Genomic DNA, 55,999 nt, shown 5'->3' with positions numbered 1-55,999 from the left:
GAAGTGCTGGTCAAGATGGAAGGCAGCGAGATCGCTGTCCAGCCGCGCGACCAGACCAAGACCGCCCGCTCCAAGTGGGGCATGTCGCGCACGCAGATCGTCAACATCCTGCAGGGCGTCAAGGACGGTTTCGAGAAGAAGCTCGAGATCACCGGCGTCGGCTATCGCGCGGCACTTCAGGGCAAGAACCTGCAGCTGGCGCTTGGCTTCAGCCATGACGTCGTCTATGAGACGCCGCAGGGCATCACCATCACCGTGCCGAAGCCGACTGAAATCACCGTGGCCGGCATCGACAAGCAGCAGGTCGGCCAGGTTGCGGCCGAGATCCGCGAGTATCGTGGTCCCGAGCCTTACAAGGGCAAGGGCGTCCGCTACGCCGGCGAGAAGATCGTCCGCAAGGAAGGCAAGAAGAAGTAGTAGGCCTGGCCTCGAGAAGTTGAAGACTTTTCGGAAAGGGCCAAGCCAAGAGTGTAACGCCGCGGGGAGCGGTCGCGGGAGGCGCTTTCGCCTACCGCATATGGCGGCCCCCGTTTTTTGAAGGCAAGGAAGACCATCATGGGTACCAAGGAATCCACGCAGCGCCGCGCGCAGCGCGTCCGTCGTCAGATCAAGAAGGTCGCCGGCGAGCGTCCGCGTCTGTCGGTCCACCGCACGTCGAAGAACATCTATGTGCAGGTCATCGACGACGCCAAGGGCCACACCATCGCCGCCGCTTCGACGCTCGAGAAGGACTTCAAGGGTTCGCTCAAGACCGGCGCCGACACCGCTGCCGCCACCGCGATCGGCAAGCTGATCGCCGAGCGCGCCACCAAGGCCGGCGTCAAGGAAGTCGTCTTCGACCGCGGCGCCTACATCTATCACGGCCGCGTCAAGGCGCTCGCCGAGGCTGCCCGCGAAGGTGGCTTGAGCTTCTAAGCATAGTCCCGAAAAGTTGCAGACTTTTCGGATAAAGATTATGCGAAGGAAATGATTTCGCCCCCGGTGACCGTTTCCCGATTTATTCGGGGCGAGGCACCGGATCTTATCAGCAACCGTGCTTCCGGAAAAAAACAAGGAACAGGATATGGCACAGGAACGTAGGGATGGCGGCCGCGGCCGCGATCGTGAAGAACGCGATGACGGCATGGTGGACAAGCTCGTCCACATCAACCGCGTCGCCAAGGTCGTCAAGGGCGGCCGTCGCTTCGGTTTTGCAGCACTCGTCGTCGTCGGCGACCAGAAGGGCCGCGTCGGCTTTGGTCACGGCAAGGCGCGCGAAGTGCCGGAAGCTATCCGCAAGGCAACTGAATCGGCTAAGCGCGACATGATTTTCGTGCCGCTGCGCTCGGGCCGTACGCTGCATCACGACGTCGAAGGACGCTGGGGTGCTGGACGCGTGCTGCTGCGCGCCGCCAAGCAAGGTACCGGCATCATCGCCGGTGGCCCGATGCGCGCTGTCTTCGAGACGCTCGGCATGCATGACGTGGTCGCCAAGTCGATGGGTTCGTCGAACCCCTACAACATGGTTCGCGCCACCTTCGACGCGCTGAAGAGCCAGATGCATCCCAAGGATGTGGCTGCTGCTCGCGGCATCAAGTATTCGACCCTTCAGGCCCGCCGCGGCACCGCCGTTGCGGCTGAAGAATAGTCGATCTGACCAGGGATTTTGACCATGGCCAAGAAAGCAACCAAGACCATCACCGTTGAGCAGATCGGTTCGCCGATCCGCCGTCCGAAGGAACAGCGCGCGACGCTGGTCGGCCTCGGCCTCAACAAGATGCACAAGCAGCGCACGCTGGAAGATACGCCCTCCGTGCGCGGCATGATCGCTGCCGTCCAGCATCTCGTCCGCGTCGTGGACGAGGGCTGAGCCAGAGCGCAGGAGAAGTCAGATGAAACTCAACGATCTGCGTGACAAGGACGGCGCGACGCACTCCAAGAAGCGTCTCGGCCGTGGTATCGGCTCCGGCTCCGGCAAGACCGGCGGTCGCGGCGTCAAGGGCCAGAAGGCGCGCTCCGGCGTCGCCATCAACGGCTTCGAGGGTGGCCAGATGCCGCTCTACCGGCGCCTGCCGAAGCGTGGCTTCAACAACATCTTCGCCAAGAGCTTCACCGTCGTGTCGCTGGCCCGCATCCAGGTGGCCGTCGACGCCAAGAAGCTCGACGCCAAGGCAACCGTGACGGCTGAATCGCTGGTTGCCGCCGGCGTCATCCGCCGCGTCAAGGACGGCGTGCGCATCCTCTCGGATGGCGAGATCAAGGCGAAGCTCGCCTTTGACGTCGCCGGCGCCTCCAAGGCCGCGATCGAGAAGATCGAAAAGGCCGGCGGTTCGGTCAAGCTGCCGCAGGAAAAGGCAGCTGCCGAGTAACGGCAATTTGAAGCGCGATCGGCAGGAGTGGGATCCGTTTTTGCTCACGATTTCGCTTTGATCTGCTCAACGAGGCGGCCGCGTCAACGCGGCCGCTTGCATGTTTAGAGCCCGGAGCTTATCTCGTGAGCTTCGGTGAAACGCGCCGCCTGACCTCAGGGCCATCAAGCGTTACCAAGCGGAGAATCAGGCATGGCTTCGGCTGCTGAACAATTAGCCTCGAATCTGAATTTCTCGGCCTTCGCCAAGGCGGAGGATTTGAAGAAGCGCATCTGGTTCACGATCGGCGCGCTGCTGGTTTATCGCCTCGGCACCTACATCCCGCTTCCCGGTATCAATCCCGACGCCTTCGCCCAGGCCTTCTCTTCGCAGAGCAAGGGCGTGCTCGGCATGTTCAACATGTTCGCCGGCGGCGCCGTGCAGCGCATGGCGATCTTTGCGCTCGGCATCATGCCTTACATCTCCGCCTCCATCATCATGCAGCTGATGACCTCGGTCATCCCGTCATTGGAAGCGCTGAAGAAGGAAGGCGAACAGGGCCGCAAGGTCATCAACCAGTACACGCGCTACGGCACCGTGCTGCTTGCGCTGGTCCAGGCCTATGGCATTTCTGTCGGGCTGGAAGGCGGCAACGGCATCGTCAGTGACCCCGGCATGTTCTTCCGCATCTCGACCGTCGTCACGCTGGTCGGCGGCACCATGTTCCTGATGTGGCTGGGCGAGCAGATCACCGCCCGCGGCATCGGCAACGGTATTTCGCTGATCATCTTCTCCGGCATCGTCGCCGGCCTGCCGCACGCCATCTCCGGCACGCTGGAGCTTGGCCGCACCGGCGCGCTGTCGACCGGCCTGATCCTGGCGATCATCGTGCTGGCTATCGTCGTCATTGCGCTCATCGTGTTCTTCGAGCGCGCCCAGCGCCGCTTGCTGATCCAGTATCCGAAGCGCCAGGTCGGCAACCGGATGTTCCAGGGCGATACCTCGCATCTGCCGCTGAAGCTCAACACGTCGGGCGTCATTCCGCCGATCTTTGCCTCGTCGCTGCTTTTGCTGCCGGCCACCGTCGCCGGCTTCTCGCAGACGACGAACCTGCCGGCGTGGGCAAGCACCGTGCTCGCCTCGCTCGGCCACGGCCAGCCGCTCTACATGCTGTTTTATGCGGCGATGATCGTGTTCTTCGCCTTCTTCTACACCGCGATTGTCTTCAACCCGAAGGACACCGCCGACCAGCTCAAGAAGCATTCGGGCTTCATCCCGGGCTATCGTCCGGGCGAGCGCACCGCCGATTATATCGATTACGTTCTCACCCGCATCACCGTCGTCGGCGCCATCTATCTGGTGCTGGTGTGCCTGCTGCCGGAGTTCCTGATCTCGGCGACTGGCGTACCGTTCTACCTTGGTGGCACATCGCTTCTGATCGTGGTCAGTGTCACGCTCGATACGGTTGCGCAGATTCAGGGTCACCTGATCGCGCACCAGTATGAAGGCCTGATCAAGAAGTCGAAGCTGCGCGGGGGGAAGAAAGCCAGATGAGGTTGATATTGCTTGGGCCGCCAGGAGCGGGCAAGGGGACGCAAGCACAAAGACTGGTAGAAAAACACGGCATACCCCAGCTCTCGACGGGCGACATGCTGCGTGCTGCCGTCCAGGCAGGCACCGAGGTTGGCAAGCGCGCCAAGGCGGTGATGGATGCCGGTGAACTGGTGTCCGACGCGATCGTCAACGCGATCGTCGCTGAGCGTATCGATCAGCCCGACTGCGCCAAGGGGTTCATCCTCGACGGCTATCCGCGGACCCTGGTGCAGGCGGATGCGGTCGAGCAGATGCTGTCGGATCGCTCCCAGGGGCTCGACGCCGTCATTGAACTCGTGGTCGACGACAAGGCCCTGGTTGGCCGGATCGTCAAACGCGCCGACGAGGCGCAGGCCGCCGGCCTTCCCGTTCGCAAGGACGACAATCCGACCGTGTTCGAAGAGCGCCTGAGGGAATACTACAAGAAGACGTCGCCGCTGATTGGCTACTACTATGCCAAGGGCAAGCTCCGCAGTGTCGACGGCATGGCCGATATCGACGCCGTGACGGAACAGATCGAAGCGGTGCTCAAGGACGCGGTGCGGGGAAATTAACGATTGCACTTGACGGAGGCGGTTCGCTGCGGTATGGCGGCCCGTCTTCCTATCAGGCATGAGCTTTGCTTGTCCGCAAGGGCAAGGCAGCCGCATTGAACTGGAAACTCCCGCATGGGCCGGCCTCCACCGGACGCGGGGCAACTTAAGACAGCGCCGAGCCTACCTTGTTTTTGAGGATTGGCCGGCCCACATGGAGAAGGGAAGAACATGGCTCGTATAGCCGGCGTCAACATTCCGACCAACAAGCGCGTTGTCATTGCGCTTCAGTACATTCACGGCATTGGCAAGCGGTTCGCCCAGGAGATCGTCGACAAGGTCGGCATCCCGGCCGAGCGCCGCGTCAACCAGCTGACCGACGCGGAAGTGCTGCAGATCCGCGAGACCATCGACCGCGATTACCAGGTTGAAGGCGACCTGCGCCGCGAAGTCTCGATGAACATCAAGCGGCTCATGGACCTCGGTTGCTACCGCGGCCTGCGTCACCGCCGCTCGCTGCCGGTCCGCGGCCAGCGCACGCATACCAATGCGCGCACCCGCAAGGGCCCGGCCAAGTCGATCGCCGGCAAGAAGAAGTAATTTTTTTAGGGGAATAAGGGAGTAGGGGAGTAAGGCAGTAGGGAATGCCCGCCAGTCGGGTCGCATTTTTCCCTACTCCCTTACTGCCCTATTCCCCTACTCCCTTACGAAGGTGGAGCCGCTGGTATTACGGCGGTGTAGAGATCAACTGAAAGGACTATCATGGCCAAGGAAGCCGCTCGTGTTCGCCGTCGCGAACGCAAGAATATCTCGTCGGGCGTTGCCCACGTCAATTCGACCTTCAACAACACGATGATCACCATCACCGATGCGCAGGGCAATTCGATTGCCTGGTCGTCGGCCGGTGCCCAGGGCTTCAAGGGTTCGCGCAAGTCGACCCCGTTCGCTGCCCAGATGGCTGCCGAGGATGTTGCCAAGAAGGCCCAGGAACACGGCATGCGCATGCTCGAAGTCGAGGTCTGCGGACCCGGCTCCGGTCGTGAATCGGCACTGCGCGCCCTGCAGGCGGCCGGCTTCACCATCACCTCGATCCGTGATGTGACGCCGATCCCGCACAATGGCTGCCGCCCGCGCAAGAAGCGTCGCGTCTAAGCATTTATCGAACGTCGCGCGAGCGCCCTTGGGCGCTCCTCCGCGGCATTCCAGGTCGCCCGCCACGATTGGATGGTGGCGGGTCAACGGAAGGAAAGCATCATGATCCAGAAAAATTGGCAGGAACTGATCAAGCCGAACAAGATCGAGTTCTCGTCGAAGAAGAAGACGCTGACCACGCTGGTCGCCGAGCCTCTCGAGCGTGGCTTTGGCCTGACGCTGGGCAACGCGCTGCGCCGCGTGCTTCTGTCTTCGCTGCGCGGTGCGGCTGTTACCGCCGTGCAGATCGACGGCGTTCTACATGAATTCTCGTCCATCGCCGGTGTGCGCGAGGACGTGACCGACATCGTCTTGAATATCAAGGAAATCGCCATCCGCATGGAAGGCGATGGTCCCAAGCGCATGGTCGTTCGCAAGCAGGGACCGGGTGCGGTTCTTGCCGGCGACATCCAGACGGTTGGCGATGTCGAGATCCTCAACCCCGACCACGTCATCTGCACGCTGGACGAAGGCGCTGAAATCCGCATGGAATTCACCGTCGACACCGGCAAGGGTTACGTGCCGGCCGACCGCAACCGCGCCGAAGACGCGCCGATCGGCCTCATCCCGGTCGACAGCCTTTATTCGCCGGTCAAGAAGGTCTCCTACAAGGTCGAGAACACCCGCGAGGGCCAGGTTCTCGACTATGACAAGCTGACCATGACGATCGAGACCGACGGTTCGATCACCGGTGAGGACGCAGTGGCTTTCGCCGCCCGCATCCTGCAGGACCAGCTCGGCCTGTTCGTCAACTTCGACGAGCCGCAGAAGGAAGTCGCTGCCGAGGCCGTCACCGAGCTCGCCTTCAACCCGGCGCTGCTCAAGAAGGTCGACGAACTCGAGCTTTCGGTGCGTTCGGCCAACTGCCTGAAGAACGACAACATCGTCTATATCGGCGACCTGATCCAGAAGACCGAAGCCGAGATGCTGCGCACCCCGAACTTCGGCCGCAAGTCGCTGAACGAGATCAAGGAAGTCCTGGCGGCGATGGGCCTGCACCTCGGCATGGAAGTGCCGGACTGGCCGCCGGAAAACATCGAAGACCTCGCTAAGCGTTACGAAGACCAATATTGAGCATGAATTCCAAGGATCGGCGGCGTGGGCCGCTCGATCCGACGGTCATGCGGAAAACCATCAGAGGCCGCGGCCTCTTGAACAACTGAAGAAGGAAAAGAGCCATGCGCCACGGTTTCAAAGGCCGCCGCTTCGCCCGAAGCATTAGCCATCGCAAGTCGATGTTCGCCAACCTCGCCGTGTCGCTGCTCGAGCACGAGCAGATCGTCACAACCTTGCCGAAGGCGAAGGACCTGCGTCCGATCGTCGAGAAGCTGGTGACGCTCGGCAAGCGTGGCGACCTGCACGCCCGCCGCCAGGTCATTGCCCAGATCGGCAATGAAGGCGTCGTCAAGCGTCTGTTCGACACCATCGCGCCGCGCTACGCCAACCGCAATGGCGGCTATCTGCGCATCATGAAGGCGGGCTTCCGTCACGGTGACAACGCCGCCATGGCTGTCATCGAGTTCGTCGATCGCGACGTCTCGGCCAAGGGCGCCGGCGACCGCGCTCGCATCGAGGCCGAAAGCGCAGACGCGGACGCCGCAGCCGCATAAGGCTCGGTTTTCCCAAATGAGTTCAAAGGGGCCTGCGGGCCCCTTTTTGTTTTCTGAAAGCAGCAAACCGCGCCGGAATCCGATTTCCGGGCATGCCCCTGGGGTTTTGGCCCAAAATAGTCGGATTTCAGCGGCTTAGCCTTTCATTTTGCACAATCGTCGGGACAATGCCCCCGAACTTGCCTTGGAGGATTCGCGAATGCGCGCCAGAAGACTGCCCTTTGTTCTGCTTTTCGCCATCATGGCGTTTGCGGCCGCACCGGTGGTCAGGCAGGCATTGGCCGAGGAGACCAAGACAGATCCCGGCCTGTCAGATGTGCTGACCGACCTGCTGCACGGCGTCGAGGGCGAGAACGCGACGTCCGGTCCCGACAAGCGCGTGCCGTTCGGCCGCGAGGAGGTGCAGCTGTCGTTTGCGCCGCTGGTCAAGCAGACGGCGCCGGCGGTGGTCAACGTCTATGCCTCGCAGACCGCCAAGGTGACATCGCCTTTCGACGGTGATCCGTTCTTCGAGGAATTCTTCGGCCGCTCGCAGCCGCGCGCGCAGTCTTCGCTGGGCTCCGGCGTGCTGGTCGATCCGACCGGCGTCGTGGTCACCAATTACCACGTCATCAAGGATGCCGACCGGGTCAAGGTGGCGACCGCTGATGGGCGTGAGTTCGACAGCAAGGTGCTGCTCAAGGACGAGACTCTCGACCTTGCCGTGCTCAAGATCACCTCGGACAAGCCGTTTCCGGTCATTGCCATCGGCGATTCCGACGCGCTCGAGGTCGGCGACCTGCTGCTGGCCATCGGCAACCCCTTCGGCGTCGGCCAGACCACCACCAGCGGCATCGTCTCGGCACTGGCCCGCAGCCATATCGGCGTCTCCGATTCCAGCTTCTTCATCCAGACCGACGCCGCCATCAATCCCGGCAATTCCGGCGGTGCGCTGATCAACATGGGCGGCCAGCTGGTCGGCATCAACACGGCCATCTACAGCCGCAGCGGTGGTTCGATCGGCATCGGCTTCGCCATTCCCTCGAACATGGTTCGCGCCTTTGCCGACGCGGCCAAGGCCGGGCTCGACTTCTTCGAACGGCCCTATATCGGCGCCGAGTTCGAAGCGGTGACGCCGCAGATCGCAGAATCACTCGGCATGGAGAAGCCGACCGGTGCGCTGGTTTCGTCGGTCGAGGCGACCGGACCGGCCGCCAAGGCAGGGCTCAAGCCCGGCGACGTGGTGCTGCAGCTCAACGGCAAGCCGGTCGAGAGCATCGAAGCGCTGGACTACCGGATGGCGACGCTGTCGATCGGCACCACCGCCAATTTCGCGGTTCTGACCAAGGGCCAGCAGGCGGCGATGGATATCGCGCTGGAGCGTGCTCCGGAAGGCATGAAGGCTGCTGAGGTGACGCTGCATGGCCGCAGCCCCTTTTCGGGCGCCAAGGTCGCGGAGCTTTCGCCCCGGCTCGCGCAGCGGCTTGGCCTGCGCACGGACATCAAGGGCGTCACCGTGGTCGACATCAACCGCGATTCACCGGCCGCCGATTTCGGCTTCCAGCCGGGCGACATCGTGCGCGAGGTGAACGGCACCACCATCGATACCGCAGCGACCCTGGAGCTGGCGGCCAAGACGGATACGCGCTGGTGGCGCTTTACGGTCGAGCGCGGCGGGCAGATACTGCGTCAGGTGTTGCGTTATTAGGGCTGGGTTCCGTGCATTCGGGCTCATGCTCCAACGAAAAAGAAGTGCATGGCCGATCTGTTCAGCGTCGATGAACCGGAAAAGAAGCCGCCTGGGCGGCCGCTGGCCGACAGGCTACGGCCGAGGAACCTTGGCGAGGTCGTCGGCCAGGAGCATCTGACGGGGCCTGACGGCGCGCTGACCCGGTTGATCGGTTCCGGCTCGCTCGGCTCGATGATTTTCTGGGGGCCGCCCGGCACCGGCAAGACCACCGTGGCGCGGTTGCTCGCCGGTGAAACGAGTCTCGCATTCGAGCAGATATCGGCTGTCTTTTCCGGCGTCGCCGACCTGAAAAAGGTGTTCGAATCAGCCAAATTGCGCCGTGCCAATGGCCGCCAGACCTTGTTGTTCGTCGACGAGATCCATCGCTTCAACCGCGCGCAGCAGGACAGTTTCCTCCCGGTCATGGAGGACGGGACAGTCGTGCTGGTTGGCGCTACGACCGAAAACCCGTCCTTCGAACTGAATGCCGCTTTGTTGTCACGCGCGCGCGTTCTGGTCTTCCACTCGCTTGGCGAGGAGAGCATCTCCAAGCTGATGGCGCGGGCGGAGGAGACCGAGGGCAGGGCGCTGCCGCTCGACGACGAGGCGCGAGCCATGCTCATCCGCATGAGCGATGGCGACGGCCGCGCCTCTCTTACCCTGGCAGAGGAAGTCTGGCGAGCAGCCAAGCCCGGCGAGGTCTTCGATCCCGAGGGTCTGCAGCGCATCGTCCAGCGCCGCGCGCCAATCTACGACAAGGGCCAGGACGGCCATTACAATCTGATCTCGGCGCTGCACAAATCGGTACGCGGTTCAGATCCTGACGCGGCTCTCTACTATCTCGCACGCATGTTCGATGCCGGCGAGGATCCGCTCTATCTAGGCCGCCGGCTGGTGCGCATGGCCATGGAAGACATCGGCCTTGCCGACCCGCAGGCGCTTGTCGTCGCCAATGCCGCCAAGGATGCCTACGACTATCTCGGCTCGCCCGAAGGCGAACTCGCCTTTGCCGAGGCCACCGTCTATCTCGCCACCGCGCCCAAATCCAACGCCGTCTACAACGCTTTCAAGGCCGCCACGCGGGCCGCCAAGGAACACGGCTCGCTGCTGCCGCCCAAGCACATCCTCAACGCGCCGACCAAGCTGATGAAAGAGGAGGATTACGGCGCGGGCTACCGCTACGACCATGACGAGCCGGATGCCTTTTCGGGGCAGGATTATTTTCCGGAGAAGATGGGTCGCCAGACCTTCTATGATCCGCCCGAGCGCGGCTTCGAGCGCGATATCAGGAAGCGGCTCGATTATTGGGCAAAGCTGCGCAAAGAGCGGGAATAGCCGGGTTGCGTGAGGCTATTGACCAGATCCAGCAGGCAGCCAGCCGGCCGCGGTAGCAGGGCCGTTGTGTGGTAACCCAAAAAACCTTATCAAGGCGCACGACCGGGCGGTGGCCATTGCCTTGATTTGGGCACCTCATTCGCAACAGGATCGCGCTTGGCGCGTGGAAAAATGACAAAAAATCTTCGCAAATCCCTTCGCAAATTCGCCATTGCCATCCCGCTTCTCGCCCTTGGCTTCTATTTCATCCCCATCCTGACGACGATCTTCATCGTCTGCGGCCTGATCGACGTGCTGCGCAACGACCGCAAGGATCTGTCGCTGTTCTCAGGCTATTTTCTCGGCAACGGCCTGTTCACCTGGCTGCTTTCGCCGTTCAACCTGCTGGTCGACCTCTTGTGCTACAGAAATCCTGGCGTGTGGAAGCTGGAGCAGTTTCCCGCCGACTATCAGCGCGAGGTCAACGAGGTCCTGGACATCTTCAAGGCGCGCAAGGATGAGATCATCGCCGATATCGATGCCAATTTCGGCGCCGGCCGGCGCGGCATGTATGTCTACCAGTGGTACGGCAAGCACAGGATCGACAACGTCGCCGAGTTCAACAAGGATTTCAAATACATCAAGACCATCGCCGTTTCCGTCTTCAGCAAGCGCGAATCGACGTCCTGGCATTTCGGCCCGCTGCGGCTCAGCTTGCGCATCCTCTACAATCTGATCCCGGTGAAGTCGGAGATTTTCGTCGAGTGCGGCAACGTCAAGAATTACTGGTACGACAATCCGCTGTTCATCTTCGACGACACGCTGCTGCATCGCTCGGTCAACGAGTATGATGGCCGCCGCTACTGCGTGTTCATGGACATTATCAGGCCATCGCCGGTTCCCCGCCTCATCGCGGGTATGCTGGCCATCGTCTCGGTGAGCGTCGAGCGCATCAATTCCATGTTCTACAAGAACTGGAAAATGATCGGTTCGACCAAGCCGAAGAATGCCGGGACGACCTGAGCTTTGGAAAATCGGCGCTGCCGGCCCTGCCGGCAGCGTTTGGGTGCTCTGCATGTGAGACTTGGCCAATCCTTGTCGGCCGCTCATGCGCCGGAACGGATCCTGGCTGCATAAACAGTAGTCCGGGCTGGCTTTGATAGTTCTGCCTCTTCTCCTTCTGGCGGCCGCAAGTGACGATGAACAAATCTCTCGGATTTTGGGCAACGACATATGTGTGTACCGCTCTTGTGGGAATTGCTCTTGCTCTCATCTATGTAGGGCTTGAACAGCCTGTCTATTACTGGGACTTCGCTGCCTATTTCGACACGTTTAGCCGGCAGGGCACGCTCTTGGTTCAGAGCCCTCTCGAGTGGCTCAGCCATTTGAGGACCTCGATCGCCACCGACGACTACAGTGCGGCGATCCTGGTGCCGCTGATGCCGTTTCACATCATTTTTGGCGATTCGAGGTTTTCCTACATCGCCGGAATAGTCGTTGTTTACCTGGTTCCGACCGCTCTTCTCATCGGCAGAACAAGCTATCTGGAGGCGGCGACCGGGACGCCTTCATGCCGAAGCTGGCTCACCGTATGGATTGCGGCCTTTCTCTACACGCCCTTCTGGGCGGCGACGCTTCGTGGGTTGCCGGACATTGCCGGCTGTCTCGCGCTTTGCGCGGCAACCTATTTTCTCTGGAAATCGAGGTTCCTGACCCGTGAACCGGTGATCGGCGGCATGCGTGTCGGCGTATGCCTGTGGTTGGCATTCGTGCTGCGCCGCTGGTATGCTTATCCCGTCATCGGGGTCGGAACTTCCGCGGCCTTCTTCTGTTTTCTGCAGGTCGCGAAAGACCGCGACGTCCCGGCACTCCGCAATGCCGCCGTCGGGGGCCTGTGTGTGATCCTCGTGGTTGTCGGAGCCGCGCTGACCTTCCAGCAACCCCTGGTCCTCAAGATACTGGGAACCAGCTATGGCGACCTTTACAGCGGATACAAGACAAGCTTCGTTTCACAGGTTGACCAGGTAGGATCGCGGCTCAGCTATGTGAACTGGCTGTTGATCGTATTTGGCGCTTACATCTCCATCATACGCCAAAACAGATTTTCCCTGTTCTGTGCCGTTGCTTCGGTACTTACCTTCTTCCTCTTCACCCGCATGCAGGACCCGGATCGCCACCATTCGGTGCCAATGTTTCTTTGGCTTTTTCCTGCCTACGCCCAGGCAATCGTTGCGATCGTTTCGATGCCGGCGCTGAGATCGCGATGGTCGACCGCCGCGATAGCCGTTGCCGCCGTGCTGGCGTTTTTCGGTACTTTTTTCCCGATTGGCCGCCAGGTGCTGTCACCGATCAGCTACGTCTTTGCCAGGGAAGCCACGCTCCCGCTGCAACTCGACAATCTTCCAGAATACAGGCGCCTTATCGATGACCTTCTTGGAAAGATGGGACCTGGGGACCGGTTGTCGGTATTTGCGTCCAGCGGGATCATGAGCGACTCATTGCTCTATGAAATGGACAAGGACCTTTACCCCCGCATCGAGTGGGCTTGTCAGGTCGATAGTCGCGATCGGTTCAGACCGGCGGCGTTGAAGTCCAAATACGTTGTCGTGACCGATCCGCCCGTTACCCATCTGCAGCCGGGTGCGCAGCTCTGTGTCTCGATACCGGACCAATACATTGTCGAGGGCAAAGGCATCGGCGCAGCATACAGGCGCATCGCGGCGTACCAGCTGTCCGGCGACGTCAAGGGCTACCTCTACGAACAGGTGCGCCCTATCGGCAAAACGGAGATCGATGACCTCTATAACGAGTTCAGGAAAAAATATCCGGGATGGGCAACGCCTGAGTGGTGACGAGCTCGGCTGGTCCGTGCGGTTGCGCCCACAACGAGGGATTGACCGGGCAGCCCTGCGGGGGCAGTAAACGGTCATGTTCAATCTGTTTCTCGTCGTCGTCGGTGGCGGCATCGGTGCCGGCATTCGTCACCTTACCAACATCGGCGCGCTGCGTTTTGTCGGCCCTAACTATCCCTGGGGCACGATGGCCATCAACGTCATCGGCTCCTTCGCCATGGGGCTGTTCATCGCCTCCATGATGCGCCGTGGCGGATCGAACGAGGTCAGGCTGTTCGTTGCCACCGGCATTCTTGGCGGCTTCACCACCTTCTCAGCCTTTTCGCTCGATTTCGCGACGCTGTGGGAGCGGGGAGCCACGCTGCCTGCGCTGGGTTATGCCCTTGCCAGCGTCATTGGCGCCATTATCGCCCTGTTTCTGGGACTTTGGCTCGCAAGAAGCCTGCCTTAGTGCTATTGCCGCGCCAAGAACAGGCCGAGCTTCGCTCGGGAAACGGATAAGCGACAAAAAACATGGCAGGCGTTGAACAGATCACGGTGGAAGCCGGCGAGGCGGGCATGCGGCTCGACCGCTGGTTCAAGACCCATTTCCCGGGCCTTGGTTTCGGCCATTTGCAGAAGCTTCTGCGCTCCGGCCAGATCCGTGTCGACGGCGGCCGGGTCAAGGCCGACACCCGTGTCGAGCCCGGCCAGATGGTTCGCGTCCCACCGCTCGAGGTTGACAAGAAGGGCGAGAGTGCGCTGACCGGCCACTCGATCCGCAACCAGGGCGATGCCGATGTCCTGTCGAAAATGCTGATCCATGAAGACCCTAAGGTTTTCGTCTTCAACAAGCCGGCGGGCCTTGCGGTGCAGGGCGGCTCGGGCGTCACCCGCAATGTCGACGACATGCTGGAGGCCTGGCGCAACCAGAAGGGCGAGAAGCCCAGACTGGTTCACAGGCTCGACCGCGACACTTCGGGCGTGCTGGTCGTCGCCCGCACCCGACTGGCCGCCATGAAGCTCTCGGAAGCATTTCGCGCCCGCGAGACCAAGAAGACCTATTGGGCGCTGGTCAAGGGCGTGCCGCCCAAGCGCGAGGACAAGATCTCGACCTGGCTGATCAAGGAGCCGACGCCGGACGGTGACCGCGTGCGGGTCGCCGCGCATGGCGAAAAGGGCGCCGATCACGCTGTGTCCTACTACCGCGTCATCGAGCAGGCGGCGCAGACGATGACCTGGCTTGAAATGGAGCCCTATACGGGCCGCACCCACCAGCTTCGCGTCCATGCCGCCTACATCGGCTGCCCGATCCTGGGCGATCCGAAATATTTCGAGGCCGACACCAACTGGGACTTTCCCGGGGGCATTCAAAACCGCCTGCATCTGCACGCCCGCCGCATCATCATTCCGCATCCGGACAAGGGCGTCATCGATGTCACGGCGCCAATGCCACCGCATATGCGCCAGAGCTGGAACCTGATCGGCTTCGACGACGCCAGCGCGGAGGACTGATCGTGAGCGGCGCCACCGACGCGCTCGACCGGCGCGACACGGTCGACCTGGCCGCCGCCGCGATCATGGTCGGGCTGACCTTTTCCTGGGGGCTGAATTACGTCGCCGCCAAGATCTCCTACGCTGGCTATGATCCGGTTTTCCTGTCGATCGCGCGCTCGATCATCGGCGGCATGTGTGTCTTTGCCTGGTGCCGGTGGCGCGGCATCGCGCTTTTCACGCGCGACGGGACCTTGCTCGCCGGCATCGTGGTTGGCGCGCTTTTCGGCATCGAGTTCCTTTGCCTCTATGTCGGCCTGGAGCATACGACCGTTGCCCGCAACACGCTGCTGGTCAACACCATGCCGTTCTGGATGCTGCTCGGCGGCCATTTCCTGCTCGGCGAGCAGATCACGTTGAGAAAATTCCTTGGCCTGCTGCTGGCCTTTGCCGGCCTTGCCGCGGTGTTTTCCGACAAGCTTGGCGGCGGCGGAGACATGCTGTTCGGCGATCTGCTGAGCCTTGGCTCCGGATTCTTCTGGGCTTTGACCAACATCCTCATCAAGCGCTCGAAGCTGGTCGAGGCGAGCGCCGAGAAGCTTCTGCTTTACCAGCTCGCCGGGGCAGCGATCGTGGGCGTATTGGTGCTGCCTCTCGCCGGCCCGCCCGTTCGCGACCCGACCGTGCTGCCGACCTTGGCGCTGCTTTTCCAGGCGGTCTACATCGTCGCCTTCACCTATGTGCTGTGGTTCTGGCTGCTGCGGCGCTATCCGGCGTCAGGCCTGTCCAGTTTCACCTTCCTGTCGCCGGTTTTCGGCGTGCTGTGCGGAGCCATGTTCTTGAATGAGCCGCTGACCATGCGCATTTTCCTGGCACTTGGCCTGATTGCCGCCGGCCTGATCATCGTCAACCGGCCGGCGCGCAAGCTGACGCCGGTGTAAGAGAGACCTTCATGCGTGACATCCTCAACGACCTCGAAGCGGGCAAGTATCTCTCCGACCCGGATCCTGTGCGCCGCGCCCAGATCCAGATGAAGACGCCTCTGCCCAAACGCTTCTACAAGGCCGCCTCTGTGGCACCTGTCGACAATGGCTTTGCCGTGCATCTCGACGGCAAGCCGGTGCGGACGCCGGGCAAGGCGCTGCTGGTGCTGCCGACCGAGGCAGCAGCCGCGCTCGTCGCCGACGAGTTCGCCGCCCAAAGCGAGACCATCGATCCGGTGAAGATGCCCGTGATGCGCCTCGTCAACACGGCCATCGATGGCGTCGCCAGCGACCCGCAGGCGGTGCTGGAGGATATCCTGCGCTTTGCCTCATCCGATCTCACCTGCTATCGCGCCGACGCACCGCAAGGGCTGGTGGAGCGGCAGAACCAGCATTGGGATCCGGTGATCGACTGGGCGAGGACGCTCGGAGCACGTTTCAATCTGGCCGAGGGCATCATCCATGTCGAACAGCCGCGCGAGACCATCGCCGTGCTGGGCAGCCATCTTGCCCAGCGCGCCGAGCCGCTGCGGCTCGCCGCCATTCATGTGATGACGTCGCTGACCGGTTCGGCGCTGCTGGCGCTGGCTGTCGATTTCGACGAGATCGACGCTGAGGCTGCCTGGGCCGCTGCTCATGTCGACGAGGACTGGCAGATCGAGCATTGGGGGCAGGATGCGGAGGCCGTTGCCCGCCGCGCGGCTCGCAAGCGCGACATGATGGCTGCTGCCGTCCTGCTGCAAGCGCTCAAGGGCTAGGGGTCCCAACTCGCCCGGTTTCATCCCGCAGCGCACCTAATACCAAAGTCATAATCCCAAAGACGCGCTGCCTTTGGCGGGCGCTTTCTGTCATTTTTCCCCGATGGCTGTCGTTGAGTCCGTGCTCGGAGGAGAACGCGGACAGTGTCGCGCAGCATTGAGAACGGGTCTCACGGGAGGATAACGCAATGGCAATAGCATCGACCGCCGGCGGAACAAGCCGCGGCATGACGCGGGAAGAGAAGAAAGTCATCTTCGCTTCCTCGCTCGGCACCGTTTTCGAATGGTATGATTTCTATCTCTATGGCTCGCTGGCGGTGTTCATCGGTTCGACCTTTTTCAGCCCAGCCATTCCGGAAGCGACCCGCAACATTTTCGCGCTGTTGGCTTTCGCCGCAGGCTTCCTTGTGCGCCCGTTCGGCGCACTGCTGTTCGGCCGCATCGGTGACCTTGTCGGCCGTAAATATACTTTTCTTGTCACCATGACGATCATGGGCCTGTCGACCTTCCTGGTCGGCTTGCTGCCCGGCTATGCCACTTTGGGCATCGCCGCTCCCGTGATCCTGATCATCCTGCGCATGCTGCAGGGCCTGGCTCTGGGTGGCGAATATGGCGGCGCGGCCACTTACGTCGCCGAACATGCGCCGGACAACCGGCGCGGCTACTACACCTCGTGGATCCAGACCACGGCGACGCTCGGCCTGTTCCTATCGCTGGTTGTGATCCTGATCGTACAGGCTTCATTGAGCAAGGAAAACTATGCTGCCTGGGGCTGGCGTATTCCGTTCATCGTGTCTTTCCTGCTGCTCGGCATCTCGATCTGGATCCGGCTTTCGCTTTCCGAATCCCCGACCTTCCAGCGCATGAAGGATGAGGGCAAGGGCTCCAAGGCGCCGCTGACGGAAGCCTTCGGCCAATGGAAGAACGCCAAGATTGCACTGCTGGCGCTGCTCGGCCTCACAGCCGGTCAGGCCGTGGTCTGGTACAATGGCCAGTTCTACGCGCTGTTCTTCTTGACCAACGTGCTCAAGGTCGACGCGCAGTCGGTCAACATCATGATCGCGGTCGCCCTGGCGGTCGGTTCGATCTTCTTCGTCGTCTTCGGCTGGCTCTCCGACAAGATCGGCCGCAAGCCGATCATCATGGCGGGCCTTGCGCTGGCGATTGTCTGCACCTTCCCGCTGTTCAAGGCACTGACGTGGGCTGCCAATCCGGCACTCGCCACGGCGCAGCAGAACACCAGGGCGACGGTGACCGCGGCGCCGGGCGACTGCAAGTTCCAGTTCAATCCGGTTGGCACGGCGAAGTTCACGACATCCTGCGATATCGCGACTTCGTTCCTGACCAAGAACTCGGTTCCCTATGACGTGGTGTCGACGGCTGCCGCCGGCACACCCGCATCTGTCAAAATCGGCAACGAGACGGTCGAGTCCTATGACGCCATCGCCGCCGGTGATCAGGCCAAGACCAAGGAAGCGGCCTTCATCAAGGCCGTCAATATGTCGCTGCAGGACGGCGGCTATCCGCTGAAGCGCTCGGCAGCCAAGGTTGCGGACCAGAAGCTCGATGCGTTTGTTGCCGCCAACCCGGAACTGAAGCTGGACGCCGCTGCCATCCGTGCCGGTGAAAAGGCGACGGTGCCGATCGACCAGGCGGTCAAGGACAAGCTGCTGACCACCGATGAGGCAGCGGGCGCACCCGAAGTCACCGTCTACAACATTCCAGGCGGCGGCGCGTTCGCCATGTTCGCCGATCCTGCAGCAGTGAACTGGCCAATGACGATCGGCATCCTGTTCATCCTGGTGCTGTTCGTGACCATGGTCTACGGGCCGATCGCGGCGATCCTGGTCGAGATGTTCCCGACCCGCATTCGCTACACCGGCATGTCGCTGCCCTATCACATCGGCAATGGCTGGTTCGGTGGACTGCTGCCGGCAACCGTATTCGCGCTCAGCGCCTACAAAGGCGACATCTACTATGGCCTTTGGTACCCGGTGGTGATCGCGGCTATAACGCTGGTCATCGGCATGATCTTCGTCAAGGATACGCTCGGCACCGACCTGCACGCCAAGGAGTAGGCAGCCCCAGCGTTCAAAAGAAAGCCCGGCGCGAACGATCGCGCCGGGCTTTTTCTTTTCAGGCCAATTCGTTGGCGAGGGCTGCTGCCCTTTGTGTCAGATCTTGCGGCCCCGGGCCTCTTCCTCGATGGCTGCCTCATGGTACCAGCCGTCGCCGAAATCCGCGCGGGCACCACGCAGCGAGGCAAGCTCTGCCGCAAACTTAGCCTTTCCGCTCAAATTTGAGGCAGAGAGGCGTGCTGCCGCCGGGAACATCAAAATTTTGGCCGACGGTCGTGTGGAAATGACTTCCATTGCCGGGTTCCTTTCTTCCGCCGAACCTTTTCGATTCAACTTGGCCCGAAGATAAGGTCTGCAATCAAGTTAGGCAATATGCCTATGAAAAGATCAGCATTTGCACACTATTTGTGCAAATAAGGACCGTGATGGATCCGGGCGCATTGCTTAGGCGGCTCACCGACTTCCGGTGGATGCCGCGTCAATTTTGTCGCACCCTCCGGACCAAGAATGGCACACGAATTGCATTTTAAGTGTGCGGCAGGCCAGCTGCTGACGGCAGACGCATGTCGACGCCGTTCAGTGTTCGGTGATCAAGCAACGAGAGGCTAGAATGACGAAATACAAGCTCGAGTATATCTGGCTCGATGGATATACCCCGGTCCCCAACCTTCGCGGCAAGACGCAGATCAAGGAATTCGCCGAATTCCCTGAACTCGAGCAGCTGCCGCTGTGGGGCTTCGATGGTTCCTCGACCCAGCAGGCCGAAGGGCACAGCTCCGATTGCGTGCTGAAGCCGGTTGCGGTCTATCCGGATCCCGCCCGCACCAACGGCGTGCTGGTCATGTGCGAAGTCATGATGCCCGATGGTGTCACGCCGCATGCCTCAAACAAGCGCGCCACCATCCTCGATGACGAGGGCGCCTGGTTCGGCTTCGAGCAGGAATATTTCTTCTACAAGGACGGTCGCCCGCTCGGCTTCCCCGAGAGCGGCTATCCCGCACCCCAGGGCCCGTACTACACCGGCGTCGGCTATTCCAATGTCGGCTCCGTCGCGCGTCAGATCGTCGAGGAGCATCTCGACCTCTGCCTCGCCGCCGGCATCAACCACGAAGGCATCAACGCCGAAGTGGCCAAAGGCCAATGGGAATTCCAGATTTTCGGCAAGGGCTCCAAGAAGGCCGCCGACCAGATGTGGATGGCCCGCTACCTCCTGCAGCGCCTGACCGAGAAATACGGCATCGACATCGAATACCACTGCAAGCCGCTCGGAGACACCGACTGGAACGGCTCTGGCATGCACGCCAACTTCTCGACCGCCTATATGCGCGAAGTCGGCGGCAAAGCCTATTTCGAAGCGCTGATGGCGGCCTTCGACAAGAACCTGATGGATCACATCGCCGTCTACGGCCCGGACAACGACAAGCGTTTGACCGGCAAGCACGAGACCGCGCCGTGGAACCGGTTCAGCTATGGCATTGCCGACCGTGGCGCCTCGATCCGCGTGCCGCATTCCTTCATCAAGAGCGACTATAAGGGTTATCTGGAAGACCGCCGTCCGAACTCGCAGGGCGACCCCTACCAGATCGCCTCGCAAATCCTGAAGACGATCGCCTCGGTTCCGGCAAGCGCTCAGGTTTCAGCCGCCGCTTAAGTGTTTCGGACTGTATGACAAGAGGGCCCCGGCGTTTCGCGCCGGGGTTCTTTTTTGGCCGTTACCCGGCTGACTGCATTCCCGGTAAAACATACCCAGAAAAAGTCAGGCAGTTCCGGCGGTCGCTAATCGCCCGTGAGTTCCGGCCGCAGCCGTGCGGGTCTGCGGCGATCACTCGCCAGAAAGCCCGGAAAACCGCCTTTTCCAGCCCTTGTCCGGGGCGATGGATCTTCCATAAGCATCTGTTCATACAACGGAATCGGTCATTCGCCACCCGGCTGGCGGCGTTGACAGATCACGCTACGGCATGCGTATTCGCAGGCCTTGGGGTTACGTCACGCAATGCTGTTCGGACGGGCGGGGTTTTCTTGAACGGCGGCATTGGCGTGGGCGCCGGACGAGCGGTCACTGTAGCCTGAGACAGTGCTCCGCTCGCTCCTGGCTCCGAAGTTGGCGACCGAGCCGCCTCCCTTGATCATTTACTGAACACCGCCGAGTTGTGATTGAAGCGACGCGCTCAAGCCGGCCGCTCCGATGGACCGTAGGTCCAAGAATCCGGGCATCCTATGATCGTCGAAGACGAAAGGCGGATACGGCTGTCCATGCGCGGCTGCCGTGCAGGCGAGGCATGCCGGTCGGCTGGCAATTCCTATGGAGCGCAGCAAAAAGCCCTTGAAAGAGGGACGTCTTTCAAGGGCTTGAGCATTATAGCTAATCTTGGACCGAGATTGAATCTCAGACGGAGTAGTACATGTCGTACTCGACCGGATGCGGGGTCATTTCGAAGCGCATCACTTCGGCCATCTTCAGCTCGATATAGCTGTCGATCTGGTCGTCGTCGAAGACGCCGCCGGCTTTCAGGAAGCCGCGGTCCTTGTCGAGGCTCTGCAGGGCTTCACGCAGCGAGCCGCAGACGGTTGGGATCTTCTTCAGCTCCTTCGGCGGCAGGTCGTAGAGATCCTTGTCCATCGGCTGGCCGGGATGGATCTTGTTCTTGATGCCGTCGAGGCCGGCCATCAGCAGCGCTGAGAAGGCGAGGTAGGGGTTCGCGCCCGGATCTGGGAAGCGGACCTCGACGCGCTTGGCCTTCGGCGACGAGCCGAACGGGATACGGCAGGAAGCCGAGCGGTTGCGCGCCGAATAGGCGAGCAGAACCGGCGCTTCGTAACCCGGCACCAGGCGCTTGTAGGAATTGGTCAGCGGGTTGGTGAAGGCGTTGATCGCCTTGGCATGCTTGATGACGCCGCCGATGAAGAACAGGCAGCTTTCCGACAGACCGGCGTATTCATTGCCGGCGAAGGTCGGCTTGCCGTTCTTCCAGATCGACATGTGGACGTGCATGCCCGAGCCGTTGTCGCCGAAGATCGGCTTCGGCATGAAGGTTGCCGTCTTGCCGTAGGCGTTGGCGACCTGGTGGACGACATACTTGTAGATCAGCATCTTGTCGGCGTTGCGCACCAGCGCGTCGAACTTGATGCCGAGTTCGTGCTGAGCCGCCGCCACCTCATGGTGATGCTTTTCGACGCGCACGCCCATCTCGGCGAGCACGGTCAGCATTTCCGAGCGCATATCCTGCGCGCTGTCGATCGGCGGCACCGGGAAGTAGCCGCCCTTGATGCGCGGACGGTGGCCGAGATTGCCGGTCTCATAATCGGTGTCGTCGTTCGACGGCAGTTCCGTGGAGTCGAGCTTGAATCCGGTGTTGTAGGGATCCGCCTTGTACTTCACATCGTCGAACACGAAGAACTCGGCTTCCGGGCCGACAAAGATGGTGTCGCCGATGCCTTCGGCCTTCATGTAGGCCTCGGCCTTCTTGGCCGTACCGCGCGGATCGCGGTTGTAGGATTCACCCGAAACCGGATCGAGGATGTCGCACAGGATGACCATGGTCGACTGCGCGAAAAACGGGTCCATGTGGACCGTTTCCGGATCGGGCATCAGCACCATGTCGGACTCGTTGATGGCCTTCCAGCCGGCAATCGACGAGCCGTCGAACATCACGCCATCGGCGAACATGTCTTCCTCGACCTCGATGACATCCATCGTCACGTGCTGCAGCTTGCCCTTCGGGTCCGTGAAGCGCAGGTCGACGAATTTCACGTCGTTGTCCTTGATCTGCTTCATGATGTCTTTGGCTGTCGTCATGTCATGTATCCCTGTGTGATGACTTTTTTTGATGATGACGTTTTTCGGGAGGATGGCGCGGTCGGTCAGACCGCGTCCATGCCCGTTTCGCCGGTGCGTATACGCACGACTTCCTCGATATTGGAAACGAAGATCTTGCCGTCGCCGATACGACCGGTCTGGGCCGCCTTGCGGATGGCCTCGATCGCACCTTCGACCGCGTCGTCGCCAAGCACGACCTCGATCTTCACCTTGGGCAGGAAGTCGACGACATATTCGGCGCCGCGGTAGAGTTCGGTGTGGCCCTTCTGACGACCGAAGCCTTTTGCTTCGGTGACGGTGATGCCTTGCAGTCCGGCCTCCTGAAGCGCTTCCTTCACTTCGTCGAGCTTGAATGGCTTGATGATCGCTTCGATCTTTTTCATGTAAAAAGTGGCCTCCACTGCCAAAAAAACGGGTTGTGACCCCCCGCTTGCGCCTCCATCAAGCACGAACTGTGCCAATTCAGCGGATTCTAAGCGGTCTCATAAGATTTCAAAGCCGCGCCGCACCGGGATGCAAATTCGCGTCATTCGCTGCACCGGAAGCGGCATGGACTGCCAGAGCCTACACAGCGCCAGCACCCACGTCCGCACAAAAATCGGGCATATTGCCTATCCCCCAGGCAATTTTCTGCCCGCGATGCTTTCGTGCCAACGTTATGGCTGCAGATCTCGGCAACTCCCCCTTGTTTGCTTAGGATCGAAATCGGACAATGCTTGATCGCATGCGGATCGGCAATCCATGAGCAACGAACTTCTTTCCCCGGCCGAAATGAGCGAGGCCGATCGGCTGACGATTGCCGCCGGCCCAGCCGACGGCATCGGCCTGATGCGGCGCGCTGGTGGAGCGGTCGCGGCCGAGGTTCTCAAGCGCTACCCCTCGGCAAAGCACATCCATGTGCTGTGCGGGCCCGGCAACAATGGCGGCGATGGCTATGTCGTTGCCCGCATCCTGGCCGGCAGCGGCGTCAGCACATCGGTCTGGGCATCCGGCGCGCCGAGGCCGAAAAGCGATGCGGCGCTCGCCGCCGCGGAATGCCCGATCAAGCCCCGGCCGCTGTCTGACTTTGACGCCAAGCCTGGCTCGATCGTGATCGACGCGCTCTATGGGGCGGGGCTGTCGAAGCCGCTGTCCGGCGACGCCGCGAAAGCCATCGATACAGTGACAGCCCTGAGCCTGCCCGTGGTCGCGGTCGACCTGCCGTCCGGCGTCTCTGGAAGGAGCGGTGACATATTGGGCAGGGCGTTTCGTGCCGAGGTCACCATCACCTTCGCGCGGAAAAAGCCTGGCCACCTGCTGCTGCCGGGGCGCGGGCAATGCGGTGAGATCGTGCTCGCCGATATCGGCATCGGCGACGGCATCATCGCACAGCTCGCCGTCTCGACTTTCGAGAATGTGCCGGACCTGTGGTTGCAGGATTTTCCGGTGCCGGCGGTGGACGCGCACAAATACAAGCGCGGCCATGTCGGCGTCTTTTCCGGCGGTCCCAGTGCTACGGGCGCGGCGCGGCTGTCGGCGCTGGCCGCCGCCAGAAGCGGGGCAGGGGCGGTCACCGTGCTGTCGCCTGGCAATGCCATGCAGGTGAACGCGATTCACCTGACCTCGATCATGCTGCGCGAGGCGGGCTCGCTCGAGGAGGTGCAGGAATTTCTAACGGTGCGCCATCCCGGGGCGCTGGTGTTCGGACCGGGGCTCGGGCCAAAGCCCAAGGTCGGCGATTTCGCCCTGCAACTGATCAAGGCTTTGGAGGAGGAAGCACGCACATCGGCGGCTGCAAGCTACGCCGGTGCGATGGTGCTCGATGCCGACGCCATCACGTCGCTGGCCCATCAGCCTCAGGCGCTGTTCGAAGCTGCCCGTCAGCCGAATGCGCCTGCCTTGATAGTTACGCCGCATGAGGGCGAATTCGGCCGCCTGTTCCCTGATATCGCCGGGGACAAAACCATGTCGAAATTGGACAAGGCGCGAACGGCCGCCGCGCGGGCCAACGCCGTCATCGTCTACAAGGGCGCCGACACGGTCATAGCAGCGCCCGATGGCAAAGCGGCGATCAACTCCAACGGTGCACCGTGGCTGGCCACAGCCGGGTCAGGCGACGTGCTGTCGGGCATCATTGCCGGTTTGCTGGCGCAAGGCATGCTGCCCTTCGAGGGCACCTGCGCGGCGGTGTGGTTGCATGCCGAAGCCGGCAGCCGGTTCGGACCCGGTCTGATCGCCGAGGACCTGCCGTTGGCACTGGTGCCGGTGTTGCGCGACCTCTTCGACGCGCGCACGGCTGCCCAATGAGCCGCGCGCTCGTTCTGTTGCTTGCCACCCTCATCGCTGTCTTCATGGCGCCGACGGCGCGCGCCGAAGGTCCTGTGACGATCGTCGACGATCCGGCGGTGCTCGCCGCACTCGATGCCACGGGTTTCGGTTTCGCCGATGTTTTGGGGGTCGACGGCGAGGGCGGTCTGAAGACGCTTTACGACGAGGCGCCGGCCTTTCACGCCATCGTCGAAACGGTTGCCTCCGATGTTGCAGCACTTCGTGCCGATATGAAAGCCGGCGGCCGGACGCTCTACGAAGTCACCGACGGCAATGTCGGCCGCATCATGGACATGCGCTGGCTGAAGACCGACGCCGCGCGCTTCCGGCTGGTCGGCGTCATCAACCGGCTCGATCGTCGCGACTTCGCGGTGCTGCAAGGCGACAGGAGCTGCGGCGAGGTGCGCTTCATCTACCGCCTGGCCTACAGCTTTCGCAAAAACGGCAAGCTGCTGGCGTCGCGCCTGCCATTCAATTTCAATGCGGTCTACAGCGCCACCCCCGACGCCGATGGCGGCTGCGTCGGTGTTGCCGGACGCTGGACACCCCAGCTTGACGAGAGCGTCGATGCCGGCTGGCTGACCGGCGGGCCGCTGGAGAGAGCTGGGCTCACCTTCAAGCAGCTGGAGCTCAACGTACAGGTGGTGCGCTTCCCCTCCGGCCAGGAAACCGAGTTCGGTGGCCAGGCCGCCTATCTCATGCGGATATTCGGCATCGATGGCGCCGATATCAGCGAAAAACCGCTGGAGAACACGCCCGACACCGCACGGCTTTCGCAGGATGCGGCGCTGAAGGCACGGCTCGCCGTCTATGTCGGCGCCAATTTGCCGGCGGTTGACGAAGGCGTCTATGAGATTCCCGACGAGTTCCTGGCCAGAAAGATCATCTCATGGTCGACCTTCGGCAGCGCGCGGCAGGCCAATCATCCGTTTACGCAATTGTTCCAGCCTAAGGAATTCGCATCGCTCGATTATTCCACGCTGAAACTGGTGCGCACGCCGGAAGCGCTGGTCGAGCGGCTGGACAATGGCGCCTGCCAAGGTTGCCATCAGGCCGGCTCCACTGCCGGCTTCCATTTCATCGGCCTTGACGACGAGACGACATCGCCGTTGAACCGCATCGAGGTCGGGATTTCGCCGCATCTTCATGCCGAGATCCCGCGCCGCCAGGCCTGGCTGCGCGCTACAGCTGAGGGCAGGGAGCCGAACCGCTTCCGTCCGCTCTCCTTTGCGCCGCCGGCAGCCTGGACGGACGCCGCGGTCGACTACGCGCCGGCCGAGATGGCCATGCCGTGCCTGATGCCGGAAGATGCGGACCGCTTCGGCGCGACCTGGCAATGCGGCGGCGGCACCGTCTGCACGCCGCTGGCCACCGCTTCGGGCGTGCACACGAAACTGGCGCAATGCCTGCTGCCGAAAGACAGCGAAAAACTGTTTTCCGGTCATCCCTGCCTGACCGGCTCGATCGCCAGCAATGCGGCGCAGCCTTTCAACGACCGCTACAGCAAATCGGGCCAGTTCGCGGCCTTCGCCTCGGACATTTCCCGTACCGCCTACACCTGCCGACCGCCAAAGATCGGCGTGCCTGGCGGCATCGCCTATCGCGGCTGCGACGACAAGGACCGCTCCTTCGCGGCCTTCAAAGCCGGCAAGCCGATGCCGAACGAGATTTGCGGGCTGGTCGGCGGCAAGAAATTCGACATCTGCGTGGCCACCAACAATTTCGACCAATGTCTTGGCGGCGCCGTCAATCGCGGCAACCGGCCGGCCTGTTCGGCCGATCATTTCTGCCGCGAGGACTATATGTGCCAGTCGCTGCCGCCGGACACGCCGGGCATCGGCAAAGTGAAAGGCATCGGCTTCTGCTCGCCGACCTATTTCATCTTCCAGATGCGCATCGACAACCACGCAACGCCATGGGGCAGCCCTGTCCGTGCCACGATGGGAGCGGGGTTCGGGGCGGCGGAAGAGGAGTGAGTTGCCGGCGCCTCACAGCGGGATGTTGTCGTGCTTCTTCCAGGGGTTCTGCATGTCCTTGTTGCGCAGCATGCGCAGCGCCCGGGCGATGCGGCGGCGGGTCGAATGCGGCATGATCACCTCATCGACATAGCCGCGCTCGGCGGCGACGAAGGGCGACAGGAAGCGATCCTCGTAAGCCTTTGTATGGGCTGCGATCTTTTCGGCATCACCGATGTCCTTGCGGTAAATGATCTCGACCGCGCCTCTGGCGCCCATCACCGCGATCTGCGCCGTTGGCCAGGCATAGTTCATGTCGCCGCGCAGGTGTTTTGAGGCCATCACGTCATAGGCGCCGCCATAGGCTTTTCTGGTGATGACTGTGATCTTCGGCACGGTGGCCTCGGCATAGGCGAACAGCAGTTTCGCGCCATGCTTGATCAGCCCGCCATATTCCTGCGCTGTACCGGGCAGGAAGCCGGGGACATCGACGAAGGTGACGATCGGAATCGAAAAACAGTCGCAGAAGCGCACGAAGCGCGCCGCCTTGCGGCTGGCGTCCGAATCGAGCACGCCGGCCAGCACCATTGGCTGGTTGGCGACGAAGCCGACCGTGCGGCCCTCGACGCGCCCGAAGCCGGTGACGATGTTCTTGGCGAAATTCTGCTGGATCTCGAAGAAGTCGCCTTCGTCGGCGACCTTCAGGATCAGCTCCTTGATGTCGTAGGGCTTGTTGGCGTTGTCGGGAATCAGCCGGTCGAGCGACAAATCATGGTCGGTGACCGACTGGTAGCATTCGATCTCGGGAAGCTCCGATGTGTTGGAAGCCGGCAGCAGGTCGACCAGCCGGCGCATCTGCAGCAGCGCCTCGACGTCATTGTCATAGGCGCCGTCGGCGATCGACGATTTCGTCGTGTGGACGGAGGCGCCGCCGAGACTCTCGGCGGTCACCGTCTCGTTGGTCACGGTCTTCACCACATCCGGCCCGGTGACGAACATGTAGGAGGTGTCGCGCACCATGAAGATAAAGTCGGTCATGGCAGGCGAATAGACGTCGCCGCCGGCGCAAGGCCCCATGATCACGGAAATCTGCGGAATGACGCCTGAGGCCAGCACGTTGCGCTGAAAGATCTCGGCATAGCCGCCGAGTGCTGCCACGCCTTCCTGGATGCGCGCGCCGCCGGCATCGTAGAGGCCGATGATCGGCGCCCGGTTGCGCAGCGCCATCTCCTGCACCTTGATGACCTTCTCGGCATGCGCTTCCGACAGCGAGCCGCCGAACACGGTGAAATCCTTGGCGAAGAGGTAGACCGGGCGGCCGTTGACGGTGCCCCAGCCGGTGACGACGCCGTCGCCCGCGATCTTGGTCTTTTCCATGCCGAAATCGGTCGAGCGGTGCTCGACATACATGTCGAACTCCTCGAACGAGCCCTCGTCGAGAAACACCTCGATGCGTTCGCGCGCGGTGAGCTTGCCCTTCTTGTGCTGGGCGTCGATGCGCGCTTGGCCGCCGCCCATGCGGGCGATCTCGCGGCGGCGCTCGAGTTCCTTCAGCACGTCCTTCATCGATTACCTCCCAAGCCAGCGGCATTTCGTGGTAATCGTGCCGGCAAGCGAGCGCAAGCGCCGCTTGCTCCGTCGATTTTGCTGCGCTGCAACATGAGCCCCCTTGCATTTGGTGGCGAACTGGGCCATATGCGGCGGCATAGGCGCTTGGGCCGGGACTTATCCGGCCTTCTCGACGAATGAGACTGGTTGCGTCTGTTTTCCCTCTTTCCGGTATATCGGCCCTTTTTCCGGTAAATCACAAAGCGGCGAAAAAGCCCCGTGGCATGATGCCTGCGGGCACGACAGCGCAGCCGAGTGGACGAACCCGTCCGCCCGCCTTGTCGTTTCATGAAAATTTGTTCGACGGCAGGTTGCGCCCTGCCGCCATCGATGTTTGCGGCCAGAAGCCGCGTGAAAGAAGATTATTTTGACCAACGAAAACACTTTGCCCGGTAGCAACACTGCGGAACTCACCGGTTTCGCGGCACTGGGTATTACGGGCGCGCTGCTCAAGGCCACCCACAACGCCGGCTTCACCGAGCCGAAGCCTATCCAGGCGCAGGCTATCCCGCCGCAGATGGAAGGCCGTGACATTTTCGGCATCGCCCAGACCGGCTCCGGCAAGACCGCGGCCTTCGCTCTGCCGATCCTGTCGAAGATCATCGCACTCGGCACCAAGCGCCGGCCGAAGACGGCGCGTGCGCTTATCCTGGCGCCGACGCGCGAACTCGCCGTGCAGATCGAGGATACGATCAAGATCCTCGCCAAGGGCGCGCATGTCTCGACCGCGCTCGTGCTTGGCGGCGTCTCGCGCTTCAGCCAGGTGAAGAAGGTTGCGCCCGGCGTCGATATCCTGATCGCAACGCCCGGCCGGTTGACCGACCTGGTGCGTGAGGGCGACCTCATACTTGCCGACACCAAATGGCTGGTGCTCGACGAGGGCGACCGCATGCTCGACATGGGCTTCATCAACGACGTCAAGCGCATCGCCAAGGCGACCGCGCCCGATCGTCAGACGGTGCTGTTCTCGGCGACCATGCCCAATGAAATCGCCGAACTGGCCAAGGGCCTGCTGAAGAACCCGATCCGCGTCGAAGTCGCGCCGCAAAGCACGGCAGCGGCCGAGATCGTGCAAGGCGTCGTCTTTGCCCGCACCAAGCAGAAGCGCCAGGTGCTGTCGACGATGCTCGCCGATGAGGCGATGAAGTCCGTCATCATCTTCTCGCGCACCAAGCATGGTGCCGACAGGGTGACCAAGGACCTCGAGCGCGATGGCTTCAAGGCCGCCGTCATTCACGGCAACAAGTCGCAGAACGCCCGCCAGAAAGCGCTGAACGATTTCCGCGACGGCTCGGTGCGCATTCTGGTGGCGACCGACATCGCGGCGCGTGGCATCGACGTGCCCGGCATCAGCCATGTCGTGAATTTCGATCTGCCTGATGAAGCCGAGAGCTACGTCCACCGCATCGGCCGTACCGGCCGCAACGGCATGGACGGCATCGCGATCACGCTTTGCGATCCTTCCGAGAACAGCAAGCTGCGCCAGGTCGAGCGCATCATCCGCACCAAGCTGCCGATCGTTGCCGACCATCTCGGCAGCCCCGATCCGCTGCGCAATCCGGCAGAAAAGAACGAGCGCTTCGAGCCGGCCAATGACCGCAACGACCGCAACGACCGCAATGGCCGTCGCGACGGCAGGCGGCCCGGTGGCGAGAACAAGGGCAACGGCTTTGGCAAGAAGCGCTTCGGCGACAAGCCGGCCTTCGCCGGCGAGCGCAAGCCGGACGGCGCCAAGCCGGCCTTCAAGGGCAACAACAAGCGCCGCTTCGGCGGTAAGCGTCCGGCTGCGCGGGCCGCGTAAGCCAGACCGCGCTGCAGTCAGTCAAGCTTCGGCTGGCTGATTGCCGAGACGAAACAAGAAAAGGGCGGCCGAAGCGATGCTTCGGTCGCCCCTTTTCGTCGGCCTACTTCACCACCGCTTCGATCCAGACGGCGATCCTTTGCGCCAGAAACGCCGTGGTCGACGGCGACAGCGCGTCGCCGGCAATGACGTGATTGTCCGGGTCGCCAGTGTCGTCGACCGGAACCAGTTCATGCGGCGCGCCCCAGCGCCCGGCAATCTCGCGGCTGCGGTCGGCCCGCACCACTTTGTCCGAATCAGAAAAGATGAACAAAGCAGGGACGGTCGCCTTCTCCACCGGCGCGCCATAGGCAAGCTCGGTCAGCGCCTGCATCGGCAAGGTTGCTTCGATTGGATAGCGGGTGGTCCAGAATTTTTCATTCAGCGCGTTGCGCGGCACGAAGCTATGTTCCTTGCCGGCGACCAGCCTGGCGATTTGTTTGCCCCACGGCATGGTCAGGATCTCGGCGCCCGAAGTCTTGACGCCGAAGTTCGGGGAGATGAACGCAATCGCCGCCACCCCGTCCGACGCACCGGGCTGCGTTGCCGCCCAGACCGCCAGCGAGCCGCCGGTCGAAGTCGAGATGACGATCACCTTGTCGCCGATCGCCCGGCCGATGGCGAGCGCCTCCTCATAGTCGTTGATCCAGGCATTGATGCTGCCTTGCGTCATCGCCGCGCCATCCTGCCCATGACCGGTAAGCCGTGTGTAGAAGAGATTGGCGTCAAGCTGTTCCGCCACTTCGTCAGGCAGCGGGCGGACCTCGCCCTTCGATGCGGAAAAGCCGTGGATGTAGACGATCGATAGCGGGGTCCTGGCATGCACCAACGGATCGGCCCAGACGATCTCCTTCTCCAGCCCGTCTCGGATTCCGGGGATGGCGGCTTCCGCCTTTGCCACATAGGCCTGCGGATCGTCGCCGATGAGCGAGGGATCGAAACGGATCGTGGTGTCGACGCGAACGCGCGGGCCGAACACGAAGGCCAGTGCGAGAACGGCAATAAGGCCCAGCACAGCAAGCACGATCCGTCGCCCCATCGCAGACTCCACGCGGCACTTGTCTCAACCATGGCGACGGCGGCCCGAAAACGGGGAGCCTGCCAATTTCGCAGGCGTCCTATTCGATCGGCGGCTTGCGGTCGTAATGCAGAGGCCGCGCCTTCCAACTGGTCATCAGGCTGATAAACCCTCTGCACAGCGGCCTCGGCAGCAGGGCGAGCAGTTTCAGCGGCCAGCTTGTCCGGCGCGGGAAATGGACTTCGAAGCCGCCCGATTTGATGCCCCGCGCCATGCGGCGCGACGCACGGCTGACCGGCATCAGTCCCGGCATCGGCAGCATGTTCTTCTCGGTCAGCGGGGTGTCGATGAAGCCAGGATTGAACACCTGGATACGCACGTTCATCTTGTCGAAATCATACTTCAGCGACTCGGCCAGGATGTTGATGGCCGCCTTGGTGCCGCCATAGGCGGCCGTTGTCGGCCAGCCGAAATAGGACGTCACGGAGCCGACCAGCACGACATGGCCGCGCGCCCGCACACGCATGCGTTCGACCGCGGGCACGAGACCGTTGATGATGCCGAAATAATTGACCTCGAAGGACCGGCGAAAGTCGTTGACGACAAGATTCTCCCCCGGCGTCGAAATGTAATTCCCAGCATTGAAGATGGCGAGCACGATGGGACCGAGCTCCTTCTCGATCGCAGCGACGGTCCTTGCCATGCGCGGCTCGTCGGTGACGTCGCAGGGAAAGGCCGTGACGCTGCCCGGCATCTGCGCGGTCTCGACGACAAGCGTGTCGATCGGATCGTCGTCGAGCGCCGTCACCGCGACGGCATAGCCCTGGGAAGCAAGATCCCTGGCCAGGGCACGGCCGATGCCGCTCGATCCGCCCGTGATCCAGGCGACGCCGTGCTTCGGGTTGGCCCGGTAGAGTGTCATGCTGCGCCCTGTCGACTTGTTGGTGCTTTGCTCTAGCGATGAAGAAATCGAATGAAAAGCTGCTTTTCAACGTCAGCCGGAAAATGAGCTGTGGCGCAAGAGGTCGGTTTCGGGAAGCGCTGACGCAACTACAGTACCGCAAATGCGACTGGACCAGACAAATTCTTGCCTTGAAACTGCAGCTTCGGGTTTCTAGGGTTTCGGCGCACCTACACAAGGAATCCTGAATGCCCCGTTCTGTGATCGACGCGATCGGCAACACGCCTTTGATCCGCCTCAACAAAGCTTCGGAACAAACCGGTTGCGAGATCCTGGGCAAGGCCGAATTCATGAATCCGGGCCAGTCGGTCAAGGATCGCGCCGGCCTGTTCATCATCCGCGACGCCGAGCAGCGTGGGCTGCTGAGGCCCGGCGGCGTCGTCGTCGAGGGAACGGCGGGCAACACTGGCATCGGGTTGACGCTGGTCGCCAAGGCGCTCGGCTATCGCACCGTCATCGTCATTCCCGACACACAGAGCCAGGAGAAGAAGGACACGATCAAGCTGCTCGGTGCCGAACTGATCGAAGTGCCTGCCGTGCCCTACAAGAACCCCAACAATTACGTGAAACTGTCGGGGCGGCTGGCCGAGCAACTGGCGCGGACCGAGCCGAACGGCGCCATCTGGGCCAACCAGTTCGACAATGTTGCCAACCGTGACGGCCATATCCGCACCACAGCGGAGGAAATCTGGAGCCAGACCGGCGGCAAGGTCGATGGCTTTGTCTCGGCGGTCGGTTCCGGCGGCACGCTGGCCGGCGTCGCCTTTGGGCTGAAGGCGAAAAGCAAGGATGTGAAGATCGCGCTGGCCGACCCGCTGGGGGCCGCGCTCTACTCCTTCTACACCAGCGGCGAGCTGAAGTCCGAAGGCAGCTCGATCACCGAAGGCATCGGGCAGGGGCGCATCACCGCCAATCTCGAAGGGTTTACGCCGGATTTTTCCTTCCAGATCCCCGATGAGGATGCGCTGCCGATCGTCTTCGACCTGATTCAGGAAGAGGGGCTTTGCGTCGGTGGCTCGACCGGCATCAACATTGCCGGCGCGATCCGCCTGGCCAGGGAATTGGGTCCCGGCCACACCATCGTGACCATTCTTTGTGACTACGGCACGCGCTATCAGTCAAAACTGTTCAACCCGGAATTCCTGCGCGAGAAGCAACTGCCGGTGCCAGGCTGGATGGAGCTGAAGAGCACAATTTCGGTGCCGTTCGAAAAGGTCGCGTGATGGCAAACAGGACGGATGCCCTGTTTCGCGACGACGCCTATCTGCGGACGGCGGATGCGACAGTCGTTGCCGTCAACGACCGCGGCGGCATCATCCTCGACCGGACGATCTTCTACGCCACTTCGGGCGGCCAACCGGGCGATACCGGGTGTCTCGAACGCGCGGACGGCAGCCGCATCGCCATTGCCGCTACCCTCACCGGCGAGACCAAGGACGAGATCATCCATGTGCCGGCGCCTGAGCAAGCGGTGCCACAGGTCGGCGAGACGGTGAGGCTGGCCATCGACTGGGAACGCCGGCATCTCCTGATGCGCATGCATGCGGCTTGCCATTTGCTCACCGTCGTCTGTCCGTTTCCAATCACCGGTGCCGCCGTTTCCGAGGACGACAGCCGTGTCGACTTCGACGCTCCGGATGCCGGCTTCACCAAGGAGGACATCACCGCCGGGCTGATGGAGCTGGTGCGGGCCGATCATCCGATCTTTGTCAGGCTGATCAGTGACGAGGAACTGGCCGCCAATCCCGGCCTGGTGAAATCCAAGAACGTCCGGCCGCCGGCCGGCACCGGCAAGATCCGCCTGGTCTGTATCGGCGACAACGCCTCGGTGGACAGCCAGCCCTGCGGCGGCACCCATGTGAAGAGCACTGGCGAAGTCGGCGAAATCCACATCGGCAAGATCGAGAAGAAGGGCCGTGAAAACCGGCGCTTCCGCATCCGCTTTGGGCCGATGCCGGCAAACTGAACAGACAGTGATCGCCAAAAGGCGAGCAGGAGCACAAAATGGCCGAGGACAGCCCCTTCACCGTCGACGCAGACTGGCTGCAGCAACGTCTCGGCGAGCCGGGCCTGACGATCATCGACGCATCCTGGTATCTCCCGGCGCAGAAGCGCGATGCGCGCGGCGAGTACGATTCGGCCCACATACCGGGCGCACGATTTCTGGATCAGGATGCGGTTTCGGATCCGGATTCGCCCTTGCCGCATACGCTGCCGTCACCGCAGCATTTTGCCCAGTATGTCGGCGCCATGGGCGTTTCGGCCGATGACACCATCGTCGTCTACGATGGTCCGGGTTTCTTCTCGGCGCCCCGGGCGTGGTGGATGTTCAGGGTCATGGGCGTCTTCCAGACCTATATTCTGGATGGCGGCTTCGATGGCTGGAAAGCCGCCGGCAGACCGGTGACGGCTGAGCCGACGAAGATCGCGCCAAGCGTGTTTCATGCCGATTTCGACTCCGGGCGCGTCGCCAGCCTCGCCGACATGCGCCGGATCGTCGACACCAGGGCAAGCCAGATCGCCGACGCCCGGGGGCCGGGCCGCTTTACCGGCACTGAACCTGAGCCGCGCGCGGGTATCCGCTCCGGCCATATGCCTGGCGCGCGCAATCTGCCCTATTCGGCGCTGTCGGAAAATGGCGAGCTGCTGTCGAAGGACCGCCTGCGCAAGGCGATCGAGGAGGCCGGCATCGATCTGTCGAAACCTGTCGTCACCTCATGCGGCTCCGGCATTACCGCAGCGGTGGTGACGCTGGCGCTGGAAACACTTGGCCATACCAACAACAGGCTTTACGACGGCTCCTGGACGGAGTGGGGCGGGCTTTCCGACACGCCTGTCGTGACCGGCCCCGTTGTGATCGGCAAGGAATGAAGACGATGGAAAACGGCGCGCTGGAAGATATTGACGTCACGGTGACGTTTCTCGAGATGCATGTGCCGCCGGCCTATTCGCCGCCGGTGCCCTACAACCGTCAGATCGCGCTGCTGAAGACCAAGGACATTCCGCTGCATTTCTACCGCTATCTGATGGACCGGGTGGGGCGCAAATGGCACTGGGTCAATGTGCTGAGGCTGGATGACGACGAGCTTGCCGCCGGCATTCATCGCGAGGATCGCGACATCAGGGTCCTTTATCTCGACGGCGCACCCGCCGGCTTCTTCGATCTCAAGCCGCATCTGCCGGAAGAAGTCGAGCTCGCCTATTTCGGCATGATGGAACATGCGACGGGACAAGGCATCGGCCGCTGGTTCCTGGGCTCCGCGATCGCTGCCGCATGGTCGCATGGGCCGAAGCGGGTGACGGTGCAGACCTGCACGCTCGATCATCCGGCGGCTCTGCCGCTCTACCAGAAGCTCGGCTTTGCACCGGTGGCGCAAAAGAAGGAAATCGTGCATCCGCTGCCTTTCGCCGAGCGCGCGGCCAGCGTCATGCGGCCCTAGCCGGAAGCTGACACCAGCTCGAATCTGAACCTGTCGTTCATCGGCCCTTCAGGCTGCTTTTGGCATGTTGCCCGCACCATCAATGCGGCCAAGGCCGAAGGAGACGAAGACATGCTGACCCGCCGTACACTTGCCGCCGCGCTGATCGCGGCGATTGCCATGCCAAGCCTGGCCGCAGCCCAGGCGACAACGCCTTCGGCCGCGACGATCGGGCGGAAGCTCGAGGCGGCACCGCGTGTGAAATTGCGGCCGAACGAGCGCGTCACCATCCGGGAATTCAAGCGGCGCCCGGATTTGCGCCGCATGGCCCGCTCGATCGATATCCAGTCGATCAACTTCGCCTTCGGTTCGGCGGCTATTGCCAACTCGCAATACGACAAGATCGAGACTATTGCCGACGCGCTGCGGCGAATCCTGCGCCGCGATCCCGGCGCCCGCGTGCTGATCGAAGGCCATACCGACGCCGTCGGCTCCTTCCAGTCGAACCAGGCCCTGTCCGAACAACGCGCCGCTTCGCTCAAGCGCACATTGGTGCGCGAATTTAGGGTGCCCGGCCATGCACTGGAAACCGTTGGTTACGGCGAGGAGTTTTTGCTGGTGCAGACGCAGAACGAAAACTGGCAGAATCGCCGGGTGACGCTGCGCCGCTTCGACGATTTCATCCGTTGAGTCGCAGCTCCGAATTTTAATTAGCCGGCGCCTTTGACAGGAATCTGATGAGAGCCGATCGCCGAGGGGCGATCGGCTTTTCGACATTTGGCAGGAATCGGGTGGGCGGCGAGGGTTCAAGGACATAATTTCCAATCACGACACCGGAGATTTTTCCATGACCATCCAGTTCAAAGCTTTGCCGACCGAAGCTGTCAGGACGCTGCAGCGTGGTGGCGTCGATGCCTATGGCCAAACGCCCGAGCGAAAGGTCTCAGATGGTGACGGCATGCCTTGCCGGCATTGTTTGAAGAACATAGGAGCCGGCGATGCCTATCTTGTTCTGGCATACAGGCCATTCCCGCAACTTCAGCCCTATGCCGAAACCGGGCCGATCTTCCTGCATGCCGAGGAATGCGACGGCGCTGCCGAGGGCGAGGCGCTGCCCGAGATTCTCGACAGCCCCGACTACATCGTGCGCGGCTATGGCAGGGATGATCGTATCGTCTATGGCAGCGGCGGCGTGGTCCCGACCGGAGACATCACCGGGCGGGCCAAGACCTTGTTGGAACGCGACGAGATCGCCTACGTCCATGTCCGCTCGGCGCGCAACAATTGCTACCAGTGCCGCATCGAGCGCGCTTGAGGCTGAGATTAGCCGCTGGACACAGCTGTCGTACTCCCGTCGCATAGTCGCGATAGAAAGCCATTGTCGATCGATTTGCCGACCGCGGATGAACCGGCGGCAAATCTCGACATCGAGGAAGCGGGGCTTTGGCTCCGCTTTTTTGTTGCCTGCGTTTGGAGCAGACGTATTCCACGCAAGAAAAAGCCCGCCGGCATGGCCGACGGGCTGCAACTGTTTGGCTGGAGGGCCTTTTAGTTGAACTTGTACTTCGCGCCGAGGCGCACGGTGTGGAAAGAGGAAGTCGAGGTAAGGGTGTCGTCAGGTGCGCCGAATTCCGAAGAAAAGTCCTTCTTGGCGAACTGCGAATAGCGATATTCGAGGCCAACGGTGACATTGCTGGACAGAGCCGTTTCCAGTCCGCCACCGACCGAGAAGCCGCTGGAGCCCCAGTCGAGGATGTCGCCGATCGGGTCGGAAGCGTTCAGGTCGAAATGCTGCCAGCTATAGCCGGCAAGCGCATAGGCAAGGGTCGATTCGTTCATCTTCATGCCAACGCGGCCCAACACATCGAACCCATAGTCGGTATCGACGTTGATCGATCCGCCGCCGAGATCCAGCTTGGAAGTCATGCCGGAGTAGCGTGCATCGACCATGACGCCTGCGACCCAGCTGCCGAAGTCATGATCGTAGCCGACGTTCAGTTCACCAAAGGCACCTTCGCCACCGAGACCATTGAATTCCAGGTCGCCGAGCGGCGGAACGTTGATCTGGTGCACGGACGCACCGGCACCACCAGCGCCGCCGATATAGAAGCCGGTCCAGTTGTAGGCTGGTGTCTCGAAGGCAGCACCGCCGCCGTTCTGGGCACCGAAACGGTAATTGGCTGCGATCTGGAAAGTATGGCGCGAGGTGTCAAGATTCAGGAGACCGTCCGGAACCCCGACGATGCCAGCCTCGGAAAGAAGATCGTCCTTGGTCCCGAAGCCCGTATAGCGATACTCAGTCTTGATCGTCCAATTGCTGTTGATGGCCGTTTCGATGCCACCTCCGACAAAATACCCGCTCTGATCCCAATCAAAGTCGAAGCCAGCGTTCGTATCGAGCTTGTACTTCTGCCAGGAATAGCCACCCAGCACGTATCCCAGAGTGTTTGGCGTCAAGAGGTAGCCGAGACGCAGGCCAGCGTCGAAACCGTAGGTTTCCTTGATCGAAGCGTCGAATCCCGTAATGTCCAGCGTGGTCCCGATGTTGCCGACGTGAGCGTCCAGCAGACCTCCGATGAGGAACCGCGGCGCGACCATATAGTCATAGCCAACCGTCAGCTCACCGTAGACGCCTTCGCCACCAATGCCGTTCAGCGAGACTGGAATAAAATCGCTGCTGAGCTTGTGTACGTTGGCACCGGCGCCGACGCCAAAACCAACGTATAGACCGCTCCAGTTAAAGCCGGCAGCTTCTTCTACCGGCTGCACGACGTCTGCTGCGTGAGCAGCAGATATCAAAGCCACAGCAGAAACAGCACCAAGAAGAAAAGATTTCGCGGATGTGCGAATGAACATATGCCCGTACCCCATGAGTAAACCCAGAATGTCTCTAGCAGGGAACCGGCCGGCACGGGAATGACAAATATGCAACAATGATGAGCAAAGTGCCGTTGCGTCACATCTTTCGGCGCCATGCTTTGCCTGAAAAACAGGCTCGCAAGAAAAAACCCGCCGGCATGGAACCGGCGGGCTGGATTGAAAGGAGCTGTTTTTCGCGAAAATCAGGCGGCGAGTACCGCTTTCGGCTCGACCAGTTCGTAGCCGAGCGCCTCGGCGACTGCGCGGTTGGTGATCTTGCCCTTATGGACATTGAGGCCGTTGCGCAGGTGATGATCGTCGACCAGCGCCTTGAGGCCCTTGTCGGCGAGCTGCAGGCCGTAGTGAAGCGTCGCGTTGTTGAGCGCGTGAGCCGACGTGACCGGCACGGCACCCGGCATGTTGGCGACGCAATAGTGGATGACGCCGTCGACCTCATAGGTCGGGTCGGCATGAGTGGTGGCGTGCGAGGTCTCGAAGCAGCCGCCCTGGTCGATGGCGACATCGACCAGCACCGAGCCTTTCTTCATGCCCGACAGCATTTCGCGCGAAACCAGTTTTGGCGCCGCGGCACCCGGGATCAGCACCGCGCCGACGACGATGTCGGCTGAAAAACACTCTTCTTCCAGCGCCTCGACAGTCGAGTAACGAGTGTGGACGCGGCCGGCGAAGAGATCGTCGAGCTGGCGCAGGCGCGGGATCGAGCGGTCGATGATGGTGACGTCGGCGCCAAGGCCCGCCGCCATCCTGGCCGCGTGCAGGCCGACGACGCCACCGCCGAGAACGGTGACCTTGCCGGGCAGCACGCCGGGCACGCCGCCGAGCAGCACGCCGCGGCCGCCATTGGCCTTCTGCAGCGCCGTGGCGCCGGCCTGGATCGACAGGCGTCCGGCAACTTCCGACATCGGCGCCAGCAGCGGCAGGCCGCCACGGTCGTCGGTCACGGTCTCGTAGGCGATTGCCGTAACGCCGGACGCAAGCAGGCCCTTGGTCTGCTCCGGATCCGGAGCAAGGTGGAGGTAGGTATACAGGATCTGGCCTTCGCGAAGCTGCGCCCATTCGCTGGGCTGGGGCTCCTTGACCTTGACGATCATGTCCGACCTGGCGAACACCTCGGCGGCCGTCTTGGCAATCGTGGCGCCGGCGGCGCGATAGGCGTTGTCATCGGCGCCGATGCCCGCACCGGCCCCGGTCTCGACCAGCACTTCGTGGCCATGGGCGACATATTCGCGGACCGAGCCGGGGGTGAGGCCGACGCGGTATTCGTGGTTCTTGATTTCCTTGGGGCAGCCGACGCGCATTTTCTTCTCCTGATCCGGCCCTTTTGGGCTCGTTCCCTGTATGGCTGGAGTGAACCACGAATCGTTGCGCAGGTGTTTGCGAATGCGCTTGCGCCCACCGGCCGGTTTCGATAATCGTTGCGCGAAACAGCAAGATATTCGCAGGATTCACGAATAATGCCGCTCGACAGGATCGATATCGCCATTCTCGAAGCTTTGCAGAAGGATGGCAGGATACCCAATGCGGCGCTGGCCGAGAAGGTCGGCCTGTCGCAGTCGGCCTGTTCGCGCCGGCTCGACAATCTGGAGAAATCCGGAACCATTCGCGGCTACCACGCCCGGCTTTCCAATGCGGCACTTGGCCACCAGATGACGGCGATCGTGCACATATCGCTGTCGGGGCAGTTCGAGAAGACGCTGTCGGATTTCGAGGCGGCGATCAAGCGCTGCCCGAACGTGCTGTCCTGTCACCTGATGTCGGGCGAATACGACTACATCTTGCGGATCGCGGCGAAGGATCTCGTCGACTATGAGCGCATCCACAAGGAATGGCTGTCGGCGATGCCGCATGTGACCAAGATCAATTCGTCCTTTGCGCTACGCGAAATCGTCGACAGGACCGCCATGGGCATGAAGCCGGAAATGGCCTAGGCCTCCGTTACCACCCGATCCATCGGAATGTCGTGCGGCTGCGGGTAGATGGTCGCGATGCGCTGCAGCTCGTAGCCGACGCCGATGACCAGTGGCTTGAACGGCATCGCTGCCAGCGTACGGTCGAAGAAACCGCCGCCATAACCCAGGCGGTAGTTCAGGGGATCGATGCCGACGATCGGCGAGATGACGATGTCCGGCAGCACCGGATCGCCCTCGGCCGGGATCGGGATGTTCCAGACACCTTTCTCCAGCCGGTCGCCTGCTTTGTAGGCGCGGAAGATCAGCGGCTGCCCCTTCTCGATGACGATGGGCAGGGCGGTGCGGCCGCCGCGTTCGTTTATGGACGCCATCCAAGGCCGCAAATCCGGCTCGCCGCGAAACGGCCAGTAGAGACTGACCATGCGGCCGGCGATCTCGCCGATTACCGCGTCGAGGCCATCGGCGATGCGTTGCGACATTACCGTTCGCGCGTCGGCCGAAACAGCAAGACGCGCGGCGATCAGGCGTTCGCGCTCAGCCTTGCGCCAGCGTCTCACATCGGTCCAGTCGCTCGAAGGCGCACGGAATTCCGTATCGAGTTCGTGCATGAAACAGGGCGGCGAAGAATACTGCGCCGGAGCATCGTCGTCACGATCGTTGGCCATGCCTCACCTCATCGCGTGTTCGATGACGCTATACCTCGCGATACGATACAACATGTGCATTCACGACATGCAACGACGAGTCTCGGGCACTGGCCATCTGTTGTTGCATTGCACAAAAATACCTACATGCAGGACAGGCAATCTTGCTATCAAGGTGAACGGAATGAACGAAGCCAGGCATCATGTCGTCGTTGTCGGCGCGGGTTTCGGCGGTCTTGAGTTCACCCGTGCGCTTGCCGGCGCTCCCGTGCGCATCACCATGATCGACAAGCGCAACCATCACCTCTTCCAGCCGCTGCTCTACCAGGTGGCGACGACGGCGCTGGCCACCTCCGAGGTTGCCTGGCCGATCCGCCACCTCCTGCGCAAGCGCAAGGATGTGACGACGCTGCTCGCCAATGTCACCGGTGTCGACCGCGCCGGCAAGCGCGTGCTGCTCGACGACGGCAGCGCGGTCGCCTACGACACGCTGCTGCTCGCCACCGGTGCCCGCCACGCCTATTTCGGCCATGACGAATGGGAGCCGTTCGCGCCTGGCCTGAAGACGCTGGAGGACGCCACCACCATTCGGCGGCGAATTCTCCTGGCCTTCGAACAGGCCGAGCGGGAGGCTGATCCCGCCAAGCGCCAGGCGCTGCTGACAATTGCGATCGTCGGTGGCGGGCCGACCGGGGTCGAGCTTGCCGGCACCATCGTCGAGCTGGCGCATGACACGTTGCGCGGCGAGTTCCGCAACATCGACACGCGGCAGACGCGCGTGGTGCTGATCGAGGCCGGCGACCGCATTCTGGCCAATTTCGCACCGAAACTTTCCGACTACGCCAACAAAGCGCTCGAGCGGCTCGGCGTGACGGTCGAGCTCGGGCGGGCCGTCACGCGCTGCGACGCAGAAGGTGTCGTGTTTGGCGATAAGCAACTGGCCGCCCGAACGATCCTGTGGGCAGCCGGCGTTGCCGCTTCGCCAGCCGCTGAATGGCTGGGAGCGAAGGCGGACCGCGCGGGCAGGGCGCTGGTCGAGCCCGATCTAAGTGTGCGTGGCAGCCCGGAGATCTTCGTCATCGGCGACGCCGCTCATGTGCTGCGGCCAGACGGGCGGCCGGTTCCCGGCGTGGCGCCTTCCGCCAAGCAGGAGGGCCGACATGTTGCGGCTACCATCAAGGCCAGGCTCGGCGGCGACACGACCGCGCGTCCTTTCCACTACAGGCATGCCGGCGATCTGGCGACGATCGGCAAACGCGCCGCCGCCATCGATTTCGGCTGGATCAAGCTCACCGGCTGGCTCGCCTGGTGGCTGTGGGGAGTGGCCCACATCTATTTCCTGATCGGCTTTCGCAACCGGCTTGCTGTTTCGCTGAGCTGGCTATGGATCTACGCGACGGGGCAACGCAGCGCGCGGCTGATCACCCAGGGCGACGACGACAAGGGCTGATTTCTTCACCGGCACCGTTCATCCGCACGTCATCTGTTGCTGGTCGACTGACCTTCCGATGCACGCAACTTCTTGAATGGACTTGAGCCGATTTCGGCGCGAAGTTCGCTTCGGGGCAGGGCGTGTCACGTTGTCGATGAGGAGAAAACATGTCGCAACTGCTCCATCCCGTCTCCCGCCGCGATTTCCTCGCTGGCACCGCAGCTACAGGGGCGCTGATCGTGCTTCATCCCTTCTCCGCTCGCGCACAGGCCAACCAGGCGCATCTCCGGATCATGGAGACCACCGACATCCATGTGAACGTGCTGCCTTACGATTATTACGCCGACAAAGCGAACGACACGCTGGGCTTGTCGCGCACGGCCTCCCTGATCGACGCCGTGCGCAAGGAAGCCGTGAATTCGATGCTGATCGACAATGGCGACCTGCTGCAGGGCAACCCGATGGGCGACTACATCGCCTATGAAAAAGGTCTGAAGGACGGCGACCTGCATCCGATCATGAAGGGTATGAACCTGCTCGGCTACGAGTGCTCGACGCTGGGCAACCACGAGTTCAACTATGGCCTGTCGTTCCTGGACAAGGTGCTGGCCGGCGCCAATTTTCCCTTCGTCTGCGCCAATCTGATCCGCGGCACCGAGCTTGCCGCGAACCCGCGCGACGACAAGCTCTATCTCAAGCCCTATGTCATCCTCGACAAGAAGATCAAGGACGGTTCGGGCGCCGAGCAGCCGATCAGGATCGGCATCATCGGCTTCGTGCCGCCGCAGATCATGGTCTGGGATCTCAAGAACCTCGAAGGCAACGTCAAGACGCGCGACATCGTCGAGGCGGCCAAGGCCTGGGTGCCGCAGATGAAGGAGGCGGGCGCCGACATCGTCATTGCGCTGTCGCATTCCGGCATCGACGTGAAGCAGGGCGACATGATGGAGAACGCCTCGTTCTTCGTCGCCGGCGTCGACGGCATCGATGCGGTGTTCACCGGGCACCAGCATCTGGTGTTTCCCGGCAAGAAGGATTTCCAGTCGCTCGATGGTGTCGACACGCAAAAGGGCACGCTGCAGGGCAAACCCGCCGTCATGGGCGGTTTCTGGGGCTCGCATATGGGGCTGATCGACCTGATGCTGGAGCGTGACGGGTCGAAATGGAAGGTCGTTTCCGCCACCTCCGAGGCGCGGCCGATCTTCGAACGCGTCGACAACAAGAACAAACCGACTGTCCCGGACGACAAGCGCATCATCGCAGCCCTTGAGCAGGACCACCAGGCAACACTGGCCTATGTGCGCCGCCCCGTTGGCAAGACCTCCGCGCCGCTCTATTCCTATTTCGCGCTGGTCGCCGACGATCCGTCGGTGCAGGTCGTCAGCCAGGCGCAGACCTGGTACCTCAGGGATATTCTGAAGAACACGCAATGGAAGGATGTGCCGCTGCTGTCGGCGGCCGCTCCGTTCAAGGCCGGCGGGCGCAACGGCGCCGACTACTATACCGACGTGCCCGCCGGCGATATCGCCATCAAGAACGTCGCCGACCTCTATCTCTATCCCAACACCGTGCGTGCGGTCGAAATCACCGGTGCGCAGGTCAAGGAATGGCTGGAAATGTCGGCCGGGATCTTCAACCGGATCGAGCCGGGAAAGGCCGACCAGGCCCTCATCAACACCGATTTTCCGTCCTACAATTTCGATGTCATCGACGGCGTCACTTATAAAATAGACCTGTCGCAGCCGCCGAAATACGATGCCAAGGGCGGGCTGGCTAACGCTGGCGTCAATCGCATCGTCGACCTGAGTTTCGATGGAAAACCGATTGACCCCAAACAGAAATTCGTCGTCGCGACCAACAACTACCGCGCCGGCGGCGGCGGCAATTTCCCCGACATCAACGCCTCGAAGATCATTTACGAAGCGCCGGACACCAATCGCGACGTCATCGTTCGCTACATCGTCAGCGAAGGTACAATCAACCCCTCCGCGGACGACAACTGGTCGTTCGCGCCGCTGCCTGGAACCAGCGCCGTGTTCGAAACCGGCGCCAAGGCCAAGGATTTCATTGCGCAGGTGAAATCGCTGAAGATCGAGCCGGCAGGCGAGGGCGAGGCAGGTTTCGCGAGATACCGCATCCTGCTTTGAAGGGTGGTTTGGGTCGGCTCAAGTCCGGCCTTATGGCGTGGATTGAGCCGGCTGGGTGAAACGTTCCTTGATGTCAGGCATGACGAGATCCAGCGCATCGGTGGAAATGCCGCCGGAATAACCGTTCGGCAGTTGCTTGATCAGTTCGGGATCGTCCAGCCCTTGCGAAAAGTCGCCGCCGGTGTACGGGCCGAGCAGATAGACGCGGCTGTCGACGCCTTGCATGCGATCGAGAAACCGGTTCGGCCAACCCCACATCCATTTCGCGATGTTGACGGGAATGAGCAAGGTACCTTTTCGGCAGGCATCTGGAACATAGCCGCTCCAGCCAAGCGCGGCATAGCGCAGAATGCATTGCGTCAGCGACGCGCGGCTCAGCGTATGCATGTCCGGCAGTGCTGCCTTGACTGCGGCAATCGGCTTGTCGCCGCCATAGACCGAGAGATAGAAGCGCTCGTTCGGCGATAGCATGGCAAGCCGTGCGGCCAGCTTTTCGCCTTCGCCCGGATCGTTGCTCTTGACGTTGATGTTGAAGCGGCGGGCCGGGAAGTGCGCCAAAACCTCATCCAGCGACGGCATCATGCCGATACCCTTGCCGCGAAACGGAAAGGTCTTGCCGCCATCCGCCGTATAGCCATAGCCGACATCGAGGGTCTTCAACTCGGCCATGGAATGGTTGCGTGTTTCTCCCTTGCCTTCCGTGCGGCAATCCAGCGTCCAGTCGTGGAAGACGGCGAAATTGCCGTCTGTCGTCGGGTGAACATCCAGTTCGAGCGCGTCAGCGTCCAGCGCGAAGGCTGCTTCCATCGAGGGGATCGTGTTTTCGAGGTAGGCATGGCGCGGCGGCAACATGCGACTGGCCGTGCACGTCTCACCCGTCATGCCTTCCCGTGCGTAGTCCTGGGCAAGGCCGCGATGGGCAAGCACTTCCGGCTTGCCGGCGGGGCGGCTCGACAACAGCGAGGTGTTGTTGAGCCAGATGCCCGCCGCGGCGACAACAATGATGCCGAAGAAGATCGTCCGTTTGCGCATCAAGTGATTTCCGATTCGTCCGTCCTGCGCGGCATCCTGCTTTGCGATCGGACTTTTTGACGGCGACCGGGCGGCGATATCGAGATCATCCTCGATATCGCCTGGTCGGCGGCAATGAAATCGAAGAACGCGTCGACTTACGCCTTGTAGACCACCTGGCGCACGTCGATGTAGCTGGCGCGGAATCCGGCCTCGCAATAGTGCAGGTAGAACTCCCAGAGCTTCTTGAAGCGGTCGTCGAAGCCGAGCGGGACGATCTTCTCCCATGACGCCCAGAACCGGTGGCGCCATTCGGCAAGCGTGCGCGCATAGTCATCCGGAAACACGCGCTCGCGCAGATGGGCAAGGCCATGATCCTTGCCCAGTGTCTTCAGGATCGACGGTGTCGGCAGCATGCCACCCGGGAAAACATAGCGCTGGATGAAATCCGGCCTTGCGCGATATGTGTCGTAGGCGGCTTCGTTGATGGTGATGATCTGCAGGCCGGCGGTGCCGCCGGGTCTCAGGCAAGCCTTCATCTTGCCGAAAAACACCGGCCAGTATTTCTCGCCGACCGCCTCGAACATCTCGATCGAGGCGATGCGGTCATAGGTGCCGGTTTCATCGCGATAGTCCTGCAGCTTGATGTCGACCTTGTCGGCAAGGCCAGCCTTGGCGATGCGAGCCGTTGCAAAATCGTGCTGCTCGCGGCTGATCGTCAGCCCGGTGACGCGGCAGCCGATCTCGCGTGCGGCGAATTCGGCGAAGCCGCCCCAGCCGCAGCCGATTTCCAGCACATGGTCCTTCGGGCCGATCCCTGTGTCTTTCGCCAGCGCGCGATATTTGGCGGCCTGGGCGCTTTCCAGGTCGTTGGCTCCGGTCGTGTAGAGCGCCGACGAATAGGTCATGCTCGGATCGAGCCATTGCTTGTAAAAGGCGTTGCCGAGGTCGTAATGCGCCGAGATATTGCGCTTCGAACCGGTGCGGGTGTTCTCGTTGAACCAGTGGCGGATGCGCTGGACGGTGTTGATCAGCCAACTGGTGCCGCCCGCGATACGCTCGCCAATGACCGAATTGACCACGAACAGCTCCAGGAAGCTGGTCACATCAGGGCTTTCCCAATCGCCGTCCATGTAGGATTCGGCTACGCCGATCGTGCCGCCGGAAAAGGCGCGGCCGGGCAAGCGCCAATTCTTCAGCACCAGTTCGGCATCTGGGCCAGGTCCCTTGCCGCCGACGAGGACGGCGCGGCCGTCCGGCAGCCTCACCTTGAGCGAACCGCGCGGCAGGTTCATCGCCGCCGACAGCACCATGCGCGCTTTCGCCGGCAGACCTTTGACAATCTCGGCGAAATTGAACTCATCGAGCCTGACCGCGTCGCTCAATGCTGCGCCAAAAAGTTCCTTTTGTGCCATCTCGTGCCCCCTGGATTTCCGCGGTGTCGGGGCAGATTGCCGAGCCACGGTTCTCTTGGATCATTCGCCAGCTTCGAACGCCGTTGCCGGTCCCGGGCGCTGACCGGCTCAGTGACGGGCGGGCTCGAATGAAACACGCGCTCTTTTACCAGAGCTTTAGCGCTTCCCAGTGAATCCCTGCGGCGATCTTCCACGTCATGCGGCGAAACTTCAAGAGGCAGGCCGCAAGCGGGGCTGTGCCACGCGGAATGCTTGCGCCAGCGAGAATCCGCTTTTTTGCACAGCAAAGGCCGAGCGCGCAAAAAACGCCTATGGTCGCAGAATTGCTCGTGCGATAGATCTAGCCATGCGTTATGTAATCGTCATTGCCGCCATCGCGTTTTTCCTGATCTGGGATGGCATGTACAATCAGGGCCGCTATCTCGACACAACAGTGAGAGAGCTTAGCCATGTTGTGCGATATGTTACCGGCAGAGCTTAACTCCAGTGGCGGCAGCCGCGACATCCTAGTCGATTGACGCCAACGTCCTGCCGTCACAAAAGACCCCAGCATTTTGATCGAGGAGGCGGGGTTGATCCGGCATATCGTTTTCTTCAGCGCGCGGCGAAAAGAGGATGTCGAGGCTGTGCGCACCGGCTTGCTGGCGCTCGGCAACATTCCTCATTCCAGCCTGTTCGAGGTCACGCTCAACACCAAGGTGGATCCGCTGTCGGACGAGGTCGACGTGGTCGTCTATGCGGAGTTCGCCGATGACGCCGCGCTGGCCGCCTACAAGGCGCACCCGCTCTATGCGCAGACCACCAGCAAGGTCAAACCGATGCGCGAACTGCGCTATTCCGCCGATGTCGTTGCCGGAAGCTGATCGAGGCTTTGTCCCAACTGGTGCCTTTTTCGACGTCCGGTGAACTGGCGGGGGCGAAATGGCCGGGATTGCGATCAAGTCTTGAACCGATTTGCGGAATGATGCACATCGCGGCTGCATGACCCGAACCATCACTGGCACTCATCCGCTCGATCACCTGGTGCTGCCAACGCAGAGCCTTGAGGTGGCGCGAGCCCGGCTCGCCGCGCTTGGCTTCGTCGTGGCCCCGACCGGCATCCATCCCTTCGGAACGGAAAACTGCTGTGTTTTCCTGGCCGACGGCACGTATCTCGAACCGCTGGCGGTCGGCGACGAGCAGGTGGCGGCAAAGGCTATCGCGGACGGCAATGTCTTCGTCACGCGTGATCGCGCCTATCGCGACAGCAACGGCGACGAGGGGTTTTCCGCCATTGTCCTAGGTACGGGCAATGCCGATGCCGACCATGCACGCTATGTCGATGCCGGCATCTCGGCTGGAGACATGCTGGGTTTTTCGCGCGCTTTCACCGACCCGGCCGGCAAGAGTGACATCGCATCGTTCAAGCTCGCTTTCGCGGCCGGAGCCGAAGCCACGGACGCCTTCCTGTTTGCCTGCGAGCGGGTCAACGCGCCTGATGTCGACCGCGCGGCTTTGCAGGCCCACGCCAACGGCGCGACCGGAATTGTCGAGATCTTGGCGGTCAGCGATGCGCCTGGAAAGCAGCATGAGTTGATTTCTGTCACGGTGGACAATCCGGCCGCCGAAAGGCAGGGCGGCATGTTTTCCCTGCCGAATGCAGATTTGAGCGTGCTTGACCGCGCGGCTTTCACCGCGCGCTTTGGCCTGCCGGCCGGCGCGCCGACAGATCTACGCTTCGCAGCGGTGGTCTTTTCGGTTCGGAACGCCGATGTGACATCGAGGCTGCTTGCGGCCAATTCCATCCAACACGATATAGCGGGCAATGATATTGTCGTGCAGCCTGCACCCGGACAGGGCGCGGCTTTCATCTTCCGGGAGACCAAATGAACAAGCCCGTCGCGCCCAATTCAGCGGTAATTGTCGGCAATGTCGTCTTCGACAACAAGGCGGCTCTGTCGCTGATCGCCGGCCCGTGCCAGTTCGAGTCGCGTCAGCACGCTTTCGACATGGCCGGCGCGCTGAAGGAACTGACCGGCAGGCTCGGAATAGGCCTCGTCTACAAGACCAGCTACGACAAGGCCAACCGCACCTCGCTGTCGGCGACGCGCGGCGCCGGCATGGACGCGGCACTTCCCGTCTTCGACGAACTGCGCAAGGAATTTTCGCTCCCGGTGCTGACCGATGTCCACACCGAGGAGCAGTGCGCCATCGTGGCGCCGCATGTCGATGTCCTGCAGATTCCGGCTTTCCTGTCGCGCCAGACCGACATGCTGGTCGCCGCGGCGAAAACCGGCAAGGTCATCAACGTGAAGAAGGGACAGTTCCTTGCCCCCTGGGACATGAAGAACGTCGTCGCCAAGATCACCGGATCCGGCAATGCCAATGTGCTGACCACCGAGCGCGGTGCTTCTTTCGGCTACAACACGCTGGTCTCCGACATGCGCGCTTTGCCTGTCATGGCAGAGATCGGCGCGCCGGTGATCTTCGATGCGACCCATTCGGTGCAGCAGCCGGGCGGGCAGGGCGGTTCCTCGGGCGGTGAACGTCGTTTTGTCGAGACGCTGGCGCGCGCGGCCGTCGCTGTCGGCGTTGCCGGCGTCTTCATCGAGACCCATCAGGATCCTGACAACTCGACCTCTTCCGACGGCCCCAACATGCTGCCGTTGAAGGACATGCCCGCCCTACTCGAGCGGCTGATGGCATTCGACCGCATCGCCAAGGGTCTCTAGGCCGGACATATCCTCTGTCGACCGCCGATGCTTGTGGACGGCGCAAGCCGCCTGTACGCTCGACCGGCAAATGAGCGTTTTGGCAGGAGGAAGCCATGTCTGTCGCCCGCGTCACCGAAATCACATCGTCGTCGAAGAAGAGCTTTCAGGACGCCATCGAACAGGGAATTGCGCGCGCATCCAAAACGCTGAAGAACGTCGAGGGCGCCTGGATCCAGGACCAGAAGATCGTCGTCCAGGACGGCAAGATTGTTGCTTATCGCGTCAACATGAAGGTTACCTTCATCCTCGCGGAGTGATCGGTCGACGCCGAAAAAGTCGGGAACCTTCGCCCGCGCCCCTCATTGTCCAATTATGGTTCGAAACCACAATGAGGAGCACAATCATGGCAACCCAGACTGGCCACACCCAAGCCATCGCCGCTTCGCGGGTCATCGGCACATCGGTCTACAACACCGAAGGCACAAGCATCGGCAGCATAGAGGATGTGATGCTCGACAAGATGACGAACGGGATCATGTTCGCGGTCATCGGTTTTGGCGGCTTCCTTGGTATCGGCGAGAAATATCACGCCATTCCGTGGGCAAGCCTCGACTATGATGAGGACAAGGGCGGTTATGTCGTACCGTTTTCCAAGGAACAACTCATGGCGGCACCGGCCTATTCGATCAACGAACTGACCGGTGCCGATGGCGAGGCGGCGCGCGACGAATCCTACAATTATTACAAGGTCACGCCTTACTGGCATTAACAACAACGACAAAGCGGCCCCGTCGAGAGAGACGGGGCCGCTTTGGATTCCGGCTTATTCGCTGACGTGTAAGGGGGCCATCGCCTTCGGCGGCGACTGCTGATTGTCGCATGACGTCAGGAATGCCGCCGCGATCAGAAACAGACTCACGATACCGCTCAACTGAGACATGGCGAAACTCCTCCTGTTTCGCCCCGCGCGCTGCACCTTAACCGGAAGTCAGCCGACCGTACATGACTTATGATGACGGCGATTTGCGCTTCGTGAATCGTTCGGAGGCCGATGCCGCGGCAATAATTGCCAGCGGGCCGATTGCCTTTTGCAGCACTTTGGCTAAGACGTGCGGCATTCTTCAGATCAATCGAGGACATCGCAAATGACCGCCATCGTCGACATTGTCGGGCGTGAAATCCTGGACAGCCGTGGAAATCCGACCGTCGAGGTCGATGTCATTCTCGAAGACGGCTCGATGGGCCGCGCGGCGGTGCCGTCGGGTGCTTCGACCGGTGCCCACGAGGCCGTCGAACTGCGCGACGGCGGCGCCCGCTATCTCGGCAAAGGCGTGCTCAAAGCCGTCGAGGCGGTGAACGGCGAGCTGTTCGAGGCCATCGGCGGCATGGAAGCCGAAAACCAGATTCATATCGACCAGACCATGATCGAGCTCGACGGCACGCCCAACAAGAGCCGGCTTGGCGCCAACGCCATTCTCGGCGTTTCGCTGGCGGTGGCCAAGGCGGCCGCTGATGCCGCCGGCCTACCGCTCTACCGTTATGTCGGAGGCACCAGGGCGCATCTCCTGCCGGTGCCGATGATGAACATCATCAATGGCGGCGCGCATGCCGACAACCCGATCGATTTCCAGGAATTCATGATCCTGCCGATCGGCGCGCCGACGCTGCGCGAAGGTGTCCGCTGGGGTTCGGAAATCTTCCATACGCTGCGCAAGAAACTGAAGGATGCCGGCCACAACACCAATGTCGGCGACGAGGGCGGCTTTGCCCCGAACCTGAAAAGCGCTCCGGTGGCGCTCGATTTCATCATGGAATCGATCGAACAGGCCGGCTTCAAGCCGGGCGACGAGATCGCGCTCGGCCTCGATTGCGCCGCGACCGAGTTCTTCAAGGACGGCAACTACGTCTATGAAGGCGAGAAAAAGACGCGCGATCCCAAGGCCCAGGCCAAATACCTGGCCAAGCTTGCCGCCGACTATCCGATCATCTCGATCGAGGACGGTCTTGCCGAGGACGATTGGGAAGGCTGGAAGTACCTGACCGACCTGATCGGCAAGAAGACGCAGCTGGTTGGCGACGATTTGTTCGTCACCAACACGGCGCGGCTGCGCGACGGCATCCGCATGGGGGTTGCCAACTCGATCCTGGTTAAGGTCAACCAGATCGGCTCGCTTACGGAAACGCTCGACGCCGTCGAGACCGCGCACAAGGCCGGCTACACCGCCGTGATGTCGCACCGCTCGGGCGAAACCGAGGATTCGACCATTGCCGATCTCGCCGTCGCCACCAATTGCGGACAGATCAAGACCGGCTCGCTGTCGCGCTCGGACCGCATGGCCAAGTACAATCAGCTGATCCGCATCGAGGAAGAGCTCGGCAAGCAGGCAAGCTACGCCGGCAAGTCGGTGGTCAAGGGCTGATCCGGAAACACCGGCTCATCGATACCGGACAAAAGGGCGGGAGCATTCCCGCCCTTTTTCGTTTCGGCGCCGCCAAACAGGTCACCCGTAACCGTCCGTTAAGCACAATCGGGCGAGAAAGATCGTGAGCCGCCTGAGTTCGCGGGCTAGAGCCGGATGATCTCAGGTCTGTTCGACCTGAAATCTGAATCCGACTCTAAATCAAAGAGATAGAGCATGATGTCGTCCGAAAACCGCTTCACACTTTTCGGCATCATGCTCTAGAGGAATCGGGCGATGTGGACGCGTCAGCACAAGCAGAGAAACACCGGCCGGCTGATCATTCCCTCGCTTTGCGTGGCGTTCCTGGCCTATTTCGGCTTTCATGCCTATCACGGCGAATTCGGTATCTACTCGAAATATCAGCTGGAAGCCCAGACGGTTGCGCTGCAAAGCCAGCTCGATGCGATCAAGGCGCGCCGCATGGAGCTCGAGCGCCGCGTTCGGCTGATGCATGAAGGCACGCTCGAGAAGGACATGCTCGATGAGCAGGCGCGCAAGGCGCTCAATCTGTCCCAAGCTGACGAAATCACCATTATGTTGCCGACCTCGGCGAAATAACTGATTTCAAGTTAATCACCAATATTTTCAATGATTTTAATCGCTTAGGCGCATGCCAGCTATGCAAATTCGGCATGGCGCAACGCTTTGACGCGTGTTAGCCTCCCTAAAATCGGTGGGGAGGAGCTGATCTCCCCAGAGCAGATTTCATCCTGCTCTAATGTCCACGAAGAGACGCCAACAGGGAGTGATGCATGGCCACCGCCGCCAGAAAAGCGCCTGCCAAATCCAAATCCGACGGCAAATCGGGGCTTTCGGCCCCCAAACCTGTCGAATTCACCAAGGACGAAGAGCTTGCCGCTTACCGGCACATGCTGCTCATCCGTCGTTTCGAGGAAAAGGCCGGCCAGCTCTACGGCATGGGTTTCATCGGCGGCTTCTGCCACCTCTATATCGGCCAGGAAGCGGTCGTCACCGGCATGAAGATGGCGCTGATCGACGGCGATCAGATGATCACCGCCTATCGCGACCACGGCCACATGCTGGCGATGGAGCTGTCGCCGCGCGGCGTCATGGCCGAGCTGACCGGGCGTCGCGGCGGCCTGTCACGGGGCAAGGGTGGCTCCATGCACATGTTCTCCAAGGAAAAGCACTTTTATGGCGGCCACGGCATCGTCGGCGCGCAGGTGTCGCTCGGCACGGGCTTGGCCTTCGCCAACCGCTACCGCGACAACAACAATGTCTCGCTGACCTATTTCGGCGACGGTGCGGCCAACCAGGGCCAGGTCTATGAAAGCTTCAACATGGCCTCGCTGTGGAAGCTGCCGGTGATCTACATCATCGAGAACAACCGGTATGCCATGGGCACCTCGGTGTCGCGCTCTTCGGCGGAAACCAATTTTTCGCACCGTGGCGCTTCGTTCAAGATTCCCGGCATCCAGGTCGACGGCATGGACGTGCGCGCTGTCAAGGCCGCCGGCGACCAGGCGACCGAATGGTGCCGCGCCGGCAACGGGCCGATCATTCTCGAAATGCAGACCTACCGCTACCGGGGGCACTCGATGTCCGATCCGGCGAAATACCGCTCGAAGGAAGAAGTGCAGAAGATGCGCTCCGACCATGACCCGATCGAACAGGTCAAGGCGCGGCTCATCGAGAAGAAGTGGGCAACCGAGGACGAGCTTAAGACCATCGACAAGGAGGTCCGCGACATCGTCGCTGACGCCGCCGAATTTGCCCAGAACGATGCAGAGCCGGATCCGTCCGAGCTCTGGACCGATATCGTATTGTAACGGGAGGGCAAGGACATGCCGATCGAAATTCTCATGCCCGCTCTCTCGCCGACCATGGAAGAGGGCAATCTTTCCAAGTGGTTGAAGAATGAGGGCGACAAGGTCGTCGCCGGCGACGTCATCGCCGAGATCGAAACCGACAAGGCGACGATGGAAGTCGAGGCCGTCGACGAAGGCACGCTTGGCAAGATCCTGATCGCCGCCGGCACCGAAGGCGTCAAGGTCAACACACCGATTGCCGTTTTGCTGCAGGACGGCGAAAGTGCCGGCGATATCGGCAAGTCCTCGGCTCCCGCCAAGGCGGAAGCACCGGCAAAGGCAGAGGCTCCAGCCGCGGCGGAGGACAAGGCGGAGGCCGCAAAACCGGCTGCCGCGCCGGTGGCTGCTGCACCGAAGACGGAAATCGCCGCCGATCCGGACATTCCGGCCGGCACGGAGATGGTCTCGACCACGGTGCGCGAAGCGCTGCGCGATGCGATGGCCGAGGAAATGCGCCGCGACGGCGATGTCTTCGTCATGGGCGAGGAGGTCGCCGAATACCAGGGCGCCTACAAGATCACGCAAGGGCTGCTGCAGGAATTCGGGCCGCGGCGCGTCGTCGACACGCCGATCACCGAGCATGGCTTTGCCGGCGTCGGCGTCGGCGCGGCGATGGCCGGCCTGAAGCCGATCGTCGAGTTCATGACCTTCAACTTCGCCATGCAGGCGATCGACCAGATCATCAACTCCGCCGCCAAGACGCTCTACATGTCTGGCGGCCAGATGGGTGCGCCGATCGTTTTCCGTGGACCGAACGGCGCCGCCGCACGCGTCGCCGCACAGCACTCACAGTGCTATGCCGCCTGGTATAGCCACATTCCGGGCCTGAAAGTGGTGATGCCCTACACCGCCGCCGATGCCAAGGGCTTGCTGAAGGCGGCGATCCGCGATCCCAATCCGATCATCTTCCTCGAGAATGAGATCCTCTATGGCCAGTCCTTCGACGTGCCGAAGCTGGATGATTTCGTGCTGCCGATCGGCAAGGCGCGCATCCACAAGACCGGCAAGGACGTCACCATCGTCTCTTTCGGCATCGGCATGACCTATGCGGTCAAGGCGGAAGCCGAGCTGCGCGGCTTGGGCATCGATGCCGAGATCATCGACTTGCGCACGATCCGGCCGCTCGATCTCGACACCATCATCGCCTCGGTCAAGAAGACCAACCGGCTGATCGTTGTCGAAGAGGGATATCCGCAGAACTCGGTCGGCGACCATATCGCCAACCAGGTGTCGCAGCGCGCCTTCGATTTCCTCGACGCGCCGGTCATCACCATCGCCGGCAAGGATGTGCCGATGCCCTATGCCGCCAACCTCGAGAAACTGGCTTTGCCGAACGTCGGCGAAGTCATCGAGGCGGTCAAAGCCGTCACATATCGCTGAACCGGGCGGGAGGACAAAATGCCAATCAACATCACCATGCCGGCCCTGTCGCCCACGATGGAAGAGGGCAATCTGTCCAAGTGGCTCGTCAAGGAAGGCGACAAGGTTTCGCCGGGCGATGTCATTGCCGAGATCGAGACCGACAAGGCGACGATGGAAGTCGAGGCTGTCGATGAGGGCACGGTCGCAAAGCTCGTCGTTCCCGCCGGCACCGAAGGCGTCAAGGTCAACGCTCTGATCGCCGTGCTCGCTGCCGAAGGTGAGGATGCAGGCGCTGCCGCGAAAAGCGGGGGCGATGCTGCTCCAGCGAAAGCCGAAGCCAAGCAGGACAAGGCGCCAATCTCCCCACCCGTGGGGGAGATGTCGACGAAGTCGACAGAGGGGGACGCTGTCCCGCCGTCCTCTCAGCGCGAGACGCCCCCCTCTGGCCTGCCGGCCATCTCTCCCACAAGGGGGGAGATCAGCCAGTCGCCGGAAGGACGCACCTTCGCGTCGCCGCTCGCACGTCGCATAGCCAAGGAAGCCGGTGTCGATGTGTCTGCCGTGACCGGCACCGGCCCGTATGGCCGGGTGGTGAGGGCCGATGTCGACGCGGCCATTGCCGGTGGCGGCGCCCAGACGGCGCCTGCCGCCAAGGCTCCGGCTGGCGTGCCGGCTGCTGCTCCTGCCGCGCCGGTAAAGGCGATGTCGGACGATCAGGTCCTGAAACTGTTCGAACAGGGCTCCTACGACCTTGTCCCGCATGACAATATGCGCAAGACCATTGCGCGCCGACTGGTCGAGGCCAAGACCACCATTCCGCATTTCTACCTGACGCTCGACTGCGAGCTCGATGCGCTGCTGGCGCTGCG

At 61.9% G+C, this 55,999-nt stretch carries 55 protein-coding genes (1 of these 55 cut by a window edge); 44 read left to right on the top strand and 11 right to left on the bottom strand.

Translation table 11 applies throughout. From position 1 onward, the window contains the following. From rplF to AC0L2D_RS28935, 20 genes are all read left to right on the top strand, one after another. Positions 1 to 417 carry the 3' portion of a 50S ribosomal protein L6 gene (rplF, locus tag AC0L2D_RS29030; protein ID WP_013531432.1) on the top strand. It extends 117 nt beyond the left edge of the window, so 417 of the gene's 534 nt are visible here — the last part of the coding sequence; its start codon lies off the left edge, out of view; the stop codon is at positions 415 to 417. A gap of 138 nt (positions 418 to 555) precedes the next feature. Continuing rightward, a complete protein-coding gene (gene rplR, locus AC0L2D_RS29025) occupies positions 556 to 915 on the top strand; it encodes a 50S ribosomal protein L18 (RefSeq protein WP_013531433.1) in 360 nt (119 codons plus the stop codon). 148 nt (positions 916 to 1,063) lie between these two features. Beyond that, positions 1,064 to 1,627 (top strand): 30S ribosomal protein S5, encoded by a 564-nt coding sequence (rpsE, locus tag AC0L2D_RS29020; RefSeq protein ID WP_006333394.1) that lies wholly within the window; start codon positions 1,064 to 1,066, stop codon positions 1,625 to 1,627. A 24-nt stretch (positions 1,628 to 1,651) separates the two neighbouring features. Then, entirely contained in the window at positions 1,652 to 1,849 is a 198-nt protein-coding gene (gene rpmD / locus AC0L2D_RS29015; protein ID WP_006205449.1) for a 50S ribosomal protein L30, read from the top strand. A 22-nt stretch (positions 1,850 to 1,871) separates the two neighbouring features. Beyond that, complete coding sequence (gene rplO / locus AC0L2D_RS29010) at positions 1,872 to 2,348, top strand: 50S ribosomal protein L15 (protein WP_473543631.1); 477 nt, start codon at positions 1,872 to 1,874, stop codon at positions 2,346 to 2,348. A 192-nt stretch (positions 2,349 to 2,540) separates the two neighbouring features. After that, positions 2,541 to 3,881: a preprotein translocase subunit SecY gene (gene secY / locus AC0L2D_RS29005; protein ID WP_013531435.1), complete on the top strand. Its 1,341-nt coding sequence runs from the start codon at positions 2,541 to 2,543 to the stop codon at positions 3,879 to 3,881. Next, on the top strand, positions 3,878 to 4,474 hold the full coding sequence (locus AC0L2D_RS29000; RefSeq protein WP_013531436.1) for an adenylate kinase: 597 nt from the start codon (positions 3,878 to 3,880) through the stop codon (positions 4,472 to 4,474). Before secY ends, AC0L2D_RS29000 begins: the two co-directional genes overlap by 4 nt. Positions 4,475 to 4,684: 210 nt before the next feature. Continuing rightward, positions 4,685 to 5,053 carry a 30S ribosomal protein S13 gene (gene rpsM, locus AC0L2D_RS28995; protein WP_013531437.1) on the top strand — a complete coding sequence of 123 codons (369 nt, stop codon included), beginning with the start codon at positions 4,685 to 4,687 and terminating at the stop codon, positions 5,051 to 5,053. 162 nt (positions 5,054 to 5,215) lie between these two features. After that, a complete protein-coding gene (gene rpsK / locus AC0L2D_RS28990; RefSeq protein WP_006205444.1) occupies positions 5,216 to 5,605 on the top strand; it encodes a 30S ribosomal protein S11 in 390 nt (129 codons plus the stop codon). 102 nt (positions 5,606 to 5,707) lie between these two features. Continuing rightward, positions 5,708 to 6,718: a DNA-directed RNA polymerase subunit alpha gene (locus AC0L2D_RS28985; RefSeq protein ID WP_013531438.1), complete on the top strand. Its 1,011-nt coding sequence runs from the start codon at positions 5,708 to 5,710 to the stop codon at positions 6,716 to 6,718. A gap of 104 nt (positions 6,719 to 6,822) precedes the next feature. Then, positions 6,823 to 7,254, top strand: a complete 432-nt coding sequence (gene rplQ, locus AC0L2D_RS28980) for a 50S ribosomal protein L17 (RefSeq protein ID WP_013531439.1) — start codon at positions 6,823 to 6,825, stop codon at positions 7,252 to 7,254. Between the two features lie 199 nt (positions 7,255 to 7,453). Next, a complete protein-coding gene (locus tag AC0L2D_RS28975) occupies positions 7,454 to 8,941 on the top strand; it encodes a DegQ family serine endoprotease (protein ID WP_013531440.1) in 1,488 nt (495 codons plus the stop codon). A gap of 48 nt (positions 8,942 to 8,989) precedes the next feature. Continuing rightward, positions 8,990 to 10,297, top strand: coding sequence for a replication-associated recombination protein A (locus tag AC0L2D_RS28970; protein WP_013531441.1), 1,308 nt, complete (start codon positions 8,990 to 8,992; stop codon positions 10,295 to 10,297). Positions 10,298 to 10,468: 171 nt separating this feature from the next. Further along, a complete protein-coding gene (locus tag AC0L2D_RS28965) occupies positions 10,469 to 11,299 on the top strand; it encodes an aspartyl/asparaginyl beta-hydroxylase domain-containing protein (protein WP_063168068.1) in 831 nt (276 codons plus the stop codon). Between the two features lie 176 nt (positions 11,300 to 11,475). After that, complete coding sequence (locus AC0L2D_RS28960; RefSeq protein WP_473543627.1) at positions 11,476 to 13,128, top strand: hypothetical protein; 1,653 nt, start codon at positions 11,476 to 11,478, stop codon at positions 13,126 to 13,128. A 76-nt stretch (positions 13,129 to 13,204) separates the two neighbouring features. Continuing rightward, positions 13,205 to 13,579, top strand: coding sequence for a fluoride efflux transporter CrcB (gene crcB / locus AC0L2D_RS28955; protein ID WP_063172204.1), 375 nt, complete (start codon positions 13,205 to 13,207; stop codon positions 13,577 to 13,579). Positions 13,580 to 13,641: 62 nt separating this feature from the next. Next, positions 13,642 to 14,622 carry an RluA family pseudouridine synthase gene (locus AC0L2D_RS28950; protein WP_027163357.1) on the top strand — a complete coding sequence of 327 codons (981 nt, stop codon included), beginning with the start codon at positions 13,642 to 13,644 and terminating at the stop codon, positions 14,620 to 14,622. 2 nt (positions 14,623 to 14,624) lie between these two features. After that, positions 14,625 to 15,542 carry a DMT family transporter gene (locus tag AC0L2D_RS28945; RefSeq protein ID WP_024505073.1) on the top strand — a complete coding sequence of 306 codons (918 nt, stop codon included), beginning with the start codon at positions 14,625 to 14,627 and terminating at the stop codon, positions 15,540 to 15,542. Positions 15,543 to 15,553: 11 nt separating this feature from the next. After that, positions 15,554 to 16,342, top strand: coding sequence for an ATP12 family chaperone protein (locus AC0L2D_RS28940; protein ID WP_473543624.1), 789 nt, complete (start codon positions 15,554 to 15,556; stop codon positions 16,340 to 16,342). 188 nt (positions 16,343 to 16,530) lie between these two features. Then, positions 16,531 to 18,420 (top strand): MFS transporter, encoded by a 1,890-nt coding sequence (locus AC0L2D_RS28935; protein WP_027163360.1) that lies wholly within the window; start codon positions 16,531 to 16,533, stop codon positions 18,418 to 18,420. Positions 18,421 to 18,516: 96 nt separating this feature from the next. On the opposite strand, the gene AC0L2D_RS28930 is transcribed toward AC0L2D_RS28935, so the two are convergent. Further along, the gene (locus AC0L2D_RS28930) at positions 18,517 to 18,714 is read right to left on the bottom strand and encodes a DUF2735 domain-containing protein (RefSeq protein ID WP_473543622.1); all 198 of its coding nucleotides are present in this window, start codon (positions 18,712 to 18,714) and stop codon (positions 18,517 to 18,519) included. A 316-nt stretch (positions 18,715 to 19,030) separates the two neighbouring features. Between AC0L2D_RS28930 and AC0L2D_RS28925 the strand changes: the two genes are divergently transcribed. Then, positions 19,031 to 20,071, top strand: a complete 1,041-nt coding sequence (locus tag AC0L2D_RS28925) for a glutamine synthetase beta-grasp domain-containing protein (RefSeq protein ID WP_013531450.1) — start codon at positions 19,031 to 19,033, stop codon at positions 20,069 to 20,071. Positions 20,072 to 20,806: 735 nt separating this feature from the next. On the opposite strand, the gene glnA is transcribed toward AC0L2D_RS28925, so the two are convergent. Both glnA and AC0L2D_RS28915 read right to left on the bottom strand, forming a co-directional pair. Next, positions 20,807 to 22,216 (bottom strand): type I glutamate--ammonia ligase, encoded by a 1,410-nt coding sequence (gene glnA, locus AC0L2D_RS28920; RefSeq protein ID WP_013531452.1) that lies wholly within the window; start codon positions 22,214 to 22,216, stop codon positions 20,807 to 20,809. A gap of 65 nt (positions 22,217 to 22,281) precedes the next feature. Next, complete coding sequence (locus tag AC0L2D_RS28915; RefSeq protein WP_006205430.1) at positions 22,282 to 22,620, bottom strand: P-II family nitrogen regulator; 339 nt, start codon at positions 22,618 to 22,620, stop codon at positions 22,282 to 22,284. 358 nt (positions 22,621 to 22,978) lie between these two features. Here AC0L2D_RS28915 and AC0L2D_RS28910 point away from each other — a divergent pair, with 358 nt between their 5' ends. Both AC0L2D_RS28910 and AC0L2D_RS28905 read left to right on the top strand, forming a co-directional pair. Beyond that, on the top strand, positions 22,979 to 24,523 hold the full coding sequence (locus tag AC0L2D_RS28910) for an NAD(P)H-hydrate dehydratase (protein WP_473543620.1): 1,545 nt from the start codon (positions 22,979 to 22,981) through the stop codon (positions 24,521 to 24,523). Then, complete coding sequence (locus tag AC0L2D_RS28905) at positions 24,520 to 26,520, top strand: hypothetical protein (protein WP_473543618.1); 2,001 nt, start codon at positions 24,520 to 24,522, stop codon at positions 26,518 to 26,520. Before AC0L2D_RS28910 ends, AC0L2D_RS28905 begins: the two co-directional genes overlap by 4 nt. 12 nt (positions 26,521 to 26,532) lie before the next feature. Here the strand turns inward: AC0L2D_RS28905 and AC0L2D_RS28900 are convergent, their stop codons facing one another. Then, a complete protein-coding gene (locus AC0L2D_RS28900; RefSeq protein WP_013531455.1) occupies positions 26,533 to 28,065 on the bottom strand; it encodes an acyl-CoA carboxylase subunit beta in 1,533 nt (510 codons plus the stop codon). A 409-nt stretch (positions 28,066 to 28,474) separates the two neighbouring features. Here AC0L2D_RS28900 and AC0L2D_RS28895 point away from each other — a divergent pair, with 409 nt between their 5' ends. Beyond that, complete coding sequence (locus AC0L2D_RS28895; RefSeq protein WP_064994177.1) at positions 28,475 to 29,908, top strand: DEAD/DEAH box helicase; 1,434 nt, start codon at positions 28,475 to 28,477, stop codon at positions 29,906 to 29,908. 103 nt (positions 29,909 to 30,011) lie between these two features. Here the strand turns inward: AC0L2D_RS28895 and AC0L2D_RS28890 are convergent, their stop codons facing one another. Further along, positions 30,012 to 30,986, bottom strand: a complete 975-nt coding sequence (locus tag AC0L2D_RS28890; RefSeq protein ID WP_063168060.1) for an alpha/beta hydrolase — start codon at positions 30,984 to 30,986, stop codon at positions 30,012 to 30,014. 79 nt (positions 30,987 to 31,065) lie between these two features. Next, positions 31,066 to 31,887, bottom strand: a complete 822-nt coding sequence (locus AC0L2D_RS28885; RefSeq protein WP_024505081.1) for an SDR family oxidoreductase — start codon at positions 31,885 to 31,887, stop codon at positions 31,066 to 31,068. Positions 31,888 to 32,114: 227 nt separating this feature from the next. Between AC0L2D_RS28885 and AC0L2D_RS28880 the strand changes: the two genes are divergently transcribed. The 7 genes from AC0L2D_RS28880 (at position 32,115) to AC0L2D_RS28850 (ending at position 36,897) form a co-directional block, all read left to right on the top strand. Continuing rightward, entirely contained in the window at positions 32,115 to 33,149 is a 1,035-nt protein-coding gene (locus tag AC0L2D_RS28880) for a cysteine synthase A (RefSeq protein WP_064994176.1), read from the top strand. Next, a complete protein-coding gene (locus tag AC0L2D_RS28875) occupies positions 33,149 to 33,892 on the top strand; it encodes an alanyl-tRNA editing protein (RefSeq protein ID WP_064994175.1) in 744 nt (247 codons plus the stop codon). Before AC0L2D_RS28880 ends, AC0L2D_RS28875 begins: the two co-directional genes overlap by 1 nt. Before the next feature lie 38 nt (positions 33,893 to 33,930). Then, complete coding sequence (sseA, locus tag AC0L2D_RS28870) at positions 33,931 to 34,797, top strand: 3-mercaptopyruvate sulfurtransferase (RefSeq protein WP_473543615.1); 867 nt, start codon at positions 33,931 to 33,933, stop codon at positions 34,795 to 34,797. 5 nt (positions 34,798 to 34,802) lie between these two features. Continuing rightward, positions 34,803 to 35,366, top strand: a complete 564-nt coding sequence (locus AC0L2D_RS28865; RefSeq protein WP_013531462.1) for a GNAT family N-acetyltransferase — start codon at positions 34,803 to 34,805, stop codon at positions 35,364 to 35,366. Positions 35,367 to 35,477: 111 nt separating this feature from the next. After that, positions 35,478 to 36,035 (top strand): OmpA family protein, encoded by a 558-nt coding sequence (locus tag AC0L2D_RS28860; protein WP_473543613.1) that lies wholly within the window; start codon positions 35,478 to 35,480, stop codon positions 36,033 to 36,035. A gap of 157 nt (positions 36,036 to 36,192) precedes the next feature. After that, entirely contained in the window at positions 36,193 to 36,660 is a 468-nt protein-coding gene (locus AC0L2D_RS28855; RefSeq protein WP_013531464.1) for a DUF1203 domain-containing protein, read from the top strand. Positions 36,661 to 36,723: 63 nt separating this feature from the next. Next, the gene (locus AC0L2D_RS28850) at positions 36,724 to 36,897 is read left to right on the top strand and encodes a hypothetical protein (RefSeq protein WP_473543611.1); all 174 of its coding nucleotides are present in this window, start codon (positions 36,724 to 36,726) and stop codon (positions 36,895 to 36,897) included. Here the strand turns inward: AC0L2D_RS28850 and AC0L2D_RS28845 are convergent. After that, positions 36,894 to 38,201: an outer membrane protein gene (locus AC0L2D_RS28845; RefSeq protein WP_063168057.1), complete on the bottom strand. Its 1,308-nt coding sequence runs from the start codon at positions 38,199 to 38,201 to the stop codon at positions 36,894 to 36,896. The two genes, AC0L2D_RS28850 and AC0L2D_RS28845, sit on opposite strands and share 4 nt — an antisense overlap. Before the next feature lie 206 nt (positions 38,202 to 38,407). Next, positions 38,408 to 39,523, bottom strand: coding sequence for an alanine dehydrogenase (ald, locus tag AC0L2D_RS28840; protein WP_063172194.1), 1,116 nt, complete (start codon positions 39,521 to 39,523; stop codon positions 38,408 to 38,410). Positions 39,524 to 39,679: 156 nt separating this feature from the next. Between ald and AC0L2D_RS28835 the strand changes: the two genes are divergently transcribed. Further along, positions 39,680 to 40,153 carry an Lrp/AsnC family transcriptional regulator gene (locus tag AC0L2D_RS28835; RefSeq protein ID WP_013531467.1) on the top strand — a complete coding sequence of 158 codons (474 nt, stop codon included), beginning with the start codon at positions 39,680 to 39,682 and terminating at the stop codon, positions 40,151 to 40,153. Here AC0L2D_RS28835 and AC0L2D_RS28830 read toward each other — a convergent pair. Beyond that, positions 40,150 to 40,800: a 5-formyltetrahydrofolate cyclo-ligase gene (locus tag AC0L2D_RS28830; RefSeq protein WP_084015898.1), complete on the bottom strand. Its 651-nt coding sequence runs from the start codon at positions 40,798 to 40,800 to the stop codon at positions 40,150 to 40,152. The two genes, AC0L2D_RS28835 and AC0L2D_RS28830, sit on opposite strands and share 4 nt — an antisense overlap. Positions 40,801 to 40,963: 163 nt before the next feature. On the opposite strand from AC0L2D_RS28830, the gene AC0L2D_RS28825 reads away from it, so the two are divergent. After that, positions 40,964 to 42,229, top strand: a complete 1,266-nt coding sequence (locus AC0L2D_RS28825) for an NAD(P)/FAD-dependent oxidoreductase (protein ID WP_473543608.1) — start codon at positions 40,964 to 40,966, stop codon at positions 42,227 to 42,229. A gap of 149 nt (positions 42,230 to 42,378) precedes the next feature. Next, on the top strand, positions 42,379 to 44,358 hold the full coding sequence (locus tag AC0L2D_RS28820) for a bifunctional 2',3'-cyclic-nucleotide 2'-phosphodiesterase/3'-nucleotidase (RefSeq protein ID WP_473543606.1): 1,980 nt from the start codon (positions 42,379 to 42,381) through the stop codon (positions 44,356 to 44,358). A 30-nt stretch (positions 44,359 to 44,388) separates the two neighbouring features. Here the strand turns inward: AC0L2D_RS28820 and AC0L2D_RS28815 are convergent, their stop codons facing one another. Next, complete coding sequence (locus AC0L2D_RS28815) at positions 44,389 to 45,390, bottom strand: glycerophosphodiester phosphodiesterase family protein (protein ID WP_027163378.1); 1,002 nt, start codon at positions 45,388 to 45,390, stop codon at positions 44,389 to 44,391. A gap of 137 nt (positions 45,391 to 45,527) precedes the next feature. After that, on the bottom strand, positions 45,528 to 46,784 hold the full coding sequence (locus AC0L2D_RS28810; RefSeq protein ID WP_473543604.1) for a class I SAM-dependent methyltransferase: 1,257 nt from the start codon (positions 46,782 to 46,784) through the stop codon (positions 45,528 to 45,530). Between the two features lie 572 nt (positions 46,785 to 47,356). Between AC0L2D_RS28810 and AC0L2D_RS28805 the strand changes: the two genes are divergently transcribed. From AC0L2D_RS28805 to AC0L2D_RS28760, 10 genes are all read left to right on the top strand, one after another. Then, positions 47,357 to 47,647, top strand: a complete 291-nt coding sequence (locus AC0L2D_RS28805) for a Dabb family protein (RefSeq protein WP_013531473.1) — start codon at positions 47,357 to 47,359, stop codon at positions 47,645 to 47,647. 118 nt (positions 47,648 to 47,765) lie between these two features. After that, a complete protein-coding gene (locus AC0L2D_RS28800) occupies positions 47,766 to 48,653 on the top strand; it encodes a VOC family protein (RefSeq protein ID WP_024505093.1) in 888 nt (295 codons plus the stop codon). Further along, positions 48,650 to 49,495, top strand: a complete 846-nt coding sequence (gene kdsA, locus AC0L2D_RS28795) for a 3-deoxy-8-phosphooctulonate synthase (RefSeq protein WP_013531475.1) — start codon at positions 48,650 to 48,652, stop codon at positions 49,493 to 49,495. Before AC0L2D_RS28800 ends, kdsA begins: the two co-directional genes overlap by 4 nt. Before the next feature lie 95 nt (positions 49,496 to 49,590). Then, positions 49,591 to 49,794, top strand: a complete 204-nt coding sequence (locus AC0L2D_RS28790; protein WP_013531476.1) for a dodecin family protein — start codon at positions 49,591 to 49,593, stop codon at positions 49,792 to 49,794. Between the two features lie 86 nt (positions 49,795 to 49,880). Beyond that, on the top strand, positions 49,881 to 50,246 hold the full coding sequence (locus AC0L2D_RS28785) for a PRC-barrel domain-containing protein (protein WP_024505095.1): 366 nt from the start codon (positions 49,881 to 49,883) through the stop codon (positions 50,244 to 50,246). A 376-nt stretch (positions 50,247 to 50,622) separates the two neighbouring features. Further along, positions 50,623 to 51,897 carry a phosphopyruvate hydratase gene (gene eno, locus AC0L2D_RS28780; RefSeq protein WP_473543600.1) on the top strand — a complete coding sequence of 425 codons (1,275 nt, stop codon included), beginning with the start codon at positions 50,623 to 50,625 and terminating at the stop codon, positions 51,895 to 51,897. Positions 51,898 to 52,173: 276 nt separating this feature from the next. Continuing rightward, on the top strand, positions 52,174 to 52,497 hold the full coding sequence (locus tag AC0L2D_RS28775) for an FtsB family cell division protein (RefSeq protein WP_473543598.1): 324 nt from the start codon (positions 52,174 to 52,176) through the stop codon (positions 52,495 to 52,497). Positions 52,498 to 52,691: 194 nt separating this feature from the next. After that, positions 52,692 to 53,729 (top strand): pyruvate dehydrogenase (acetyl-transferring) E1 component subunit alpha, encoded by a 1,038-nt coding sequence (gene pdhA, locus AC0L2D_RS28770; protein ID WP_013531481.1) that lies wholly within the window; start codon positions 52,692 to 52,694, stop codon positions 53,727 to 53,729. Positions 53,730 to 53,744: 15 nt separating this feature from the next. Further along, positions 53,745 to 55,148 carry a pyruvate dehydrogenase complex E1 component subunit beta gene (locus AC0L2D_RS28765; RefSeq protein WP_013531482.1) on the top strand — a complete coding sequence of 468 codons (1,404 nt, stop codon included), beginning with the start codon at positions 53,745 to 53,747 and terminating at the stop codon, positions 55,146 to 55,148. An 18-nt stretch (positions 55,149 to 55,166) separates the two neighbouring features. After that, on the top strand, positions 55,167 to 55,999 hold an 833-nt coding region (locus AC0L2D_RS28760; RefSeq protein ID WP_473543596.1), incomplete at its 3' end, for a biotin/lipoyl-containing protein.

It is taken from the genome of Mesorhizobium sp. WSM4833 (assembly GCF_055811095.1).
The sequence above is the reverse complement of the archived record's forward strand: the minus strand, read 5'-3'. Positions and strand labels throughout refer to the sequence as shown.

Excerpts from the sequence above, each read along its gene's own strand:
- pdhA (WP_013531481.1), top strand. The coding sequence starts at position 52,692 with ATGGCCACCGCCGCCAGAAAAGCGCCTGCCAAATCCAAATCCGACGGC.
- AC0L2D_RS28860 (WP_473543613.1), top strand. The coding sequence starts at position 35,478 with ATGCTGACCCGCCGTACACTTGCCGCCGCGCTGATCGCGGCGATTGCC.
- rpsK (WP_006205444.1), top strand. The coding sequence starts at position 5,216 with ATGGCCAAGGAAGCCGCTCGTGTTCGCCGTCGCGAACGCAAGAATATC.
- rplR (WP_013531433.1), top strand. The coding sequence starts at position 556 with ATGGGTACCAAGGAATCCACGCAGCGCCGCGCGCAGCGCGTCCGTCGT.
- AC0L2D_RS28885 (WP_024505081.1), bottom strand. The coding sequence starts at position 31,887 with ATGACACTCTACCGGGCCAACCCGAAGCACGGCGTCGCCTGGATCACG.
- AC0L2D_RS28830 (WP_084015898.1), bottom strand. The coding sequence starts at position 40,800 with ATGGCCAACGATCGTGACGACGATGCTCCGGCGCAGTATTCTTCGCCG.
- AC0L2D_RS28845 (WP_063168057.1), bottom strand. The coding sequence starts at position 38,201 with ATGTTCATTCGCACATCCGCGAAATCTTTTCTTCTTGGTGCTGTTTCT.
- rpmD (WP_006205449.1), top strand. The coding sequence starts at position 1,652 with ATGGCCAAGAAAGCAACCAAGACCATCACCGTTGAGCAGATCGGTTCG.
- AC0L2D_RS28880 (WP_064994176.1), top strand. The coding sequence starts at position 32,115 with ATGCCCCGTTCTGTGATCGACGCGATCGGCAACACGCCTTTGATCCGC.
- AC0L2D_RS28930 (WP_473543622.1), bottom strand. The coding sequence starts at position 18,714 with ATGGAAGTCATTTCCACACGACCGTCGGCCAAAATTTTGATGTTCCCG.
- AC0L2D_RS28950 (WP_027163357.1), top strand. The coding sequence starts at position 13,642 with ATGGCAGGCGTTGAACAGATCACGGTGGAAGCCGGCGAGGCGGGCATG.
- AC0L2D_RS28835 (WP_013531467.1), top strand. The coding sequence starts at position 39,680 with ATGCCGCTCGACAGGATCGATATCGCCATTCTCGAAGCTTTGCAGAAG.
- AC0L2D_RS29000 (WP_013531436.1), top strand. The coding sequence starts at position 3,878 with ATGAGGTTGATATTGCTTGGGCCGCCAGGAGCGGGCAAGGGGACGCAA.
- AC0L2D_RS28940 (WP_473543624.1), top strand. The coding sequence starts at position 15,554 with ATGCGTGACATCCTCAACGACCTCGAAGCGGGCAAGTATCTCTCCGAC.
- AC0L2D_RS28910 (WP_473543620.1), top strand. The coding sequence starts at position 22,979 with ATGAGCAACGAACTTCTTTCCCCGGCCGAAATGAGCGAGGCCGATCGG.
- AC0L2D_RS28975 (WP_013531440.1), top strand. The coding sequence starts at position 7,454 with ATGCGCGCCAGAAGACTGCCCTTTGTTCTGCTTTTCGCCATCATGGCG.
- rpsM (WP_013531437.1), top strand. The coding sequence starts at position 4,685 with ATGGCTCGTATAGCCGGCGTCAACATTCCGACCAACAAGCGCGTTGTC.
- AC0L2D_RS28890 (WP_063168060.1), bottom strand. The coding sequence starts at position 30,986 with ATGGGGCGACGGATCGTGCTTGCTGTGCTGGGCCTTATTGCCGTTCTC.
- AC0L2D_RS28905 (WP_473543618.1), top strand. The coding sequence starts at position 24,520 with ATGAGCCGCGCGCTCGTTCTGTTGCTTGCCACCCTCATCGCTGTCTTC.
- sseA (WP_473543615.1), top strand. The coding sequence starts at position 33,931 with ATGGCCGAGGACAGCCCCTTCACCGTCGACGCAGACTGGCTGCAGCAA.
- rpsE (WP_006333394.1), top strand. The coding sequence starts at position 1,064 with ATGGCACAGGAACGTAGGGATGGCGGCCGCGGCCGCGATCGTGAAGAA.
- AC0L2D_RS28915 (WP_006205430.1), bottom strand. The coding sequence starts at position 22,620 with ATGAAAAAGATCGAAGCGATCATCAAGCCATTCAAGCTCGACGAAGTG.
- glnA (WP_013531452.1), bottom strand. The coding sequence starts at position 22,216 with ATGACGACAGCCAAAGACATCATGAAGCAGATCAAGGACAACGACGTG.
- AC0L2D_RS28935 (WP_027163360.1), top strand. The coding sequence starts at position 16,531 with ATGGCAATAGCATCGACCGCCGGCGGAACAAGCCGCGGCATGACGCGG.
- AC0L2D_RS28985 (WP_013531438.1), top strand. The coding sequence starts at position 5,708 with ATGATCCAGAAAAATTGGCAGGAACTGATCAAGCCGAACAAGATCGAG.
- rplQ (WP_013531439.1), top strand. The coding sequence starts at position 6,823 with ATGCGCCACGGTTTCAAAGGCCGCCGCTTCGCCCGAAGCATTAGCCAT.
- AC0L2D_RS28865 (WP_013531462.1), top strand. The coding sequence starts at position 34,803 with ATGGAAAACGGCGCGCTGGAAGATATTGACGTCACGGTGACGTTTCTC.
- AC0L2D_RS28765 (WP_013531482.1), top strand. The coding sequence starts at position 53,745 with ATGCCGATCGAAATTCTCATGCCCGCTCTCTCGCCGACCATGGAAGAG.
- AC0L2D_RS28960 (WP_473543627.1), top strand. The coding sequence starts at position 11,476 with ATGAACAAATCTCTCGGATTTTGGGCAACGACATATGTGTGTACCGCT.
- crcB (WP_063172204.1), top strand. The coding sequence starts at position 13,205 with ATGTTCAATCTGTTTCTCGTCGTCGTCGGTGGCGGCATCGGTGCCGGC.
- AC0L2D_RS28925 (WP_013531450.1), top strand. The coding sequence starts at position 19,031 with ATGACGAAATACAAGCTCGAGTATATCTGGCTCGATGGATATACCCCG.
- AC0L2D_RS28815 (WP_027163378.1), bottom strand. The coding sequence starts at position 45,390 with ATGCGCAAACGGACGATCTTCTTCGGCATCATTGTTGTCGCCGCGGCG.
- secY (WP_013531435.1), top strand. The coding sequence starts at position 2,541 with ATGGCTTCGGCTGCTGAACAATTAGCCTCGAATCTGAATTTCTCGGCC.
- AC0L2D_RS28970 (WP_013531441.1), top strand. The coding sequence starts at position 8,990 with ATGGCCGATCTGTTCAGCGTCGATGAACCGGAAAAGAAGCCGCCTGGG.
- AC0L2D_RS28800 (WP_024505093.1), top strand. The coding sequence starts at position 47,766 with ATGACCCGAACCATCACTGGCACTCATCCGCTCGATCACCTGGTGCTG.
- rplO (WP_473543631.1), top strand. The coding sequence starts at position 1,872 with ATGAAACTCAACGATCTGCGTGACAAGGACGGCGCGACGCACTCCAAG.
- AC0L2D_RS28810 (WP_473543604.1), bottom strand. The coding sequence starts at position 46,784 with ATGGCACAAAAGGAACTTTTTGGCGCAGCATTGAGCGACGCGGTCAGG.
- ald (WP_063172194.1), bottom strand. The coding sequence starts at position 39,523 with ATGCGCGTCGGCTGCCCCAAGGAAATCAAGAACCACGAATACCGCGTC.
- kdsA (WP_013531475.1), top strand. The coding sequence starts at position 48,650 with ATGAACAAGCCCGTCGCGCCCAATTCAGCGGTAATTGTCGGCAATGTC.
- AC0L2D_RS28785 (WP_024505095.1), top strand. The coding sequence starts at position 49,881 with ATGGCAACCCAGACTGGCCACACCCAAGCCATCGCCGCTTCGCGGGTC.
- AC0L2D_RS28775 (WP_473543598.1), top strand. The coding sequence starts at position 52,174 with ATGTGGACGCGTCAGCACAAGCAGAGAAACACCGGCCGGCTGATCATT.
- AC0L2D_RS28855 (WP_013531464.1), top strand. The coding sequence starts at position 36,193 with ATGACCATCCAGTTCAAAGCTTTGCCGACCGAAGCTGTCAGGACGCTG.
- AC0L2D_RS28965 (WP_063168068.1), top strand. The coding sequence starts at position 10,469 with ATGACAAAAAATCTTCGCAAATCCCTTCGCAAATTCGCCATTGCCATC.
- AC0L2D_RS28825 (WP_473543608.1), top strand. The coding sequence starts at position 40,964 with ATGAACGAAGCCAGGCATCATGTCGTCGTTGTCGGCGCGGGTTTCGGC.
- eno (WP_473543600.1), top strand. The coding sequence starts at position 50,623 with ATGACCGCCATCGTCGACATTGTCGGGCGTGAAATCCTGGACAGCCGT.
- AC0L2D_RS28900 (WP_013531455.1), bottom strand. The coding sequence starts at position 28,065 with ATGAAGGACGTGCTGAAGGAACTCGAGCGCCGCCGCGAGATCGCCCGC.
- AC0L2D_RS28790 (WP_013531476.1), top strand. The coding sequence starts at position 49,591 with ATGTCTGTCGCCCGCGTCACCGAAATCACATCGTCGTCGAAGAAGAGC.
- AC0L2D_RS28820 (WP_473543606.1), top strand. The coding sequence starts at position 42,379 with ATGTCGCAACTGCTCCATCCCGTCTCCCGCCGCGATTTCCTCGCTGGC.
- AC0L2D_RS28875 (WP_064994175.1), top strand. The coding sequence starts at position 33,149 with ATGGCAAACAGGACGGATGCCCTGTTTCGCGACGACGCCTATCTGCGG.